Annotated in this window: 47 protein-coding genes (2 of these 47 only partly in view); 18 read left to right on the top strand and 29 right to left on the bottom strand. The window is 45.1% G+C overall.

The annotated features are described in order from the left end of the window. Both Enr17x_RS28455 and Enr17x_RS28450 read right to left on the bottom strand, forming a co-directional pair. Positions 1 to 131: the 5' portion of a prenyltransferase/squalene oxidase repeat-containing protein gene (locus Enr17x_RS28455; RefSeq protein WP_145313641.1), read on the bottom strand. It extends 2,113 nt beyond the left edge of the window; the window shows 131 of its 2,244 coding nt (coding positions 1-131); it begins with the start codon at positions 129 to 131; its stop codon lies beyond the left edge, outside the window. 5 nt (positions 132 to 136) lie between these two features. Continuing rightward, the gene (locus Enr17x_RS28450; RefSeq protein WP_145313640.1) at positions 137 to 550 is read right to left on the bottom strand and encodes an ExbD/TolR family protein; all 414 of its coding nucleotides are present in this window, start codon (positions 548 to 550) and stop codon (positions 137 to 139) included. A gap of 1,182 nt (positions 551 to 1,732) precedes the next feature. Between Enr17x_RS28450 and Enr17x_RS28445 the strand changes: the two genes are divergently transcribed. After that, positions 1,733 to 2,410, top strand: coding sequence for a class I SAM-dependent methyltransferase (locus Enr17x_RS28445; protein ID WP_145313637.1), 678 nt, complete (start codon positions 1,733 to 1,735; stop codon positions 2,408 to 2,410). A 14-nt stretch (positions 2,411 to 2,424) separates the two neighbouring features. On the opposite strand, the gene Enr17x_RS28440 is transcribed toward Enr17x_RS28445, so the two are convergent. Both Enr17x_RS28440 and Enr17x_RS28435 read right to left on the bottom strand, forming a co-directional pair. Beyond that, positions 2,425 to 3,267, bottom strand: coding sequence for an adenosylcobinamide-GDP ribazoletransferase (locus Enr17x_RS28440; protein WP_145313635.1), 843 nt, complete (start codon positions 3,265 to 3,267; stop codon positions 2,425 to 2,427). Positions 3,268 to 3,431: 164 nt separating this feature from the next. Continuing rightward, positions 3,432 to 5,081 carry a hypothetical protein gene (locus Enr17x_RS28435; RefSeq protein WP_145313633.1) on the bottom strand — a complete coding sequence of 550 codons (1,650 nt, stop codon included), beginning with the start codon at positions 5,079 to 5,081 and terminating at the stop codon, positions 3,432 to 3,434. Between the two features lie 717 nt (positions 5,082 to 5,798). Here Enr17x_RS28435 and Enr17x_RS28430 point away from each other — a divergent pair. The 3 genes from Enr17x_RS28430 to Enr17x_RS28420 all read left to right on the top strand — a co-directional run bounded on the left by Enr17x_RS28430 (position 5,799) and on the right by Enr17x_RS28420 (position 9,310). After that, positions 5,799 to 6,023 (top strand): carbon storage regulator, encoded by a 225-nt coding sequence (locus Enr17x_RS28430; RefSeq protein WP_145313631.1) that lies wholly within the window; start codon positions 5,799 to 5,801, stop codon positions 6,021 to 6,023. A gap of 133 nt (positions 6,024 to 6,156) precedes the next feature. Continuing rightward, positions 6,157 to 8,121: a S41 family peptidase gene (locus tag Enr17x_RS28425; protein ID WP_145313629.1), complete on the top strand. Its 1,965-nt coding sequence runs from the start codon at positions 6,157 to 6,159 to the stop codon at positions 8,119 to 8,121. Positions 8,122 to 8,332: 211 nt separating this feature from the next. Next, positions 8,333 to 9,310 carry an L-threonylcarbamoyladenylate synthase gene (locus Enr17x_RS28420; protein ID WP_145313627.1) on the top strand — a complete coding sequence of 326 codons (978 nt, stop codon included), beginning with the start codon at positions 8,333 to 8,335 and terminating at the stop codon, positions 9,308 to 9,310. Between the two features lies 1 nt (position 9,311). On the opposite strand, the gene Enr17x_RS28415 is transcribed toward Enr17x_RS28420, so the two are convergent. Both Enr17x_RS28415 and Enr17x_RS28410 read right to left on the bottom strand, forming a co-directional pair. Then, positions 9,312 to 11,672, bottom strand: a complete 2,361-nt coding sequence (locus tag Enr17x_RS28415; protein ID WP_145313626.1) for an ATP-binding protein — start codon at positions 11,670 to 11,672, stop codon at positions 9,312 to 9,314. A gap of 760 nt (positions 11,673 to 12,432) precedes the next feature. Further along, positions 12,433 to 13,545, bottom strand: a complete 1,113-nt coding sequence (locus tag Enr17x_RS28410; RefSeq protein ID WP_145313624.1) for a protein-glutamate methylesterase/protein-glutamine glutaminase — start codon at positions 13,543 to 13,545, stop codon at positions 12,433 to 12,435. Between the two features lie 274 nt (positions 13,546 to 13,819). Here Enr17x_RS28410 and Enr17x_RS28405 point away from each other — a divergent pair, with 274 nt between their 5' ends. Then, positions 13,820 to 14,761 carry an alpha/beta hydrolase gene (locus Enr17x_RS28405; RefSeq protein WP_145313622.1) on the top strand — a complete coding sequence of 314 codons (942 nt, stop codon included), beginning with the start codon at positions 13,820 to 13,822 and terminating at the stop codon, positions 14,759 to 14,761. Between the two features lie 17 nt (positions 14,762 to 14,778). Here the strand turns inward: Enr17x_RS28405 and Enr17x_RS28400 are convergent, their stop codons facing one another. From Enr17x_RS28400 to Enr17x_RS28355, 10 genes are all read right to left on the bottom strand, one after another. Further along, positions 14,779 to 16,353 (bottom strand): ABC transporter permease, encoded by a 1,575-nt coding sequence (locus tag Enr17x_RS28400; RefSeq protein ID WP_145313620.1) that lies wholly within the window; start codon positions 16,351 to 16,353, stop codon positions 14,779 to 14,781. 32 nt (positions 16,354 to 16,385) lie between these two features. Next, a complete protein-coding gene (locus tag Enr17x_RS28395; RefSeq protein ID WP_145313618.1) occupies positions 16,386 to 18,245 on the bottom strand; it encodes a hypothetical protein in 1,860 nt (619 codons plus the stop codon). A 9-nt stretch (positions 18,246 to 18,254) separates the two neighbouring features. Next, on the bottom strand, positions 18,255 to 19,127 hold the full coding sequence (locus Enr17x_RS28390) for a DUF1559 domain-containing protein (RefSeq protein WP_198000849.1): 873 nt from the start codon (positions 19,125 to 19,127) through the stop codon (positions 18,255 to 18,257). 143 nt (positions 19,128 to 19,270) lie between these two features. Then, the gene (locus Enr17x_RS28385) at positions 19,271 to 20,194 is read right to left on the bottom strand and encodes a DUF1559 domain-containing protein (RefSeq protein ID WP_145313614.1); all 924 of its coding nucleotides are present in this window, start codon (positions 20,192 to 20,194) and stop codon (positions 19,271 to 19,273) included. Positions 20,195 to 20,236: 42 nt separating this feature from the next. Beyond that, positions 20,237 to 20,698 (bottom strand): hypothetical protein, encoded by a 462-nt coding sequence (locus Enr17x_RS28380; RefSeq protein WP_145313612.1) that lies wholly within the window; start codon positions 20,696 to 20,698, stop codon positions 20,237 to 20,239. An 8-nt stretch (positions 20,699 to 20,706) separates the two neighbouring features. Further along, complete coding sequence (locus Enr17x_RS28375) at positions 20,707 to 21,315, bottom strand: PulJ/GspJ family protein (protein ID WP_145313610.1); 609 nt, start codon at positions 21,313 to 21,315, stop codon at positions 20,707 to 20,709. Continuing rightward, positions 21,308 to 21,760 (bottom strand): hypothetical protein, encoded by a 453-nt coding sequence (locus Enr17x_RS28370; protein WP_145313608.1) that lies wholly within the window; start codon positions 21,758 to 21,760, stop codon positions 21,308 to 21,310. Before Enr17x_RS28370 ends, Enr17x_RS28375 begins: the two co-directional genes overlap by 8 nt. Before the next feature lie 12 nt (positions 21,761 to 21,772). After that, positions 21,773 to 23,317, bottom strand: a complete 1,545-nt coding sequence (locus Enr17x_RS28365; protein ID WP_145313606.1) for a type II secretion system F family protein — start codon at positions 23,315 to 23,317, stop codon at positions 21,773 to 21,775. Positions 23,318 to 23,348: 31 nt separating this feature from the next. Then, on the bottom strand, positions 23,349 to 24,611 hold the full coding sequence (locus tag Enr17x_RS28360; protein WP_145313604.1) for a type II secretion system F family protein: 1,263 nt from the start codon (positions 24,609 to 24,611) through the stop codon (positions 23,349 to 23,351). Next, entirely contained in the window at positions 24,611 to 25,717 is a 1,107-nt protein-coding gene (locus Enr17x_RS28355) for a type II secretion system F family protein (RefSeq protein WP_145313602.1), read from the bottom strand. The genes Enr17x_RS28360 and Enr17x_RS28355 overlap by 1 nt, the downstream gene beginning before the upstream one ends. Before the next feature lie 444 nt (positions 25,718 to 26,161). On the opposite strand from Enr17x_RS28355, the gene asnS reads away from it, so the two are divergent. Continuing rightward, on the top strand, positions 26,162 to 27,553 hold the full coding sequence (gene asnS / locus Enr17x_RS28350; RefSeq protein WP_145313600.1) for an asparagine--tRNA ligase: 1,392 nt from the start codon (positions 26,162 to 26,164) through the stop codon (positions 27,551 to 27,553). A gap of 32 nt (positions 27,554 to 27,585) precedes the next feature. On the opposite strand, the gene Enr17x_RS28345 is transcribed toward asnS, so the two are convergent. Then, positions 27,586 to 28,443 (bottom strand): alpha/beta hydrolase, encoded by an 858-nt coding sequence (locus Enr17x_RS28345; RefSeq protein ID WP_145313598.1) that lies wholly within the window; start codon positions 28,441 to 28,443, stop codon positions 27,586 to 27,588. A 167-nt stretch (positions 28,444 to 28,610) separates the two neighbouring features. Beyond that, positions 28,611 to 29,440, bottom strand: a protein-coding gene (locus Enr17x_RS28340; protein ID WP_390622553.1) for an IS5 family transposase whose coding sequence is annotated in 2 segments (ribosomal slippage) — positions 28,611 to 29,050 and positions 29,050 to 29,440 — 831 coding nt in all. Because the reading frame shifts where the segments join, the coding sequence is not laid out codon by codon here. A gap of 209 nt (positions 29,441 to 29,649) precedes the next feature. Here Enr17x_RS28340 and Enr17x_RS28335 point away from each other — a divergent pair. From Enr17x_RS28335 to Enr17x_RS28325, 3 genes are read left to right on the top strand one after another with little or no spacing between them, the layout of a single operon-like run. Beyond that, positions 29,650 to 31,326, top strand: coding sequence for a hypothetical protein (locus Enr17x_RS28335; RefSeq protein ID WP_145313597.1), 1,677 nt, complete (start codon positions 29,650 to 29,652; stop codon positions 31,324 to 31,326). 59 nt (positions 31,327 to 31,385) lie between these two features. Further along, positions 31,386 to 32,342, top strand: coding sequence for a phage portal protein (locus Enr17x_RS28330; RefSeq protein WP_145313595.1), 957 nt, complete (start codon positions 31,386 to 31,388; stop codon positions 32,340 to 32,342). Then, complete coding sequence (locus Enr17x_RS28325; RefSeq protein WP_198000847.1) at positions 32,299 to 32,817, top strand: phage portal family protein; 519 nt, start codon at positions 32,299 to 32,301, stop codon at positions 32,815 to 32,817. Before Enr17x_RS28330 ends, Enr17x_RS28325 begins: the two co-directional genes overlap by 44 nt. Before the next feature lie 29 nt (positions 32,818 to 32,846). Here the strand turns inward: Enr17x_RS28325 and Enr17x_RS28320 are convergent, their stop codons facing one another. After that, positions 32,847 to 34,451: a sodium:solute symporter family transporter gene (locus tag Enr17x_RS28320; protein ID WP_232100889.1), complete on the bottom strand. Its 1,605-nt coding sequence runs from the start codon at positions 34,449 to 34,451 to the stop codon at positions 32,847 to 32,849. Between the two features lie 234 nt (positions 34,452 to 34,685). On the opposite strand from Enr17x_RS28320, the gene Enr17x_RS28315 reads away from it, so the two are divergent. The 7 genes from Enr17x_RS28315 to Enr17x_RS28285 all read left to right on the top strand — a co-directional run bounded on the left by Enr17x_RS28315 (position 34,686) and on the right by Enr17x_RS28285 (position 43,979). Then, a complete protein-coding gene (locus Enr17x_RS28315; protein WP_145313591.1) occupies positions 34,686 to 35,987 on the top strand; it encodes an aminotransferase-like domain-containing protein in 1,302 nt (433 codons plus the stop codon). 219 nt (positions 35,988 to 36,206) lie between these two features. Further along, entirely contained in the window at positions 36,207 to 36,920 is a 714-nt protein-coding gene (locus tag Enr17x_RS28310) for a YkgJ family cysteine cluster protein (protein ID WP_145313590.1), read from the top strand. A 397-nt stretch (positions 36,921 to 37,317) separates the two neighbouring features. Then, positions 37,318 to 38,718, top strand: a complete 1,401-nt coding sequence (locus tag Enr17x_RS28305) for a hypothetical protein (protein ID WP_145313589.1) — start codon at positions 37,318 to 37,320, stop codon at positions 38,716 to 38,718. A 104-nt stretch (positions 38,719 to 38,822) separates the two neighbouring features. Continuing rightward, on the top strand, positions 38,823 to 40,310 hold the full coding sequence (locus Enr17x_RS28300; RefSeq protein ID WP_145313588.1) for a phage major capsid protein: 1,488 nt from the start codon (positions 38,823 to 38,825) through the stop codon (positions 40,308 to 40,310). Beyond that, positions 40,310 to 42,073, top strand: coding sequence for a hypothetical protein (locus tag Enr17x_RS28295; protein WP_145313587.1), 1,764 nt, complete (start codon positions 40,310 to 40,312; stop codon positions 42,071 to 42,073). The genes Enr17x_RS28300 and Enr17x_RS28295 overlap by 1 nt, the downstream gene beginning before the upstream one ends. Positions 42,074 to 42,160: 87 nt before the next feature. Then, positions 42,161 to 43,426 carry a glycosyltransferase family 4 protein gene (locus Enr17x_RS28290; protein WP_198000846.1) on the top strand — a complete coding sequence of 422 codons (1,266 nt, stop codon included), beginning with the start codon at positions 42,161 to 42,163 and terminating at the stop codon, positions 43,424 to 43,426. A gap of 1 nt (position 43,427) precedes the next feature. Next, on the top strand, positions 43,428 to 43,979 hold the full coding sequence (locus tag Enr17x_RS28285; protein ID WP_145313585.1) for a sulfotransferase family 2 domain-containing protein: 552 nt from the start codon (positions 43,428 to 43,430) through the stop codon (positions 43,977 to 43,979). A 562-nt stretch (positions 43,980 to 44,541) separates the two neighbouring features. Here the strand turns inward: Enr17x_RS28285 and Enr17x_RS28280 are convergent. The 5 genes from Enr17x_RS28280 to Enr17x_RS28260 all read right to left on the bottom strand — a co-directional run bounded on the left by Enr17x_RS28280 (position 44,542) and on the right by Enr17x_RS28260 (position 48,872). Further along, the gene (locus tag Enr17x_RS28280; RefSeq protein ID WP_145313584.1) at positions 44,542 to 44,724 is read right to left on the bottom strand and encodes a hypothetical protein; all 183 of its coding nucleotides are present in this window, start codon (positions 44,722 to 44,724) and stop codon (positions 44,542 to 44,544) included. A gap of 318 nt (positions 44,725 to 45,042) precedes the next feature. Beyond that, positions 45,043 to 46,374: a Gfo/Idh/MocA family protein gene (locus tag Enr17x_RS28275; protein ID WP_390622557.1), complete on the bottom strand. Its 1,332-nt coding sequence runs from the start codon at positions 46,372 to 46,374 to the stop codon at positions 45,043 to 45,045. A gap of 174 nt (positions 46,375 to 46,548) precedes the next feature. Further along, a complete protein-coding gene (locus Enr17x_RS28270; RefSeq protein WP_145313582.1) occupies positions 46,549 to 47,637 on the bottom strand; it encodes a hypothetical protein in 1,089 nt (362 codons plus the stop codon). Positions 47,638 to 47,701: 64 nt separating this feature from the next. Next, positions 47,702 to 48,394, bottom strand: coding sequence for a hypothetical protein (locus Enr17x_RS28265; RefSeq protein ID WP_145313581.1), 693 nt, complete (start codon positions 48,392 to 48,394; stop codon positions 47,702 to 47,704). A gap of 94 nt (positions 48,395 to 48,488) precedes the next feature. Continuing rightward, positions 48,489 to 48,872 carry a LexA family protein gene (locus Enr17x_RS28260; protein WP_232100888.1) on the bottom strand — a complete coding sequence of 128 codons (384 nt, stop codon included), beginning with the start codon at positions 48,870 to 48,872 and terminating at the stop codon, positions 48,489 to 48,491. 450 nt (positions 48,873 to 49,322) lie between these two features. On the opposite strand from Enr17x_RS28260, the gene Enr17x_RS28255 reads away from it, so the two are divergent. Both Enr17x_RS28255 and Enr17x_RS28250 read left to right on the top strand, forming a co-directional pair. Beyond that, entirely contained in the window at positions 49,323 to 52,460 is a 3,138-nt protein-coding gene (locus Enr17x_RS28255; protein WP_145313580.1) for a PVC-type heme-binding CxxCH protein, read from the top strand. Positions 52,461 to 52,512: 52 nt separating this feature from the next. Then, the gene (locus tag Enr17x_RS28250) at positions 52,513 to 54,030 is read left to right on the top strand and encodes a sulfatase family protein (RefSeq protein ID WP_145313579.1); all 1,518 of its coding nucleotides are present in this window, start codon (positions 52,513 to 52,515) and stop codon (positions 54,028 to 54,030) included. Between the two features lie 37 nt (positions 54,031 to 54,067). On the opposite strand, the gene Enr17x_RS28245 is transcribed toward Enr17x_RS28250, so the two are convergent. From Enr17x_RS28245 to dprA, 5 genes are all read right to left on the bottom strand, one after another. Continuing rightward, positions 54,068 to 54,568, bottom strand: coding sequence for a hypothetical protein (locus Enr17x_RS28245; protein WP_145313578.1), 501 nt, complete (start codon positions 54,566 to 54,568; stop codon positions 54,068 to 54,070). Positions 54,569 to 54,612: 44 nt separating this feature from the next. After that, positions 54,613 to 55,191: an HAD family hydrolase gene (locus Enr17x_RS28240; RefSeq protein WP_145313577.1), complete on the bottom strand. Its 579-nt coding sequence runs from the start codon at positions 55,189 to 55,191 to the stop codon at positions 54,613 to 54,615. Between the two features lie 179 nt (positions 55,192 to 55,370). Continuing rightward, the gene (locus tag Enr17x_RS28235) at positions 55,371 to 56,195 is read right to left on the bottom strand and encodes a ferritin-like domain-containing protein (protein ID WP_145313576.1); all 825 of its coding nucleotides are present in this window, start codon (positions 56,193 to 56,195) and stop codon (positions 55,371 to 55,373) included. A 7-nt stretch (positions 56,196 to 56,202) separates the two neighbouring features. Continuing rightward, entirely contained in the window at positions 56,203 to 56,880 is a 678-nt protein-coding gene (locus Enr17x_RS28230; protein ID WP_145313575.1) for a class I SAM-dependent methyltransferase, read from the bottom strand. A 41-nt stretch (positions 56,881 to 56,921) separates the two neighbouring features. After that, positions 56,922 to 57,671, bottom strand: the 3' portion of a protein-coding gene (gene dprA / locus Enr17x_RS28225) for a DNA-processing protein DprA (RefSeq protein WP_232100887.1). 417 nt of this gene lie beyond the right edge of the window; the window shows 750 of its 1,167 coding nt (coding positions 418-1,167); its start codon lies beyond the right edge, outside the window; it ends in the stop codon at positions 56,922 to 56,924.

The raw sequence follows: 57,671 nt of genomic DNA, 5'->3' as shown, positions 1-57,671 counted from the left end.
ACGAGCATCGAAAGCAAATGAATCGATGCAAAAATGGCGGCCAGGATTAATATGCCCCATAAGACCTGGTCGAATGAAATATCGCGACCAGCGAGAATTCTTTCTATTAAATTATGAATTCGATCGGTCATGTTGTTTATTCGTCTCTCAATCGATTTGCCAAAGAGACAGAACGTATTTTGACCCGGTGACAAATCTCAAGGATATTCATCACGTTCTGATAAGGACCAGTTGAATCCCCCCTGATCACGACAGACTGGCCTGGAAAATTTTCTTTTGCAGTAGCTAATGTGGATTCCAGCTCTTCCAGGTTTTTCTTTTCTCCATTCAGAGTAATATCTCCATTCTGCTGAACATTTACAATAATATCGTCAGGCAGGTTGGTAAGCGGTTTTGCATCAGTGACAGTGGGGAGCTTAATATCATATTGTCGTTCCATTTCAGTGAATTGCGTGCCGACCATAAAAAAAATAATCAGTAGAAAGACAATATCGATCATAGGTGTTAAATCGAGTTTTGGCTCTTCGACAGTACCCGTTTTTAACGGCATGATTGCATTCCTGATAGGGACGAAAGCAGTCTGACTAACAGCCTACTCTACTTTTGGCGAAACATTGATTAGTGATTATACTCTATTCGAAGACTTGTATCTGGTTCAACATCTGAATCTGACCCAGCCTTAGCTAAATTTCAGTACATTATACCACAATAGCTTGAGAATCTGGTTGACTTTCATGATTGATTCCACGAGCCTGTCGTGATGTTTTACAGGATCGTCAGGAATAACCAGAGATGAATTCAATCAAAAGTTCTTTATTAATCAGGTGTTAAGTGAAATGCCATTCAGAACCGTTGAACGTACAGATGCAACCAGCATTTCCTGCCCGCCTGTCAATTCACTTTCCGGAAGTGGGACTAGAGGATTTCTTGAACAGACGCTTTTGCTCGTCAATTCGTTGAGCCTTGATGCTCCATTTGTGGGAGTCATCTGGCTATGGTGTCTGTCTACAGTCTTCTCCAGCAGGATTGGTTTCCAACAGTATCTCGTGTTATTTAGTGTTACCTGGTTATCTTATGCAGGGGATCGATTACTGGATAGCATTCGAACGCCAGTTAAGCCTTGTACGGCTCCCCGTCATCTGTTTACTTCAATGCATTTCAAACCTTTGATGTGTGTCTGGGGGCTGGTTGCAGTTTATTCCATTCTCTATCTGGGGCTCAATTTGGGCAGAACCGAAATTATTTGGGGCGTTTGTTTACTGGCGTTGCTGTCACTCTATTACCTATGCTGTTTTTATTTTCCCAATCTGGCAAGAGGCTTGCTCCCCAGAGAACTGTTGGTTGGTTTGTTTTTTTCCTCTGCGACACACTTTTTTGTTCTGATTCAAGTTACTGACTGGAGTTTCTATTTTGTCTGGACTTTTGTTTGCTTTTCGTGTTTGTGTAGTTTGAATTGTCTTTTGATTTCTCGCTGTGAATTTCTCTCAGATCAGCAGGTGGGAGAAGTAACTTTTTTTACCAGGCGCCCAGATTGGATTCATCGATTTCAGTCCCTGCTGACGTGGTTTATCGCTATCCAGATAATAGTTTGTTGCACCGCGATTTTCATGAATCGGTTTCCGGTATTCGAATTGTCTCTGCTTGCAAGTTCTGTCTTACTGCTGATTATTGATCTTTGTCTTGTCAGCCGACAGTTGAAACCTGTTCTAGCTGATTTGGCATTATTCACCCCATGGATTTTTTTGAGCATGATGGCATGAATTTCAATCGAGTCGCTCCTTATTTTGAACGACTGGAAAAAATCGTCTTTAACAAGCAGATGCAACGTTGCAGGACTGCGTTCATTTCAAACTTACCCCCCGTGAAAAAAATTGCATTAGTGGGTGAGGGGAATGGTCAATTCTTGCTGGAACTGATTCAACAATCTGACTGTGAACAAATTCATTACATTGACTCCAGTCAGACAATGTTGGAATTAGCACAAAAACGTGTGCAGAGGTTTTCTAAAGACGCGCCTAGTCGAGTGCAGTTTCACCTTTGTGATTTATCAGTCCAGGAAATGCCTGATCAAAATTATGATTTGGTTGTAACGAATTTCTTTCTGGATGTGTTTGACAAGCCTTTGCTCAATAAGTGTATCTTGAAAATAGCAGCCTCATGTAAAACAAACGCGGTCTGGCTATATGCTGATTTTCAGATTTCTGGTGGTATCATTCAACGTATCCGGGCACTGGCATGGGTGAAGATGATGTATCTTTTTTTTAAATTCGTAGCACAGCTTCAAACTCAGAAACTCCTTGATCCCGCGGAGATGCTGGAAAACCAAGGTTTTAAATTAAAAGAACTCAGAGAATTTAATCGCGGTTTAATGCGGGCAGAGTTGAGGCAGAGGGATATTAATCCTCGCTGAACATGCTGTGAAAATTAACTGGATAATTGTTTGAGAAACGAAAAATCGATCGAACAGACTAATAGAAAGACCACCTGAAAGAGTGCCGCAAGGCCTTCGATGTGTGTGTCTGTCACTTCGACATCGTGATCTTCGAGCTTCCTCATGATCCAGTATGTCAGCAGTGCAGTAGCGATCAGTGCAGGTGCTAAATATCCCAATGAGGCCCATGTTCCCAACAGGAATAACGGAATTAAAAATAAACTACCATAGCATAATTGCTTCTTGGTCAAAGGGCGGTTGGGGTTGATCCATCTCGCCGTTTCATCGTGTGATACAGCAACGCTGATAGAAAAAGGGATGATCCAGGTACCCAATGAAATCGAAATCAAAATCAGAATGCAGGGGGTAAGTAATGATATGGATTCAGCGAGAAGTTGGTAGAACAGCCCCACGCGTAACAACATGAAAACGATTGTCAGAACAAAAATATTCCCAGACGCAGAAGCTGTTTTTTTAGAGATTAGAAGTTCTCGGCATTGAGGAATTGATTCAGGAACAAAAGTTCTAAACAATATCAATTCTATCGAGCCAACTAAGAGAACGGCGATTCCCAAAGGCCAAATGAATTGGGTAAGAGCCAGCATTAAAGTTAGAATTAGGCCTAAGCTAAAGCCCGCTAAAGGTAAAAACTGCGTGCTTCGTTTTTCAATTGCTTCTTTGCGATCAGTGTGGAGTGGCACAAAAGTAATTCGCAGGTAACGCTGAATTGCAACAAAATAAGCCATAATGTAATCGACCCAATCGGTCACGTTTTGATCGGATGGATTAGATTGACTGTATTGTGGATCGTCTTCCAAAGGACTAGAAGCATTCATTTTAGGCCCGATTTGTCCTCGACTGATGTGAATCTCTAAATAAATCTCTTTGCATTAAATGATAATAGTAGATTGAATTCAATATAAACCTGTTGAGTTTTGTATTGCGCAAGAACAAGGCCCTCAAAACTGAGGGCCTTGAAATTACTTTGGCACAATCTTTCTTACTTTGTTGCGTAACGCAAATCCATCAACATTTGCGTGATACGAACAGCAGCTTCCTGCAGCTGATATTTTTCACGAGTTTCGCATCGAGATATTTTATCATGTACTTGGAACCAGCGTTCGAAAAGCTCGGAACTCTTGGTGCGGATGAGCGCCATCGAAACAGGTTGTGCTAAAAGAATGCGATGGAGTTCGTGGGCAGTATCCGAAAATTCTCGGATCGCATTTTGTGTTGATCGTCTAAAAGAAGGTGATTCTGTTGATAGCCATTGTTCGGCAATGATGGAAAGCTGTGTACTTTGTGTTTCCAGTGATACAACGAGCTTGGCCAGATCAATAGTGTCAGATGGTTGTTCAATTCGCAGTGCAACACGCAGTGCGTTGATTGAATTATCCACTTTGTCCAGCAGTTGTAGGGCTGCCGGGCTTTCCACCGTGTGGAATAGGGCTGAAAAATCTTTCCAAGACTGTTCTATGTAAGTAAATGAAGTGATTAAATCACTGGTTGATTCGTTGTGATTGACTGTGTCAATCAGGTTTTCTACCGTTCCGTAAAATTCATCTGAAGTAGAGATGTAGTTTGCGGGGGGTAAACTGATCAGGAGTCGAAGTGTTGCTCTGCGAAAAAATTCGTCAACATCTCGTTTGAGTGATTCAGTCAAATGAGCAATTTCCTGGAGATTGGCACCATCCTGCGGTAACCAAAGCAGCTCTTGAATCGACCGATCCTGTTGAACCACTCTTTGGATTCCGCGGTTTAGGATTCGGTTATGATAGGGGCGTAAATGTGTGGCAAATGAATTCCAGGAATCACGAAAAGCCAGATATTCGCGTTTGATGGCATCATAACTCTGCCGATCAATGATCAGGTTAGAGACCTGCACCATTCTTTGCTCAACCTGTTGTCCCTCTCGAACCAGTTCATATCTTTTGGGTTCACGAGAGAGTTCAATTTCAATATCTTGAACTAAAATGCTCAGTGCATTTGCAAGAGCAGAGGTTTGTCTTAAGAGTTCTGTTCGTTTTAGTTGAGGACCAGTTTGTAACAGGTTGCCTAATTTACGATCAGACTCATTCATGCTTGCGATCAAATTTTTCGAGTTTCGATCCAAGCCTCGTACTTGCTCTAACTGAAGTGAGACCACTCTCCACAATTGATCAATCTCACCATATTCTGCGGCGATCATATTTAAGTCGCTATCGCGACGAATTCTATCTGCCAGAATTGATGACCGTGCTCTCACTTTAAGAACGTCAGCCATATACTCTCTGACTCCAGGTACTTGGTACATAACTCGGTTCAGGCTGATTGCCAGAGCAGAGCTGTCTGCAGAGAATTTTTCTAGAATGTCTTTCACTTCATTAACGTTGATTCGTGAAGTGTTCAACTGAGGTGTTGGTGGAAGATCCAAGCCTGAAGGCTTATATTCCCGATCCCGTGTTGCTAATTCCGATTTTTCCAACAGACGTAGCAGGTCGTTTACCAACTTGCTGTTGTTGTCATTGGAAGATTGTGCGGGAGCACTGATGCTGAAACAGGTTGTTGTGACCCCCAAAACCATAAGTGCAATGAAATGATTTGAGGTCCAGGGCAAGAAGCCCTTACGTTTTTTTTGATTCCAAGTAGTGTGGCTGGAGCGGGAATACATTCACACAATCCTTTCTCGTGAATTCTACGGCTTGATTAACCAATGTCTTCCATGACGACACTCTGTTGACTTTGATAACAGGATGGTCATCAAACGATGACTGGTACTTGAGGCCCGTTTTGATAGCAGACGCATCTTTTAAGATCTGATTTGCTGTTAATGGGGGAGTAGTACAACCTTAGTCAGGCAACATCTAACTGTAATCCCCCCATCCCAGGCGGCGAAGTTTACAGGTTTTGTGATTTACGTCAAGAGCATGCTCAAGGCAGCAGCCATCGTTACGAATTCAAACAGTGTCATCGAAATGAGAATATAGCTTTTCTGTAGAAGGTGTTGAGTTAATTGTTAGACTGGGTTGTCTGCGGGCGAGTCGCCGTTTTGCGTTGAGTCTGACGGTTATTTGGTGGTCTGGAATCAATAAAGTGTAATCATAAAATGGACGTGTAATTGTTTGATCCATTGTAATTTTGGGGGCGTTTACCAGCATGTTGTCAATGTTACACTCACCGCATTGATGTTTAGGGTCCTGAGAATGTAGTCGATAAGACAATAGGCATTGATATATAAGGATATAGGACGATGTAGAGAATTCTGGATCTTGATTGGCACACCGAATGCTATGTATCTGATTCAGCCACTTATCAATAACAAGATGACATCAATATGACTTTGGTTGAGAATGAATATTGGTGGTCAGCAATAAAAGGAGATTTTGTGATGTTAGTTTTAACAAGAAAACGGGATGAAGTCATTCAAATTGGTGACAATATTGTGATTAAGATTTTGAAAACGGGCAAAGGGGCCATCAAAATCGGGATCGATGCTCCTGAACACGTTCGCGTGGTTCGAGGTGAACTCATTGAGGAAGAGAGCAAATCTGATGTGATGGATTCTGCGACCGCAACTCAAACCGAACAGACACTAAATGCTCAGTGTGCTTAATAACTAAAAGTACGACGGGACATATTATGTGTGCCGTTAATTATTTTCATTCAACAGTTTCCGTTAAGCCATCACAAAGGAAGTTGATGAGCCGGACTTAAGAGTCGCCAGGCGACTTATTTCGGAGGGGATCATGAACCGATCACAATTTAAAATTAGTCAAAACGAAACCATAAATTCAGCTCGTCTTTTTGTATGGGGAATGGTCATACTGATGACCGCTGTTTTTCTGTCTGGATGCACCACACTTGCGCATGCTGATGAGTATCAATCATATCAGGATAATCATAACCGTCGCTCATACGATCAAAATAATAATCACTCACTTGAAGACCTGTTTCCCCCAGCATACTCCAGAGAGCGGCGCCATCAGCGGCAGCGACCAGTAAGAGAGGAGTCAGGAGCGGATGATTACCAGGCAAGATTAGAAAAATTGTTATATGGAAACGATCAGCAGTATGATCGTCCTCGAAACCGATATGAAAACGATTCAAGAGAAAGACCCTACTCGTCTCCCAAGCGCCAAAACCGGGATTCTTTTGAAGATGACTATGATAGCCAGAAACTAAGAGAGTTAATTCGGGAATTACGTCAGCGATCTTTACCACAATATGATCGAGATCGATATGAGACTAGATTTCCCAATCAAACTCCAGTTGATCCGAATCAGGAATTGAGGAATAAAATATCACAGCGATACTCAAGCCCTTCTGTAGTTACGACACTACAGAATCTTGATTCGCAAAGAGCCTATTCTTTTTATCTGGAAGTGAATCGAATGATTGACTCGCGCCATGTTCAACCTCCTTCCTATGATGTGCGGACAAAAAAATCACTACAGAACCTGATAATTGCTGTCGAGAATCAGCAGTTTATGAGTGTTAATCGTATTTCAGTATCTCCTGAACGGATTCAAATGGCACAAAGAAGTTGGCAGCAATTGATGAACCAGAATCCCGCGCGAAATGCTCAAGAAGCGGTAACGGTGATGCGTCAGGCAGCTGATATTGCAGGAAGTCAGCTGCAACTGCCAGCTACTGCGGTCATTTCTGAGTTCACATATGGTTCGTTAGAAGCGCTCGATAAGCATTCCCGTTTCGAATTTACCCCCAGTATGTCAGGGCCTCGTGTTGATGCAGGAGGTAATAACATTGTGGGAGTGGGAGTACAATTGAAGACGCATCGCGAAGGAGCTGTGATCTTGCGAACCCTCAAAGGCGGATCTGCGGAAAAAGCAGGGTTACAGCGTGGAGATGTGATTGTAGGAGCCAATCAACGGTCGTTCAGGGGGCTATCTCTGGATGAAGTGGCAAGCTTGATTACTGGACCCGCTGGTTCCAGTGTTTCCCTCGATGTTCGCAGGGGAGACAGAGATGCCATAGTGAATCTCAGCCGTCAATCTATTCGTATTACAAACATCAGTGAAGTAAAAATGGTTGATGCACAACAGAAAATCGGCTTGATTCGATTGGAGAAATTTGGTGAAGGGGCCGTTCAGGAATTGGACCAGGCTTTGTGGAACCTGCATCGTCAAGGTATGAAGTCTCTGGTATTTGATTTACGTGGAAACCCAGGAGGTTTACTCACCGAAGCAATTTCGATCTCGAATCGATTTGTTCCATCTGGTCAAATTGTTTCTACCCGGGGGCGAAACCAAGGCGATAATTCTGTTGAGTCAGCCACTCATGCACAAACCTGGAAAATGCCTCTTGTTGTGTTAGTGGACGGTGACAGTGCCAGTGCCAGTGAAATATTTGCAGCCGCTGTACAGGAAAACCGACGTGGTTTGATTATCGGCAGGAAGACTTATGGCAAAGGAACAGTTCAGACACACTTTCCTCTTCAATCCGTTTCAGGAACTTTCTGGTTAACGACTGCCAAATTTTATTCGCCTACTGGTCGTGAAATGGCCGGTGCAGGAGTCACTCCTGATGTTCAAGTCAACATGTCCGAACGGGAACTGGAAGAAATTGGCCCGCTGGATCGAGACCTTAAAGCAGGTGTCAGTGCCATTTTAAGCCAAAGACCTGGGGAACTTGTAAACAATTTGCCAGCACGTCAGCAGGGAAATCCAGTCCGATTTCAATTTTCAGGTTAATTTCAACTCCTTTGTGAATCGAGTATTTACTCGTTCCTGATAAAATCAAGACTCTCGTATTCTATCTGGTCTGATACAAGGCAATGTGCTTTACCGGTTGCCCCGGGTATCAAGACGAGTATGATGCGAGAGTCTTTTTGATTCATACCGGGTTATGATCGGTACAGAAAAATCATGGTACATTTAATCAAAGATGATTTAAAGACTTAAGATGAATTGCGAGATTACACAGAATATTAGAGCCGGAGCCGATCTGATTCGACAGGGAGAAGTGGTTGCTTTTGCAACAGAGACGGTCTATGGCTTGGGAGCAAATGCGCTGAACCCCGAAGCCGTTGCCCGAATTTTTGAAGTTAAGCAAAGACCTCACTTCGATCCCTTGATTGTACATATATCCCATATCAAGCAACTGGATGAGCTCACATACGGATTATCGGAACAGGCAGAAAAACTCGCTGAACAGTTTTGGCCAGGTCCACTGACACTGGTCTTGCCCAAAAGAAAACGAATTCCTGATCTGGTTACCTCAGGATTAGATTCGGTAGCCATTCGTATTCCAGCTCATCCCATCGCACAACAGTTACTGGTAGCGTCAGAACTCCCAATTGCAGCTCCCAGTGCAAATAAATTTGGCTGTCTAAGTCCGACTCAGGCCAGTCATGTGGCTGAGCAACTGGGAAATGAGATCAAACTCATCCTAGATGGAGGGGCATGTACAGTAGGCGTAGAGTCTACTGTCATTCAATGTACTGGCGAGATTCCTGTTTTACTTAGACCAGGGGGAATTTCGCTTGAAGAGATTGAACAATGTGTTGGCCCTGTCAGGCTTGCGCAGATCGAAGATTATGCAGAAAGTAACTCACACCTCAGTCCCGGAATGCTGCCAAAACACTATGCGCCACGAACACGTTTAATGATCGCTGATCAACTCAATGATGTACCAACGGATGGACGCAAGGGATTACTGAGTTTATTCCCGCTCGAGGAGACATTTTTAAAAGGACATCAGTTCTCGGCTCAGGAGATCCTGTCTCCTGCCGGTGATTTAAAGATTGCTGCAGCAAGATTATTTACCGCATTAAGAAATCTGGATGCAGCAGGCGTCGATCAGATTATTGCGTTACGCATGCCGGAAAATGGATTAGGGAGAACGATCAATAATCGATTGGAACGCGCTGCAGTGTCTTGATTTAGTAAAGCGTATCTACCTGTTGGCGATACTCCGTGATACATTCGTGAATCGTTGCAAAGAACTGGCTTCGGTTAATTGGTTTCGTTGCAAAATGATTACAGCCTGCAGCAAGACATTCTTCACGTACTTCACTCATTGTATGAGCAGTCAAGGCAATGATTGGATGATGATAACTTTTGGATCGAAGTTGTTTGGTAGCCGCATATCCATCCAGTTCCGGCATTTGCATATCCATCAGGATAACATCGAATGGCTGACCTTTCTCCGTGGCTTCCAAGGCCAGGTGAACGGCTCTGTTTCCGTTATCGGCTAGCGTTACTTGACAACCTGCTTTTGTCAATAAAAAACGAATTAATTTCTGATTATCAAGCCCATCTTCTGCCAGCAAGATGTTGTAGTCCATCTCAAAATCGATTTTACTATTTGTATTCGCTAAGCTTTCATTATATTCCGATTTGAATGTTAGCTGGTCTACAAACTCGACATCAGTGACTTTTCCAATCTTGACAGTGACAGTGAACGTAGATCCTGTTCCATATTCACTGTTTACAAAGATCTCCCCACCTAAAATATTAGTCAGTCGTTTGCAAATCGTAAGTCCCAGACCTGTCCCTCCATATTTACGCGTTGTTGAAGAATCCGCTTGCACAAATGGCTGAAATAAGCGCGAGAGCTGCTCTTCCGTCATTCCGATTCCAGTGTCAATCACATCAAACTGTAAGCCAGGGGCTTCAGAGTTTGAATCAATTGCTCGAATAACTAATTGAACGGTTCCCTGTTTCGTAAATTTTATTGCGTTGCTTAACAGGTTGATCAGAATCTGACGAAGTCGGATGGGATCGCTTTGAATCCAACTGGGGATTTTTCCATCAATGATGATGCTTAATTCAAGTCCCTTATCCAGAGCTCGAATTTCCATGAGGGTTTTGACATCTTCTATCAATTCGATCAGGGAACATTGAATGGCTTCAACATCAAGTTTATCTGCTTCAATTTTAGATACATCAAGAATATCATTGATCAGTTCGAGTAAATATTCACCATTTTTTTTAATGGTGTCGATATATCGCATCGTTTCCGCGTCATGATTTTTCTGACGCATGATTTCTGCAAATCCGAGGATGGCGGTCATCGGAGTACGGATTTCATGACTCATATTAGCCAGGAAGGCACTTTTGATATCACTGGCTTTTTCTGCCTCTTGATGCGCAATGACAAGGTCTTCAACCATATGATTAAATGTATCCGCTAGACGCCCTATTTCATCTTGTGAATCTACCTGGATTCGATGTTTTACATTACCGGCTGCTATGAGCGCTGCACCTTCAGAGAGTTCTAAAATCGGTGCGACTATTCCACGAGATATAATCCAGACTGAAAACAGACCGAAGATCGTTCCAAGAATCGCCAGGATGCTAACCACCATCTTGGCAGATTGAATAGATGAATCTGCGTCGTGGGTTGCGCTCACTGTATTGGCATGAATCAGGGGATGAACCTGATCGTGAAGCAGGTCATCAATTGAATCAAGTTTGTGCTCAAAGTTTCCAAGAAGTTGATCAATATTATCCGTGAAATTTACGACTTGATTTCCGTAAGAGGTTGCTTGGGCAAACTCCAAATCGATTTCTTTGATGCGTTGTCTCTCGACATGATTCGAAATGGCTTCAAGATATTTGCCTTCAAAGAATTTGAAGTTTTGTTCTGCTTCAAAGATTCGGGATAGTAAACTTTGATTTCGTTGAACGATATATTCTTCAATCGAACCAAACGCGATATTCAGATATTTTTCCATGTTATGAGAAGCATCTGCTTTTTTTATTCCCTCATCAGAATGATCATTGTTCGATTTCACACGCTCATTATCGATCAGCTGATTAATGTGGTTCACGTGATTCACAAATACTTTTAGTGCAGCATTTCTCTGGTCTGCTAACCGAATGATTGCGCCAGACATTTGGTTATAGTCTGAATATCGTTGAGCGATTTCCGTACTGAGATAACGCTCTTCATCTGACTGAGCAAGTTTTTGGTATTGAGAATAGTTCTCGGCAAAACCATCACGGGAAAGAATTAATTTTGTAAGGTGTTTCTGATTTCGATCTCTCACGTAATCAAGCACGGCTCGCGCAATTTCACCTGCTTTGATTTCCATTTCAAGAACCGATTCTTCAAGAGGCTCTTCCACAGTCACCAGCTGTGAAATATCTTGATTGATCTTAGAAAACTGAAATAGAGTGACAATTCCACTTATGACTTGTACTAATACCAATAAGCCGAATGCGAATTTGAGCCTGTCCCCGATCGGCCATTTTCTCAATTTCGTTGCAATTCGTGCAAATGGCTTATGTTTCTGCATGGATTTATTGCTACGTCGGATTTTGAGAGAGGTTAATGTGACAAATGAAGTGGCTTAGGCTTCATTTACAAAAATAAATTCGTGAAAAGTGGACCAAACCCCATCTGGCCATGAAGGCATATCCCTCCAGCAAACTGTATCTTGAAAAATAAATCATGAGGGGAATAGATGGATTTATCGGTTCAAGATTTTGAGATTGGGTTTCACTAAATGTGGAGAGTGAGGGTTACAGCGAAGTTAACAGACGAGTGGATTCTGTTTGAGAGCGGGAATGTTCTGGTGGAAGAGACCTCGGATCGGAATGTGGCCCTTAAAGTGTTACACACTCAGGAATTCAGTCGATCTACAAAAAACGCCAGCACCGTTCAGAGGGGGGTGAACGATACTGGCGATCAACAAAATCTGGTCTTCTAATTGAAAAGCTGCAGCGATCTAGAGCTACTCTTTCAAATCGGCAAGAGTGAAATCTAAGTAGAAGATCGTATTTGCTTCACTTCCAACCAGATAGATTCAAAGCTGCTTTCTCTTGAGAGGTAACATAGTCGTGAATCTGATAATTTCTGGCTAGCACTAAATAAGAAACAGCCAATATCAGGTCATTTTAAAGTATCGAACTTCTCTTAAGCAAACCCATAGAAGAATCGACAAATCGACTTTTGGAGCGATTTTCTGAAATTCTCCGGTCGTTACAGGGGTGTCGATTGTGGCGGTATTTCACGCTTGGGTGAGGCTGGTTTTGGACAGTTATCAGCTGAAGAGTCTATGCACGTACCAGGCACTGCGACTTGATTTCTGCTGCTATTTCGGACAGCGGAAGTACTTTATCTGCTAAGCCCGCACAGGCGACTGCAGCCGGCATTCCCCAGACGACACTGGATGCTTCATCTTGAGCAATGATCGTTCCACCAGCTCGAGCAATGTCGTGTGTACCTTCGATTCCATCTTCGCCCATTCCAGTCAGCATTACCGCCAAGGTCGAGTTTCCAAAATGCTCAGCAGCTGACCTGAATAAGGGGTTTACGGATGGTCTGCAGAAATGCTCAGGAGGATCTTGGTTGATTAAAGTAACTTTTTGGCCATTTTTTTCGCCAATCAGTAGGTGACTACCACCGGGCGCAACATACGTTTTGTGAGATTCCAGCGGCTCATTGTGTTTTGCTTCCACACATGTCCGACCACTATCTTTTTGGATATGTTGTGCCAGGATCTCAGTAAATCCTGGTGGCATGTGTTGAACGATGAGAATTGGAATTGGAAAGTCCACTGGAATTTGAGGTAAGAGCTCAGCCAGTGCTTTCGGCCCGCCTGTGCTTGTACCAATCACTAAAACTTCGGGTTGTTTAAAAAACTTGATGTTTTTTGTAAACAACTGCTTACCCGAGATATCTTTTTGCCGAGTTTGCGTTTGTTGACTGATCTGGTTAGATGTTCCAGGACGAGTCTGGGCAGGGGAAGAGCTGTTTTTAGGTCCCACTGCTTTGATCATCATCACCAGCTCTCGGGAAAGCACACGAATACTTTCTGCAGCACTGGCAGTTTGAGGCTTTGCAACACAGCCCACAGCACCAAGTGAAAGTGCTTTTACTGTGGTTTCCGCCCCCTTGCTGGTTAATCCACTGGCCATGATGGCTGGTACAGCTGGAAAATCTTTCTGGATTTTTTGTAAGGCAGTGAGCCCGTCCATGACCGGCATTTCGACGTCGAGAATGACGACATCAACTGGATTGGAAGCCATCCAGCTTAGTGCACGTTCCCCGTTCATTGCAGTTCCCGCAACGATAATTTCAGGATCTTGTTCAAGTGATTTTGAAATCAAGCCTCGAATGACAGCTGAATCGTCAACGATTAAGACGCGAATGGGATTGGGGGTCATGGCTTTACTTCCCTGCGAAAATAGCACAATGGGATTAAATAAATGTTAAACTTGATGCAGAATCACGAATTAACACATAGGGGCTCTATTGATTACAATAGGTCAAGAAAATTCCAAACTGCAGATTGTAAGATGTTTTTTGAAATGAAAAGACAGACTGTTTTTAGAAAAATGTGTTTATCCGTTATAATTGGCTCGTCACGTTCTCAGTGATAGATAACCAAATGTATTTATAAGTTGAATCAAGCAGATAAATCCCTCCTAGGAAACTCAAATGCCAGTCCATCCCCAAGTGGTCCAATACCTTGAAGAAGTTGCAAAAGTTGACTTACCCTCGTTTGATGAAATGACTCCAGAGCTTATCAGGTCGACGCTTTCTCCTTCACCAGAACCTCATTTTCCCGCTCAAAAAATTGAAGACCTTAAACTCCCTGTCAATCAGACAGAATTACCGGTTCGAATTTACACACCAGAGGAATCCGAAGCGAATTCACCTGCGGCATTCCCCGCACTGGTTTACTTTCATGGGGGTGGATGGGTCATGGGAACATTGGATGCTTATGATGGTCTGTGCCAGGATCTGGCAGGTTCTGCAGGCTGTAAAGTCATATCTGTTGATTATCGAATGGCTCCGGAACATCCTTACCCTGTACCCTTTGAAGATGCTTATGCAGCTACTGAATGGATCTCAGACCATGCAGGCGAATTAGAAATTGATCCGACAAGAATTGCTGTCGGTGGTGACAGTGCAGGAGGTAATCTCGCAACAGCAGTCGCGATTAGAGCCAGGCAACCCAATCGTCTGAATCTTATCTATCAAATGCTTGTCTATCCTGTAACGAATTATCGGTTCGATACAGAATCGTATCAAAAATACGGGATCGACTACTTTCTCACCAAACGCGCGATGGAATGGTTCTGGGAACAATATCTTCCGAATGAGTCAGCAGGACGTGAAATTTATGCATCTCCGCTGCGCTGCAAAGACCTGAGTGGTTTGCCAGATGCAATTGTGATCACAGCGGGTTATGATCCCCTTTATTCTGAAGCAGTCCAGTATGTCGAACTGATGCGGCGATCAGGAGGAAATGTCGAACATATCAATTTTGAAGATATGATTCATGGCTTTTTCAGACGTGCTGATTTATACGATCGGGCATTTGAAGCAGTCCAGCTAACGGGGCGGTACTTAAAGACAGCTTTCTCTAAAGGATAATTCAACAAGATAGTCAATTATTCTTCAGCAGCAATTTGCCGTAAGCGTTTTGCAATCAGAAGTTGTAAAATAAAACAGCTAATTAAGCTCAAATAAAATACAGGCAAAATAATTCCAGCCTCACCAATCGCCACATGAAACAATACAAAAAGAATTTGGAGGAAGGGGGTTGCAACGGATTCAACCAGAATCATCGTGCCGATCGCAAAAGCAAGTGCCCCCCATCTGACAATGAGTGAGTAGAAAGCCAGTAAGTGCAGAAAAAGTATGAATTGAATACCGAATAGCAGTAAGAGCGAGTTGATACCAGAGTTGAAAAAATTTGTAAAACTGTCTGGTGCAATCAATATCAAGAATCCGATTGCCATGCCAACTGGAATAAGGGCACTCATGCATCCGAAGATTTTTTCATAGACAATACGTATGAATGAATGAGGTAGAATCGTGATTAATGGGAGCATTTTCAGTTTTCGTTCTTCACGAAAAAGACGAGAGGTATAGATGGTGCATTCCGCGACTAATCCGACCAGCATCAGTAAGAGTGAGGTGTGTATTAACTCGTTCCAGGAAAATGAAAAAAGAAAACTCATCTTTGAATGCTGATCTAAAAATAACCCTCCCCCTACTACAAAGAGTATCACCGAAATGTATAGAATTGACTTGATAATCAGGACTCTTTTGCCACCCGTTACGAAATGAAATTCTTTCCAGAGGAATGCCAGTTTACCAGGGCGGGATTTTCTCTGAATCTGTTCACCATTTTGTGACATTTTCCTCTCTTTTTTGACATGGTTTGTCATAGTGAAACGTTCAAAGAAGAACCAGGCTGTAATGAAGCAGATGAGCCCAAGCAATGAATTGCCAACGACTTGTGTATTGAACACAGATCCCGAGTATCCAGTGCTCAGAATTGTTTTAATGCGTTCGGTGACTGAAATTTCGTGAGCGAACTGCTGGTACGCTTTGATGAATTGGGGAATCAGTTCGTCAGCAGCAAGGTATCCACGTGCCTGAAGGTTCACCGATATCTTTGTTAAAATCGTGGGAGCCAAGAAAAGAATAAACAAGCCGATCAGGACAAGGATAATTGCTTCGCCTGAGCGTCTAGAATATACCGAACAGAGCAATGAAAAATTGGCAATCAAAATCACGTAAGCAATCATTGCTACTATTGTGGCGCCAATCTGTAATGGAGTGATTCCTCCTAAAGCGATAGCGAGCATTAAAAACGGAAGTTGGCTTATTAAGATCAAAATTATTCTTAATGATCTGACTGTAGATTTCCCCAGAAGGAGACCCAGTGAATCAATCCCGGCTAACTTGAGCAACGGAAGAGTTTCTTCCTCTTTTTCTTCAGTGATGGCGGTTGAGAAGAATCCGATGCCTGCTAATGTGATCAGCCAGAAATTGAGCCACACAATTTTTGTGAAAAAATCGAGTCCAGGTGAACTGATCTTGGAACTGGTTAACCATGATGAAAACAAAATAATGAACACGAGGCCGATACAGACGAAGCGGAAAATGTGTGTTCGTTTGAGACGAATGTCTTTCTTTAATGCAAAACTGGCAAAAATCAATGACCCTTGAAACATCCCGGGCATCTTTCAGTATAGTAAGAAGTGAGTCAATCAGTCTGGCCAGTAAATAGAACTTCAAGTGAATACAATACCAAGCCATTTTTTCGTGAAATGTCAGGTGTTTTCGGAAATAGATTATCTGGGATTTTACTTAGAACAAATAGCTTACCACGATTTTCAGGATAACGATATCTGCGGTTAATATCTTTGGCTGACAACCGCATCGCACGTTGCAGTAAGATGGGAAAGAGTTTTTTTAAGGCAAAATCTTTTTTGGGGTTTCGAGGGTTGATGAAAGGTAAAAGCCTGTTTGGCGTGAAAAAATTAATCTCCATAAGTGGATTTGTATTAAGTACGGTGAAAAGGTTTTTAGAACTGCCTTGAAATTCTAGTCGCTCATTTTCCTTTTTTAATTCATACAATTTTGCACCAAACAGAAAATAAATTTGTTCGACCTCTCGTGGAAATTTATCATCAGTCTCCAATGAGATATGCTCCACTCCTGTTTCATTTGTTAGAAACGAACTGACCTTCACATTAAAGATTGTTTCCGTGGTCTTTCCGCGATGGAAGACGGTACAGGATGAATTAGGTGGAATATCAACTTGCATTTGCCCTTCAGTGCCACAGGTAACAATACCGTTGACTTTCGAATAGGGTTGGCATGCCGAATAAATGTGTGTGTCTCCAGAATATGCGATATCGAAATCTCCTCCCAGTACCATTCCAAGACTTGCCCAGGATGTGAGATCAATTTCGTTATCAGGCATAATGTTAGCGATAACCAAAGAGTGAATTTGAGATGTGCGGTTTGTGCTATGGTGACCAATCACTAAGAAAATCAAACAAAACAGGATCGTTCCAACTAGATACACTCCGTAATAAGTAGAATGCTTCTTTGAGAATTTCATGACCAGATAATAACCTGGACCGGCAACAATCAAGTAAAAAAATGAGAGTAAGAAAATGAAATACCAAATTTGTTTGGGCTTGCTGATCTCGGTCAATGTGGCAAGAATTTCTTCGTCACTGGCCATTGAAAAATGAGTTACAGTTTCCGAGAATTTTATGTCTGTAGACTTGAGTGACTGAGGAGAAGAAGTATCCTTTTCACTTGTCGGTCGGTTTTGGGAAACGCGAGTATTTCTGTCTATCAATCGTTTCAGGTCTGAATTTGAAAGATCGCTCAATTTAGTTTGATAACGGTAAACGGCTCCATTCCCATAGAATACCGGAGTTGCAATTTCATTTAAGGGAGAATACGATTCCGGGAAGAGTGGGAGGTCTCCATTCGAATTTTCAAAGATATGAACAATTCCACCTGAAAAGATCCATTGCAGGAAGGTTGTTCTGCGCGATTTTTCCCACCTAGGAACATGATCCAGAATAACTCCATCTAACGAGTCGACAGCCCCCAGCAAGGGGGGGAACAGGTCTTCGGGGTACTGTTTGATGCCGGGGATGATTCGGTCCAGGCTATCTGGCTGTACTAACTGTATGAGGACATCATTGGTTGTTGGGCGGGGTGATAGAAATGATTGAACATGTTGATTGTTTTTATCTTCCCAGCTCGCTTCCCAATTGTTTGCAGACTCTGCGATATACGGGTAGAACTGCAGCGACTTTTTTTCAAATGGTGCAATATAAGTTGTCGCTGACAGAGTAATTCCGATTCGCTGGCCACGAAATGATACTTGTTGAAATTTGATATCACCTTCAAATGGTGTTGGCGAGGTATTTTCAACCAAAAGCGTGACTGGATTAATTTTATAAGCAACGGGCCGATTGTTGAATCCCCATCGGATGTCATGTATTTCAATGGCCTCTACGAATTGAGGAAAAACAAAGCTGACCACCGAGAAATAGATGACCCATTTCAGTTTGAAATTTCGCGTCTTCATTTTCATGTTGGCAACCTAATACTCTCCAATCAGATTGCCATCATGGCGATTTGCGAGATTTCTCAAAATTTGGAAATCCGTATTTTCACTGATGAAGCGAGTTGAACCATCACCCAGGCAAAAATGGGCACCCCCTGTATGAGCGCTGGAAAAGCCTCCAACTTGAAGCAGACGCTTTTGTTCCTCGGGAGTGTTTGCAATTCCTTCCGAATTTAAATCTTCTGGTTGGGAATTAAGGTCGTCAAGCATGTCATCAGCTTGATCTTCAAAACGATATTCTCCATAGTTTCCGTATCGATAGGCTTGAGCGAATGCACTTTGATTTGGATTCACGAAGTTGATTTTAGTTCCCGTATTTCGAAGCGTGGAGGAAGTTCCAGATGTCCATCCTAAAAAACCGCCATCAAGGGCCTCTCCCACAAAAATTGTGTAAGAACGACCATCTTTCAGGTTTTTTTCTCGGATGCTGCTGTTCAGAAACAAAACGCCGTTGTTGTCGACATCAATAGGTGTCTCTAAATCATTATGGCAACCGACGTAGTTAAAACCACCTCGAGCACTGGAAGGGCATTGAAAACATCGCAAGATATAGTTCGCGGTGAGTCGATTTGTAGAATTGTAGACACCAAATTTGAAGTTATGGCTGCGAAATGCGGCTTTTTCGTCCAATAATGGGAGGATCTGAATTGCCCATCCAACATGATAGCCTTTCGGTTGATTGAGGATAGGGCCTTTCGGATTGACTGTACCAGGGGGTAACAACAAGTGTGCCATCTGATAGTTTTGTAATGCGACACCAATTTGAGCCAGATTATTTTTACAACTGGTACTTCGAGCAGCTTCACGCGCCTGTTGGACTGCGGGAAGTAAAAGCGCAATCAGAATCATGATAATCATTAAGACGGCGAGAAGCTCAATCAGAACAAATCCGGATCGTGTCAGGTGCTTGTGGTGTTTTAATCTCATCGAAAATCTCAATTCCTGAGGGTCTTAGACATTACAGCGAGTTCCCAAGGATGAGCTGACCTCATTTAATAATCAGAAACGAGTTGCCCATCGTGTCGATTTGCTAAGGCTTGATAGAGTGGAACACTGATGTTTTCACTGAGAAATCGAACTGATCCATCACCAATTCCAAAATGCGCCCCCCCTGTGTGATAACTCGAAAATCCACCGACTTGGAGAAGTTGATTATTCCCTTCTGGTGATTCGGCCTCTTTGTTCGGGGTTTCGGTATCAGATTCAGAATCTTCTGAAGGAAAGCGATTTTCAAAGGCAGCGCGGCCTGAAAATAATTTGGCATTATTGAGATTTATGGCAGTACCGGCATTTCGTAAAGTCGAACGCGTTCCTGAAACCCAGCCTAGCTCATTGCCTTCCGTAAGCTCACCGATAAAGAGTGTCTTGGAACTTCCATCGGGAATGTCATCATAACTCACACTGCTGTTCAAAAATAAAATGCCATTATTATTTGAGTCAATAGGAGCTTCAATATCATGGTGCATTCCTGCATAGCAATGCCCCTGATTTGGATTGGAAGGGCATCTTAAGGTCGGAATTCGATAGTCGGCGATCTGTTTATTTACCGGATCATACACGCTTTTATTGAAATCAAATTTATTAAACGCGGTTTGCTCATCAAGGTAAGGCAGAATTTGTAAAATCCAACTGACATGATACCCTTTCGCTTCATTCAGAATGGGGCCTGTAGGATTTACCGTGCCACTAGGCAAAACATTGTGAGCCATCTCATAATTTTGTAGTGCTACGTTGACTTGCATCAAATTATTTTTACAAGAGGATCTGCGTGCTGCTTCGCGTGCCTGTTGAACTGCGGGCAGGAGCAGGGCAATTAAAATGGCAATGATGGCAATCACAACCAGTAACTCGATCAAAGTAAAACCTCTGGTTAAGTCCTGCTGCTTTGAGGGTGATGGTAGATCAATTTGTTCCATGATGATTCCTTCGCTGCGGTTTTGTTCTTTTCAGAAGGAGACTTAGTTTTTGGATATCGTATTACTTAACTTAGAAGGCCATTCACGAATAACTCGGACCCGCTCCAGTCCTTTTGATGGATAGCTGGCGAGGGTTCGAATGGTGATTGACTGATTATTCTGAGGACTCCGGTTTATTTCGATCACGATGCTTCCGGGGAATTTTCCGCCAATCTCTTCTGGTAAGAGGGTCCATGTTTCTCCGGTATAATTTTGTTCTTCGCGCAATTTCCTGACGGCGCGTTGTGCTGCGGCATCTGCAAGCCAATTAGCCTGTGTCAGATATTGCTCTTTTTTCAGCTGTTTGAGCTCTATCGAGGTCTGTTTTAATAGTCCTCCAATCACTGCCAGTGACAACACCAGACAGAGCATTGGAATCAGGACAATCGTTCCTCGCCGCTGAATCCAACGGGACTGGCGTTGCTCACATATATTTGACCCGGGAATGACTGTTTTTTGTTTCATCTTCTCTATCAATTCGAGTTATTTGTTTTAATACGATTTTGAAGAGAGTACTTCTGAGAAACGAGGGACTCCACTTTCAAAATGGTGTTAGTTTTTTTTACGGTCTGATTCTCATGAATTTCTTCAGGGGTAAATTGGAGCAGCATGGTAACAAGCTCCCGTTGGTTTACCTTCTCAATCTGGAATTGGAGAAGTTCGACGGGGATGCGGAATTCATCACTTGCGATGGTTTTCTCGGATTGTTGTTTCAACCTGAGAATCGAATTTTTCGTCTTGTGTTTGGTATAGGTGATTGATGTGTCTGGCTCAATTTCAAGCTTGAGTTGATCGGAGTTGTTACTGTTCCCCGTGATGAGTACAGACCTATGTGCAGTTCCGGCATCCGCTCGAAATTGGCGAGACATTTTCTGAAAACTGAGAGTCTCCTGGATTCGAGCAGTCCCTTTCATTTCCACACGCATGAGAAATCCCAGAGTTGTAATTGATACAGTAAAGATCACTGACATCAGCGAGATCAACAGCAACATTTCAATGAGTGAGACACCTCTGGGAATGACCTTTATGTTTTTGATCAATGTTTTCTGTGATTTTGAGTTTGCTGGTTTGCGTTTATTCATCAGAACTCCCTTCACGATAGAACCACAGGGAAAGGAGTAACGGATCGACAGATTCACCATAGGGATTTTCCCAAGAGAGACGAATTCGCACCTGACGCACTGCCGGATCATTTTCTGTTTGTACCAGCTTCATACTTAATCGAGGTTCTTTCAAATTTAATTGACCGGGAATCTCAGCTTCGTATTCAGCCATTTTCTCTGAAGTGAGGTCATCCCATGAATTTTCAGCAACAATTCTTTCTCCAAGGTTGGCTAATGTAGTTGTCGCGATCAATTTCGCATTGATTGATTTTCTTTGCAGGTTGACCACCTTGAGGGTTGGTATGGAAATAGCCACAGTGGCACTGACAAGAATCATCGAGATCAAGGCTTCAAAAATCGTAAAACCACTTCGCTTGTTCCAACAAGTGTGTTGGGGAGCTATCTTGTGACGATGGATATTCATAATAAATAGAGTTCAAACAAGGTCATAAATTAATTTGACAAGAGGCATATATAGTGCAATTACAAAATATCCGACCAGAATAGCCAGGAATGAAATAATGATCGGCTTCAGGAACTCCAATAGAACTCTTAATTTTCTGGCTCTACGAAGTTCTATGGATTCTGCCAGCGTTCTCAACACATAGGGAAGATTATCCATTCGTTCGGCAGTGGAGCACAAAGCAGCTTCAGTTTCATTGATTACCTTGGCATTCTGCAGGGATTCCCAGGTATTTTCTCCCTGTTTGATTCGTTCATTCACGGATTGAGTGCGCATTCTGACGTCCGCCCAGAGGTGAAATGTTGAGATCGACTCCAGAGCAATTTGAGGAGGTTTTTGAACGGAAACTGACTGCGCAATCTGTCTCAGACAATGAGGAGTATTTAAACGCGGGAACCATTCTGTGAAGAAGGGGATTCGCAAATTATACCACCCATAGTAATTGCCGACTTGTGTCAGGACCAATGCGATAATGGGGAGAGAAAATAGCGGTAAAAATAAATAAAAGTAGGCAACGAAATAATCACTGACATTCATGAGTCCAAGTGTGACCGAGGGAAGTTCGGTTCCAAAATCTAAGAAGATTTTTTTAAATTTTGGAATGATCCAATACATGATAAAACCGGTAATCAGAAATTGAATCGACACTACAACTGTCAAATAAAGAAAGATGATGGTGAGATTAGAGTTATCAGATAAGTGTTTTAGTTTCTTGGTAGACTGAACAGCAGCATCTCGCAGGGCGATTCCCAGACTATTGCTTTCTTCACCTATACGCACTGCAACAATTGCCGATTGGGGGACCAGCCCAGGTGTTGTAGACAGAGAATCGGAAAGTGATTCGCCAGAGTAGAGCCGACTGCTCAAAAGTTGGATCTTTTCTCGATACTTTCGTTTTTGAGTGAGCGAGTACATATCGAGTTCTTCTGCAATCGGGATATTTTTTTCTACGCAAAGTGCGAGTAACCAAAGCAGCTCAGACTCATTGGCCCGTTTCGAAACGGACATGATGTTTAACACCGAGCCAAGAATCACAAAGACCAGGAATACCATGGCAAATGATAACACTACCGTAGCTGCTAATAGCAAGCCCGGTGCAAATAACAACAAAGGTAACCCCAGGACGATCCATCCTAAGACATGTGTTTTATGTGTCAAATTACGTAGTGGCTCGGGTAAATCATGTTCATCTCCCTGGTTAAGCGCAGACGTAGAGAGATAGCACAGATATTCCAGATAAATGGTAAGTGAGAGCAAGAGTGTAATGGGAATAATGAGAAATATTGCTCCTACACCAGAATACTGACTGGTGCTCAGAGAGAAAAAACTGCAGCCAATTAAAATGACACTGCAACCCATCATGAACATCGTAAAGGAAGTCCAACAGGTTTTAAGTAGTGGGTTGACGCCCTGATGTCCAAAATCATTAATTCTGCGCGCAAGAAGAATCGAAGAAATTCCTGCGATAGGAAAATAGACAAAGAATGCCAAACTAATAATAAGACCGAGTACATCCACGATTGAAGCAACTTTCTGACGAAAAAATTAGTTATGAGAGATCATTGAGTAGCTTTATTAAAGGGAGATAGATTGCTACGATCGGCAGGCCAATGCTGACTATGATTCCAATTAGCACAAGTGGCTGCAGCGTGAATACAAGCACCCCTGTCTTCATGTTTGCTTTGGCTTGAAATATATTACTACTGGCACGTAGTGAATCAACGAAAATATCGGGGCGATCTTGCCATTGAAAAATAGGTACGAAATTTTGGGAGAAATGGGGGATTTCAATTGAAGCTTCCAGGAGATCAAATCCTTCCCTCGTTCGTTGCTTCAATAGTACACAGCCAGCAATTAGGTTCGGGTCTTTGGTCGTTTTGGCGGCTAATTCAATTGCTTCAGGCAGCTTGATTTTGGCTTCGATGATCGTAGCCAGCATCCGGCAAAATAATGCAATTGAGGTGTAATTTAAAATATTGCCAAGAATCGGTATATGATTTATGAGGCGCCTACGTATCGCCTGCATTTTGAACAAGTCAAAACTGAACCAGATTCCGGCAAAACTGAATAACAGGATTGCTAAAGCTGATAAACCATAGGAAGAAAGAAAATTTGAGATACTGATCGTCAAAATTGTGATTGTGGGCAATTCTATTCCAAAGTCGATAAAAATTGATTGGAAATTTGTGACCACGGAAACCATCAGAAAATAAAAGAGTGAAAAAGTACCCAAAACTAACACACATGAATAAAAAAGAGACGTCATAACTTTATGCCGCGACTGGACCAGAAGCCTTTGGCTCTCGATATAATTTTCAATAATCGATTCCAGTTGCTCAGTTTGGGCGCCTGCTCGAATCAGTGATTCCAGATTTTGAGGAACATGCTTCAAGTGCCGAGAGAAGCTTTCTTCTGTAGTTGTGCCCTGTTCCAGATCAATGGCTATTCTCTGAAATGTATGAGAGAGTTTTCTAGAAGTGGTCTCTTCAGCCAAGGTACGCATGCTTGCTGAAAGCGGCATACCATGGACATTGAGTTGGGAGATTTTCGGTAAGTGATCAAGGAATTCAGTGTCAGGATTCCACGCTGTTTTACCATACTCAGAGAGTTGATGATTTGAAGATGCAATGTTTTCTGATACAGCATTCGTATCAGGCTGGGGGATTTCTTCTCCAGAACACAAATCCAACCGAACAATTCTCAGGCCTTGTTCCATCAGGTTTATACGCGCAGATTCATCATTTTTTGCTTGCAGGAAGCCATGTTTTTCCTGTCCGTTATCATCTGTGCAAATATAAGAATAATGATTCATTAGGTCGTGGGACTCCCTAACATTTTTAATATTTCAACGAAGGGGATAAACACAATGAGTGTATAACAAGCGGTGATACCACCGGCTATTACAATTAGAAGTGTGACGGGAATGATTCGTTTAATCCAATCAATGCGATTTAAAACGCGCGCTCGATAGACCCGTGCTATTTCAGACATAATCTGGGGTAGATGATTCTGATGAGTCTTTTCCATCATCATCAATTTTATAAAGTCTGGGAACTGTTTGCAGGATTGAATTCCTTCTTTGAGTGAAGTCCCGCGTACCAGGAGTCTGGAAAGAGAGTGCGATTCCGTAATGATTTTTGTGTTTCCTGTGGATTCAGCTGCCAGTGTGAGAGATTCATGCAGGGGAACATCATAGGTCAGCAGGATGCCCGACATTTCGGCAAAAGTCGAATAATTCATTTCTCGAACTAATGTCTGATATCCTGGTATCCACCCATAAGCGATTGTTGAAAAGAGTTTTCCTATGAAGGATTCATTTTGTTCTCGAGCAACAAGGAATGAGAATCGACTGGTTTTCCAGCTGATGAATAATAGGCAGAAAACCAGCGGGATCAGTAGATACCAGCTTTGATAGAATTCAAACAAGGCTGAAATGGAACTCATAAGAGGAGTAATTTCCAGCTGGAACATTTTATTTACGACCATGAGTTGCGGAAATATCATAAAGCAGACAAACAGCGAAAGTAGAAACGCCATCATGAGTACAAAAGCGGGATATAATAATGCGTTTCCAAGTTCCTGGCGTAGTTCCATGCGAGAGCGAGAAAAGGATGTGTAGGCCTGCAAGGCTTCTGGAAGTCGCCCCATTTTCAGCCCCGACTTGATTAATGAAACATATGAGATGGGGAGTGTTTTCGACTCCTGGTCGATCGCATCTCCCAGAGTCTCCCCTTGCTGGACCCTTAAAGCGAGTTGTTCTATGAACTGGCGCGAATCTTTTCTCAAGTGTTTTGCCGCATTCCGCAAACCTTCATCTAATGGGATTCCTGCACGAATCATGGCAGAAAGCTCATCGTTTAGATCAGCCAGGCTTTCTGGAGAGATTTTCTTGAGCTGGAGGGAGTCAGGATTACTCATTCGTTTTTGAATCTCGGCATCTATTTTAGATCGTTTTGGTGAAGTGACCTTACGTTCACGGCATTGTGGTTTACGATGAAGTGTGTTGGGTTAACAGAAATTGGGACATGATATTTCAAACAAGCTTTAGATCCATTTTCCAGCAACACTATCTTTCATGAGAACGCTGATTGAGGGCTTTTTGTTTATAAAGATACAAAAAGTGCTGTTTTTCGATCTTGTTGAATAGAAATTTCTGTTGGAAAAGCACAATCATTGCCCGGCCCGCAGTATTACAGTTTACAGATTCCAAACGGCATATTAAAAAAGGAAACCGTTTTCTAGTAAGTGCACTAGAAATCAGTCTTTGAACAGCCCTCGCTAAACAAGTGATGGCTGTCTTGAATTTCCCAAAATCAATCGTGTCGCAGTGTCACGAATTCAAATCAGGAAAGTTCCTTTCGTATGATTCGGACGAAAATAAAAACAGCATTAAGTACAGCTCAACCAGGAGAAACAATCAAGGTCTCGGGTTGGGTTCGAACACGCCGCGATTCCAAGAGTGGTTTTTCATTTGTTGAATTAAATGATGGCAGTTGTATGACCAACTTGCAGATTGTCATTGATCAAAACGTTCCGGATTATGAGGCTACAATTAAAGATGTTAATACGGGGGCCAGTATTTCCGTGACAGGAAAAGTGAATGAATCACCTGGCAAAAATCAGCGAATTGAATTACACGCAGAATCTTTTGTTTTATACGGTACCGCAGACCCCGATACTTATCCACTACAGAAAAAGCGGCATAGCTTTGAATTTTTGAGAGAGATTGCGCACTTACGCCCTCGAACGAATACCTTTGGGGCGATTACACGAGTTCGTAATGAGGCGGCAGCCGCGATTCATCGTTTTTTTCAGACGCGCGGATTTGTTTACATTCAAACTCCCATCATTACGACCAGTGATTGTGAAGGAGCAGGAGAGATGTTTCAGGTCACCACACTCAACCTGGAACGACTTGCGCAAGTCAAAACAGAGATTGATTTTTCTCAGGACTTTTTTGGAAAACCTGCTTCTTTAACAGTTAGCGGGCAATTGGAAGCAGAAATATTTGCAACGTCAATTGGGGAATGCTATACCTTCGGCCCCACTTTTAGAGCTGAGAATTCTAATACCTCTCGTCATCTGGCTGAATTTTGGATGATTGAGCCAGAAATGCCCTTTTACGATCTCCAGGATAATATGGCGTTGGCAGAAAGCTTCGTCAGGACGGTCATTAGTGATGTGCTTGAAAACTGTTCAGAAGACATGGAGTTCTTTAATCAGAGAATTGATAACACAACGCTCGAAACACTGACGAATATCACGAGCCATGAATTCATTCAAATTTCTTATACGGAAGCAATCGAAATTGTGAAGTCCAGCGGAAAGAAATTTGACTATCCCATTGAGTGGGGGAGTGATATGCAGTCAGAGCACGAACGATTCTTAACGGAGGAGTATTTCAAACAGCCGGTCATTGTTTACAATTATCCGCGAACGATCAAACCGTTTTATATGCGCTGTAATGATGATGGAAAAACCGTTTGTGCCATGGATGTGCTTGTGCCCGGTGTTGGTGAGATTATTGGCGGAAGCCAGCGTGAGGAGCGTTACGATGTTCTGATTGATCGGATGAAAGAGGGGGGATTAAATCCGGATGATTATTGGTGGTACACCGACTTGCGTAAATATGGTACTGTCCCGCATTCCGGGTTTGGTTTAGGATTTGAACGCCTGATTCAATTAATCACTTCAATGACCAATATTCGAGATTGCATACCATTCCCCCGAACTCCGAAAAATGCGGAGTTTTAATCTTCCATCACAGGTGGTTCGAGTACATTGATTTATTGCGGCAGCAAGTGTTGCTTAAACCATTTCACAACAGCTTCACTGGCCCGGCTATGGTCGTCCCCCTTAAATCCATGAGCCGCATTTTCAATGATCAGTAGCTCTGCAGGCACCTTTTGTGTCTGAAACTGTTTCATGATGTTTTTGCTGTGACTGATGGGAACAAGCTGGTCCTGATCTCCATGAATGAGCAATGTCGGCGGATCATCCTGTGTAACATGCAGTAAAGGAGAGAAATCATCTGCCAGATCTGCATCAAACTGGAGCGCTGGAAAGCGGTGATAATAAGGTGACTTCTCATCAACAAACTCTCGTAAATCAGTCGGAGGGTAGTAAGCGACGACGGCAGCCACACGATCGCTGCTTTGCAAGACTTTGTCCTTTGCTTTTGGGTTTCCTTCATCTGAAGTTGTTCCCAAGACCAAAGATAAATGGCCACCGGCACTTCCCCCCCAGACGCCGAGCTGATCGGGACGGACTCCATATTCATTTGAGTGAAGTCGAATAAATCGCACGCTACGGCGAACATCATCCACGACTTCCGGAATGATAAATTTAGGACTGCTGCCATGCCTGACGGAAAAAACAGTAAACCCTTCATCGAGTAAGGGCTTAAACCAGCCGAGCATGTTTTTAGGATCCGTCCATTTTGAATACCAGCCGCCGCTTACCATAAACAGTACAGCAGCTCCGTTTGCCTGTTTTTGAGGCTGGTAAACATCAAACGTCAGAGCCATTCCATATTTATGACCATAAACGACATCTGGTATGATTTTCACCTCATTTTCAGCAAATGTAGGGTGAATGGGGATCAAGAGAGAGGTAAGTACGATGGCAGTGAAAGCGACTTTCATGTTCTTGCTCCAATAAAGAACGTATTCGATTGGCATTTGTGAACTTTACAATTTTCAGTTCAGGTAGAAACAAGCAAACATAAATTATCTTGACGAGCGCACGCCAAAGGCAAGGATGATGAGTGGTTTTCAGTCTGAATTGCAAAACAAAATGATTAGAAGTGGTTTCATAACTTATTAAGTAAGGTGAACACGCACGCGAGTTGTGCGAATCCTAAAAACAAATGACTGTATCTTTCATACCGTACTACCAGGCGACGAAAGTTGAACAACCAACTGATGGTGCGTTCGACTTTCCAACGGCGTTGATATCGCCGCAATGCACGCCCATCCTGCGTCGCTGGTTTTACACGGTTCTTGCGATGCGGACAGATCAGCTCTATCTTCCGTTCCGCCAATTGTGTGCGCAGGGGATCGCTGTCGGCCGCACGATCATAAATCAGGCGATCAGGGTCGCGTGGCAAAATGCGCTGGTCCAGCAGGGACTCAATCAACTTCACCTCTGCCGGCGAGGCACTGGTACGATCCAGAGCGAGAGGGAGTCCGTTCCCGTCGACCAGCAGCATAAGCTTGGTTCCCTTTCCCCGTTTTGTCTTGCCGACATCGGCGCCCCTTTTTTTGCAGGGCAAAATGTGCCATCCCCGAACGCTTCCGACCAGACTACCAGCTTCCGGCGATCGAGGTGTTCGAGTAATCGCTGCCACGCTTCCAGGAACACACCGTCTTCGGTCCATTCCTTGAAACGACGCCAGCAGGTGCTGGGCGATGGTAAAAATGTTGGTAAATCTTTCCATCGGGCACCAGTCCTTAATACCCAAAGGATTCCTTCGAGGCACTCGCGGGCAGCCACTCTGGGCCGCCCTCCGGCTGCGTTTGCCGGTGGTTCTGGAAACAGATCTTTGATCAGAAGCCATTGCTCGTCCGAGAGTTGTGGTTTTGGTTCCGTCCTGGACCCGGTTATGTTGCGACCTGTGGCAGGTCGGGACACGCGGGTCATGGTCATAATGAGACCTCCTTTCTGGGGAGGTACTCTTACAAATACTATACCAAACTGTTCACGTAATTTTGGGTTTTGAAACTACCTCTAGAGACTCAGTGGAGTGATGGAGAGGAGAGATACGACATGCCAATGACATCAAGTTCTTTCTACAGAAGTATTGATAGAAATAGATGGTGAAGCGTTTGGCAGCCTCTAGTAAAGGCTCAATGCTTGACTTAGAGCGGGAACAGAGAACTCGTGCTCAGCAAAAACAGATAAAGACTGAATTAAAGCAGACGATTGATCAGGCACGTGTTGGAAAAATCCGTCCTTATGTCAAATTTCAGTGGCCCGCAGTTCAGTTGGATGAATGGCAGTGGGATATTCTCGAGTCCCTGTTTGATCCCACAATTCGGCGTGTTTTTGTCAAGGGAAATACAGGGTGTGGGAAAGGGGCGGCGGCCGGTATCGCCTGTTGTATTTATTTTCATATTTGGAGTGATGCCAAAATCATCATTACCCGCGATTCCATGAAAATGGCACAAAAAATTGCCTTTGGGGAAGTCGATAAATGGTGGCGGGAGATGACGGTCATTCCTCCGGGCTCACTACAAATCTCTGGTGTGTATGATAACAAGCAACATTCAATTACGTTGGCTAATCCACAGCACATCGAAGGTTTTCGAGGTGCTCATTCACCCCATGTTCTATTCTGGTTTGATGAAGCGACGGCACCAAACCTGGAAGATAAATACAAATTGGCAAATACACAGGCCAAGAAATTTCTAGCCCTTTCCAACCCTTCTACTCTCTCGGGAGCCTTTCGAGATGCATTTCCAATTGTCGAACCCGATAAAACCCAGACAATTCTTGACCAATATGGAAAAACTCGTTGTATCACAGTCAGTGGTTGGGAATGCACGAATGTCAAAGAAAAGTGTCTTGAGCAGCCGATTGCACCTATGGGAGGAATTGAAATAGCGGGGACTTTCTATCCGCATGGTACTTCTATCGAGAAAACGCACTTCGATCAATGCCATCCAAAAATTCCGGGTCAAACCTGTTACGATGAATTTATGGCTTTGCTGCATGATTCAGATCCACTGATTCGAAATGTTTATGCACTCGGTAAGTTTCCTGATCAAGATCCTGATAAGCAAGTGATTCTTCCTGAATGGTTGGTTAAACCAATCAGATTCTGGCGACGATGGAATCAACTCTGGTTGCGTGCCAGTCAAGGAAATCATTCCCTGGCTTTAAAGATCTTGGATCACATCTTACCAGTGGAGGGATTTGGGCTGGACGTTGCAGCATCCCGGTATGGAGACACTTCTGTACTCGCAGTGGGAGGACGATATGGGATTCGTGCCATCCATGAGTGTCAATTCTCTGATACGCAACAAACAATGGAGTGGGTTTTGGAGACAGCCCTTATTTATGGAATCAACTTAAAACAGGGAGCTGTCCCAATCGCCATTGATTGGGGAGGTGGTTATGGCAATGCAGTGGGAGATCCATTGAAAAAGTTAAATGTGCATGTCATTGAAGTTCACGGGAATGCAGCCAGTGATCTAAATACAAAAAAATATGCCAATAAACGAGCAGAACTTTATGGTGAAGCCGGAAGACGACTTGACCCAGCAGGGGACTTTCGCATGATGCCGTTTGGGTTGCCTGATAACGAACGATTAAAGGCTGAGTTAATCGCGCCCGCAAAAATTTATTCAGGGCATGACGGGGAAAAGTACTATATCACTCCCAAAGGCCGCCGCGGGGCAGACGAAAACTATATGGGAAAAACCTTGCGTGAGATGCTGGGACGATCGCCGGATCGGGCAGATGCAGTTGTCTATTGCTTGTGTGCAATACGAGATCAAAGTCGACGCCGTCTGATTGTGGCTTAGAAAATTAAACAAGTGGAAAATTCAATCAAGAATTTTCAGTTGAACAGGAATGACCGATTATGTGGAATCCAGTTAAGCAGCTAGTGTCACGTTTTAAATCTCATCGGTTTGCAGTTGCTCTGCGTGCTGTTTTAGGGGCAGGACAACCCGGTTCCTGGAGTAGTGATCATCGCCAGGAATCGGAACAATTTACTGGTTGGACTTTCGTTGCCGTCAGGGCCATTTGTCTGCAGGCCATGCAGGCTTCTGTGTTTGTTTACGATGATTCGGTCAACGGATCAAAACAAAAACGAATGCAACAGAGAATTCAGGAAGAATCTGGATACGGTCAAACGAAAAGTTTATATGCAGGTGAATATGGTGCTTCAGCACCTCTCCCCAATGATCATAGCTTATGCAAAATATTAAAACAGCCAAATCCTACACAATCGGGAGCCTCGTTTCGTTATGAACGTGTCTTACAGTTGCAGCTGACGGGAACAAGTATTGTTTGGAACGTACCCAATAAATTCGGCAAAACTGTCCAACGGTATGTCATACCAACAGCGATTGCGACACCGGTTGCTCCCTCCAGCGAACTACCAGAAGGGGGATATAAAATTCAGACAGCATCCATACGTTATTTCCATGAATCTGCGGGACACAGTTTTATTGATTCAGGGACATTTCAGCAGGTTGCCGGTAAAATAATTCCACTTTTCCAATTGCAAATCACGCGTTGGCCCCATCCGCTCTATAAAGATGATGGACAATCACCTGTCAGTGCAGGTGCCAGATGGATTGATTCCGCAAATCAGATTGATGCCGCTCGCTGGGCGCAGATGAATAATGGTGCCGATCCTTCTATTGTTGTGACCTGTGGAAAAGGCATGAATCCGACGAAAGAAGAGCTCGAAGCAGCAGCTGCCATGTTTGAACAGAAATATGGCGGAACAAAAAATAGGAAAGGCGATTTTTACGACGGGAGAGCAGGTGGTCTCGCTGACGGCTACTCCCAGAGAGATGGCTTACAATGAATCGTTCGTACAATTCAGAGATGCTATTCTAGCTTTGCATGGGGTACCAGGAATTGCCGCCGGGATTTCTGATGGAGGAAGTTACGCCGCTTTTTATGCAAGTTTGAAGCAGTTCATTTCACTCACAGTGCAACCAATTTTGGATTTGTTAGCGGAAGATGATACCGAACGCTTAGCGCCTCAGTTTGGTAAGAGTTTAACCGTGGAGATCGAAGCCACGCACATTGACGATCCAGATATACTTGAAAAACGCCTGGCAACAGATATACGAGCGCAGATTATTAAAGTCGATGAGTTGAGGGCCATTCGCGGCTTGCCTCCTCTGGGAGACAGACAAGGTGGCGGTCAATTAGTCAGTCAAAAAAAGCAACAGGAACCTTCATCCAACGTACCGGATAATAACGACTCCAGCCCTCCTGCTTTGTCTGAGGGTAAAACGATTCTGAATTCGACAAAATCGAACTCACGGAATTAACTGGCGGAGGGTTCCAACCAATGAAGAATTCATCTATTTTTTTCAAAGCTGGCGATGAGATAACTGACCAGCGAGCCACTTGCAAGATTCACAGTGACTGCAGCAATGGGAATCCATTGAAAGCTAATCGGATCTAAGTCAGTTGGTTTGAAATTAGGGACAAAAATAGGTCCAGAGAACGCAATCAGAACAGCAGTTGCTGTTCCCAGTACTGTGCCAACCAGGACACCGGCAGGTCTGGCAAAGGGAATAAACAGTGCGAAAAAAAACAGGCAGAAAATTGGCGTGGTCAACAAGTTTGCCGTTTTATTCGTTACAGCTGTAATATTCCCAGGAATTGATCCCATAACTGAGCTTGCCATCACTACGATTGCACCAATACCAAATGCCAGTAATCTCGCCGAAAGAATATGTCCTCTTTCCGTTTGAGGCTTGCGATCAAAGCGGTCAAAGAAGTCTGTCATCACGACCGCTGTGATGGAGTTCACACCAGAGTCAATACTCGACATGGCGGCAGCAAACATGGCTGAGACAACACAGCCTGAAATTCCTACAGGAAGATGGTAAGCGATATAATGTGGAAAGAATTTGTCAGCATCTTTTTTCAGGTCAATTCCTGCTGGAATTTCATTTGGAAATTCTTTGAAGTATCCCAGCAGCGCGAAGCCAACCATGGCGAGTGTCAGTGAAACGACAACGGAGACAGTTAATTGAATGGCTAGTGATTTCCGGGCCGTCTTGGCATCTTTCGTTGACATGAAACGTTGTACGGAAACTTGATCGCCACACGATGTGGCGACATACCAGATTAAAATTGACAAAAATGTCCCAACGTAAGTGACTCTTGTCGATGGGTCAAAACTGAAAAACGGCTGTGTATCCCAATTCTCGTTCCACTCCGTCGGAAACCAGCTAAAACCACCCAGATGGTAAGTAATGGTGGCAATCACCAGTAATGCACCGCCAAACAAGAGAATCGTCTGGATTAAGTCAGTAATTACAACAGCGCGTAATCCACCCAGAGATGTGTAAATAATTGCGACTAGACCAGTGCTCAACACGATATAGGGGATCCATGTTTCGTCTACATTCAGCATTGTTGTAATCGCTTTAGCCGTGAGAAAAACGAGCAACGACATCCAAATTAAGCGAAGGCCGATGAACATGATCGCACCCAGCAGGCGAATCCCTAGCCCTAATTTGTCTTCCAATAGTTCATAGGCACTGGTCACTCGTTGTTTCATGTAAACCGGCAGCATGACAAATCCGACGATAATAAAGATAAACGGCATCGCCAAATCTTTGACCAGATAGACCGGCCCTTTACCAAGGATTTCTCCCGGAGTTGAGAGATAAGTAATTGTGCTGAGCAGTGTTGCGAATAAAGAGACCCCAATCAGAATGGGGTTCATCTGGCCGCTACCGACAAAGTATTCTGACGTATCTTCTTGCCCCCTGCTGAAGTACCAACCCAAAAAAATAGTTGAGACCGCATAAAATGCAATGATGACCCAATCGATTGGATGCAGGCCTTTATTGACTGGGAGTGGGTCGGGAATTGTTTCTGCCGCTGATAGGGGGCTTTGCAGGAATAAGATAGTGATGAGCGTCAGATAGAATCGTATCGATTTCAATATACTGTTTCCTACTTAATTTACACAGATAATGGCAATCTCTTGCCTCCACTGTAGATTTTCGAGCAGAATCAATCACCAGTATGCTGATATCAGGATACGATTTCAATTCTGTTGTATCAAAGTACATAGTAAATCAGAAGTATCTCCATTATGCTTCATTCAGGACCGATTGACTGATTTCAGAGGCACTGTTGAAAATTGTTTTGTTCAGGTTTGAAAAATAAAAACGCAATGTCTACTAACAAAAAAATCAAATTCAGTAATAAAAGAACATGGAGCCACGACTTACCGATTAGTTTTCTGATGCAGCAAGGCGTGGAAAATCCGGGAGTACTCTCCTTAGCTGCAGGGTTGGTCGATCAAAAGAGTTTGCCAGCTGGTCTCACAAAGCAGGCGTTTGATCATCTCTTTGCAGATCCCAGGACTGCGAAAGAGGCGCTGCAATATGGGACGACCGCAGGATCGTTAGCGTTACGGACGCTCTTGCTGAAACATTTATCCCGACTCGAACAAAAATCAGCCGAAGCATTAGGGATCACTGTAGATAACATGATCGTGACCACTGGTTCTCAGCAGTACCTCTCGTTACTGGGAGAGGTATTGCTTGATCCAGGTGATATCTGTCTGGTCGCAGCTCCGACCTATTTTGTTTTTCTTGGAGTCTTGCAGGGCCTGGGAGCGCGCATCGTTTCTGTGGAAACAGATGAATTTGGAATGCGTATGGATTCACTTGAAGCGACGCTTGCAATGCTGGATTCACAAGGACAATTAAGTCGAGTCAAAATGATTTATCTTGTCAGTGACTATGAAAATCCATCTGGTGTTTCTCTTGCATTGGATCGCCGTAAACAGGTTGTGGAAATAGCGCGATCCTGGTCCAGGGAACAGAGGATCTTTGTTTTGGAGGATTTGGCGTATCGTGAATTATGCTACGATGGTCCAGTAGTTCCCAGTATCAGAAGTTTTGATACAACGGGAGAGACAGTGATTCTGACTCAAACGTTCTCTAAGAGTTTTTCGCCGGGTTTAAGAGTTGGCTTTGGTGTTGCTCCGGATGAAGTTTGTGCAGCGATTCGAGATAAGAAGGGTAACGATGATTTTGGCTCTACAAATTTCAGTCAGCACATTTTAGCCACGGCCTTGCGCGAAAATCTCTACTACGACCATGTGGAATATTTAAGAACCGTTTATCGCGAGAAACGGGATTGCATGCTTCAAGCAGCCGATCTTCATTTTTCAAATATTCCCAATGTACATTGGGTTCACCCGAGGGGGGGATTATATGTCTGGATGACATTGCCTGACGGAATTGAAACGGGATTCAACAGCCCCTTATTCCAGAAAGCGATTCACGAAGATAAGGTCATGTATGTCCCCGGCGAGTTATGCTATGCCGTTGATACGGGACGGGGAGAGAAGGAACAGCCTTCGATTCAAAAAAATCACATGCGTCTGACGTTTGGTGTACAAAATCTGGCAGGGATTCAGGAGGGTATGCAGAGGCTGGCAAATGCGGTCAAGTCCTTTGTGTGACGTATCTTAAGAATTCTTTCTTGATCCTCTTGGCATATTAAAGTGAAGCCTTGTTTTTGGAAATTGACTCAAGTGAGTTTGACGGTTATGACGATAACGCAGGCAGGGTTTTGTGGTTTGATTTTACTATAGTGGCGCCGTTGGCTACTTTAATATTTGGTTCTGATTTTAAATCACAAAACAAAAACTCCAGGACTTCCTCAAAGAGTAAGCAAATTAATGGGTATTTGTGATTCCTGCCATTCTGGGTGTTGTCGATCTTTCGCAGTCCCGATTTCTGGTGCAGACATTCATCGCTTTACTCACCATGAGAATAAGGCGTTTTGGGATTTTGCCTGTCGTTGGGAAGATTCCGAAGGCTTGATTTCGCGTAATCTTGCTCCCCATTTCTATTTTGCGGATGATCCTGCTGTTCCTTTTGTAATTTGTTTAAAACACATTCCGAGCGTCTCATTTCCGGGAACGACCAAGTGCCGTTTTCTGACAGAATGTGTCCCCGATGAGGAACATCCTAAAGGCTTAGGTCGCTGTAGTATTTATGGAAGTCGTCCTCATACTTGCCGCAGTTTTCCTGCGAAGTTGAATGATTCCAATGAACTGGCAATTCTATATGATATTCCCAGCAATGGTCGGAATGGAGAAGCCGCCTACGATTTATGTCCTCGGCAGTGGAATGCTTCCGATCTGGAACCAAATGATACAATTCAGAGTCTGGTAATCGCCCAATATGAAATGACATTTTTTAGTAAAATTGCAGCGATCTGGAATCAGAACCCAGGTGAGTGGAATAATTTTCCAGAATTCATCGATATCATCTATTCAAATCGAATCAGTTCAGAACCTCAAAGTAGTTCGAAGCAAGTTCCATCAGAGGTGGGGCAAACAAAATCACATTCTACTGAAGGTTTGGGCCCAGCTCGCAAAGCAGCCTGAGTATGCCGCTTCTCCCAGGCAAAAAAGCACGACTCTTTTGCCAGTTTCAAGAAGTCTCTTTCCCGAGTACCTCAACTCAGTAATTTAAAATCTCAAATTGCAGAGAAACAAATGCGAAACTCGTATTTTGCTATCTGAAGTAATATCAGATTTTCTGCTTTAAACCGGTCTGCTCTTCTCTCTGCAATCATTTGTGCTTTTCAACGTTGGGAAATTAGCACAAAATTCTCAGCAGCAGACTCTAGCGACCGCTTTCAGATAAGAAACAGCTGAAGATCAAGAAGTTCTTCGGCAACAAAAAATCAAAAATCGGTTTGTATCAGCTTGACCTACAGGTGCCGAACCTTAAAACACTGCCCCGTCGCAAACATTATTTTGTTTCTTTCCGGGGCAGACTGTGAATACAAAAACAATACCTGACTCACTACTGGCTACTCTCAAAAATCGGCAGAAAAAAATTGGCACTTTCTGCAGCATTGCCGGAAAGCCCTCTGATCTTTCCTTAACGTGCCAGGCACAGCCAATGGTTGACGAACGATTAATGTCGGCACGTGCAATCATCAACACTCCGCGTGAGGATCGTGAAGGCGATATTATCGTCCCTCAAGGCGTCCAACTTGAGAATTTCCGCAAGAACCCGGTCGTACTCTGGGAGCATGGGCTAGGAGAAATCACACGTCCGATTGCCAAATGCCAACATCCCGACGGCGGCTTGGCATTAGAAGTCGAAGAAGAACATATTTCAGCAACTTCTTACTTCACGGAGAAATGCCTGGAGTCTGTGCAGATTTTTCATCTCATTGCTGAAGGCTTGGTTAGAGCAACATCAGTTCGAGCAGTTCCGCTCAAATCGTTTACTCGTAAAACGTCGAATGATGGAATTGGAATAGTTCTTGAAGAATGGGAATTAATTGAATGGTCGTGGGGAGCATTAGGAGTGAATCCCGATGCAATTGCACGAACCATCGATCGAGGGACGATTGAAGGACGCAAAATCACGGAGCCACTTTTGAAATCATTGAAAGCAGTTCTGCCTCCCAAAAATCATACGCTGCCTGGCTGGACACATCCAGAGAAGCAACTGTCAACGGAATGTACTCTCGAGGAACGTCCAGAACCAGAACACGAGAAGGGAAAAATGAATGATCACATTTGTCACAATAATAAATCGGTAAAAGAGAAAAAGGCAAAACCATCTGGAAACGGCAATGATGGAGAGCAGACGAAAGTAATCAACAAAAGTCATTACGTTTCGGCTCCCCCGGTATATCCCAGTGAATTGATTCCATTCGGGGCACAAGTCTTAAAAACCATTCGAGTTTCAATTCTGGAACTGATGGCAGGTGTGGATTCGACAGCTGTCGTGTTAGAGAACGAACATGTCAAATCGTACTTGAAAACATTTTTGCGATCTCTCGAGGCAGAACAAAGATCTGTAGAGAAGTTATTTAAAGAGAATTATGCCCACTTGAAGTGTCGAGTCGAAAGTGAAGATGAAATTCGCACGAGTGGTTTTGCAAATAAGCTGGTCAGGCAACTTGCAAATTCCTGTCTGGACTCCGAAAAGGGTGGCCACCTGCAAGACACTAACCAGTACAGAAGTTTGAATTCATCGTTCCAGGCACAAAATTTAACCCCTCAACAACGGCAAGGAGTAATGGAAATTTTAAAACAAGAGAGAACCGTTCATCAAAGTCAGCCCGCTTTCAATAAACCAATAATTGAGCGGAACGTTGAAGAGCTCTCTCAAGCAGTCAAAGAGTTACAGCAAAAATTATCTGATCTTTTACCTGCCTGAAAAAATTCGATGAAATGCATGTCGCGGAAAGAAGAATGTCCAGAATCTCTGGGAAATGACTGAGTTGTCGAAAGATAAATACTATTTGTAGAAAGGGCATTTTTATGTCTGAAACACTGGAAGAAAAAGTGAAGTCTCTCTCATCAAACATTGAAAATCTGACGAAAAGTGTTGACCAGTTAAACACTCCAGATATGAGCGGGATTCATCATGATGAGCAGGGGCGATTATCCAGTTACTGGGAAACTGATGAGGGCCAAACGAATCAGATCTCATTAAATAAATCCCATTCCAAAAATACGCGAAGGTTTCCTGCGGGATATAAGCCATTTTCGGAATTTCAATCATTTGGTGAATTTATTCGATGTGGTTTTAAGGACCGAAGTGAGGTCATCTCTAAAACAAAAAAATCATGGGGTATGTGTAAGGCAATCCAAGGAATGTCAGAAATTGTCGGCGCTGACGGAGGAATCGCCATTTTGCCGGAATTTCATCAGGAAATTCTGACGCGCATTTATCAAAACGACATTTTCAGCCGGACCGATCACTATCAGGTCGCTGGGAATAATATGACATTTCCCACAGATTCAGAGACCAGTCGTGCCGATGGCTCACGCGCCGATGGTTTACGTGCCTACTGGGTAGGAGAAGGTGATCCCCTGACAGGCACTTCTCCTAAGCTTGGAGAAACAACACTCAAACTCAATAAACTGGCAGTTCTTGTTTATCTGACTGAAGAATTAATCAATGACAATGGCATGGCTCTGGAATCTTATGTCAACAAGAAAGTGACAGAAGAAATGGAGTTCATGCTGGGAGAATCCATCTTTAATGGGAATGGAGTCGGGAATGCGGGTCAGTTGAGTTTGTTTCGAGACGAACCTGTCGAAAGAGTTGTGCCAGCTCCCTGTTGTAATCCAAAGCACCCGAAGGGATGCCCAAAAGGAACCGCACAGAAACCAAAAGTATTGAGTTCAAAGAATCTGAAAGTCTACCAGCACTGGAAGGAGTGTAAGGCAGTGGATCTGTTCCCTGATGACGATATCGTGAAAAAGCACGCGGCGATCATCCAAGAGATTGTAGACCAGGCGAACGAGCACAAACAAATGCATATGATGTCGTTGATGATGATGGGTAATCCGCGTAAATTGTCGGGAGGCACTGACACGAAAGTCGTCATTAAAAACGAAATTGTGCAAGCCTACCAGGCGCAGTATGAGACAAAGAAGAACTCAACCGGTGAGCTTGTCACTAAGTTGGTAAATGTAGTAGACAACGCGGAGACAGAAGAGCTTGAAAAACAGGCCCTTGCCGCAATCGATGTGGAGAACATCAAGATCTTTACAAAGGATGCCGGATCGGGTGTTTATGCCGGAATGAAGAAAGTCCAGCTTGACGGAGCGATTCAACAGGTGGCTTTTTCGATCAATACTTCCGGCGGCATGACAACCACGGTATCGCGCAATCAGGAAGTGAATATCTATGTCCCCGACTTTGATGAGCGCCAACGCAATATCGCCTTAAAAGACATGGTCAAAAAACACAACGAAACCGTCGATAAAACCGATCAAGTAGAGCCGAAGGACAAATAATGCTGAATCTATCAATAGACAGTCCCGGCCAGTGGTTCAGTTGTTTGAATGTCGGCGACAAGTACGAAGCGAAGGCGGACCGACGTAAGGAAGAGGATCTGGTGATACCAGGATTTTCGCTTGTGGAAATCGTCGGTATTCGAAAAATTAATGACGATCATTTCGTGCATGAGGTGCGGTTGAATCGTGAGCGAACCGACAGATCAATTGAATCGGATAAGAACAGCGTAGGGTCTAGTGCTAATCAGGGGTTTACTGGACCAGGAGACATCCTTGCTAACCACAAGGGACGGTTTAAATTCAGTCCTGCAATGTGCCGCTTTACGGGCAGTGAAGAAGATACAGACAAAATCTACGGTCGCTATAAGGCACCAAAGCGGACAAGCGGCGGCAGGTATTCACCTGCGGATTATGACTACTTCGAACGCCAGGAGGAGCTGTTCGGACAGGGGCAGAGGGTTCAGTTACTGGGATCTCCCGACGGATCGCTGAAACTTCCCTCCGGGGACGATAATTCAGACCAGCAGTTCATCACCGGCTGGGACGTGCTGGGCGTCTATAAGTACAACACCGGCGAAAAGATCAACGGTAAAAAAGAGGACGACGACAAAACAAAGAATTTGCTCGTCATGGTGGCACCTGCATCATCGTCGCCACCACCCAGTGTGATTTTTATGACGAAAGAGGACGTCACGAACGAGGTGTTTCGGGCTGGATCAGTGGCTGTGGACCTCTTGGAGTATGTTGATCCACGGTCCCCTCGGTGGAATCACAAATTCCTGCTAGATTTTACCGGAGTGTTCGGCCATGAATACGCCTTCGAAATCCGAGATCAACACGGCAATTTCATAGGACCGTTTTTAATCTCAACAGACGGGTCTGATATCAAGGCTGCCTTAGAGTCGCTGTGGTGGGTTGGTGCAGGCAATGTGACGGTTCACACTCCAGGTCAACGGACCGGTCGATTCATCATAGAATTCATCAATGAGTTGGCAGGAACTCGTGTCTCCGCACTTTATTGGCAGCGTGTCATTACAGTTTCTACGAACCCGCCTGAAAACCTGCTCGGCGGGGTTCCGCAAGTTCCTCCGATTCAACTGTATGACATGGTGGAGTTCGATTACCGAATCATTCCGGGGGTGCATCGCGTGCAGATCACCCCAGCTTCAAAGCCCCTGTCGTATTACCAGCGGTGGTATGGCGGTGGTGGTTATTACAGCGGATACTACGGCTGGGGATACGGCTACGGGTATTACGGCGGCTGGGGAGGCGGACCTCTCGGTTACTTTGGCGGCAATTATTATGACGGCGCTGGGTACGCATACGATGGTTACTATGGTCCAAACGGCTATGATGCTGCCCTCTTCGCCGGTCCGTATGATCGTGATGAGAATGGAGAGATTTCATCAAGCGGGACGTTCAACGAGCATGGGTTTAACCAGTACGGGTATAACAAAGATGGGTATGACCCCGCTGGTTTTGACGTCAACGGCCTGAATGCAAACGGCGAGACGTGGGGGTACTACGGCGTGTGGGGGCATCTTCACACCGGCCTGTTATCGCATCAGGAGAGTGTTGAACACAAAAACGACCACGGAATCGTGAACAACTACGCAAACAACATTTACCAGCATACAGCCGCCGGCTCGTTTGGAGTCGCCAATTGGGTCGAGGGCGGCGGCTACGTTGTTACCGAGCTGGAAAATCGCGAGTTCTGGATGCACGTCACAGAAGGCAATTATTCCAGGATCACTACCTACTGAGATAGACCAGAAAGAAAATAAATGCATAAGCGGATTAACGACCTGTCGCACTGCGTTCGGCAGTTCCGAAAATTTACCGATAAAGAAGTGGACAAGCAGCAGTTTGAAACGCGAATCAAAGCCTGTGAAGCGTGCTCGAGCCGAAGTGACACAAGGTGCCTGCAGCATTCGCGGGTCTGTGCTGATTTCGCCAAGCTGAAAGAACACTGGTGCGAGCCTTGGAGGGAAGTCTCCCCTGAAGGTCATCAGTTAAAGGAATGGAAAAACAAATTTAAGGGAAAGAAAATCCGTCTTGGTATTTGCATGCCTACAATGTCAATGGGTGGTGTTTGTCGCGGTCTTCTGACAATGATGAATGCTCCTGTCAAGCATGGGATTGAGTGGTCAGGGATCGCGATTAATAATGCCGGCGCATTTGACCCGGAAACAGCGCAACGAATCTTACAGCATTGTCCGATCTATTGCACGAAGGATGATTCTAGGTTTCAGGGGCTGGTGACAATCGTGGATAATGCCTGCCAAATCGTAGTTGATGGATCTGATGTGGTGAAACTCTGGGGCTATATACACTCAAATGATGAAATTGATGCGGTGGACTGGAGTGCCAAGCCTATTCTAATTGTTGCACATGGTCAATGTGACTGGACTCGAAAGAATCTTGCAGTGAGTCTTTCAAAAGGCTCTCTTTGCATTTTGGCATCCGTTTCTAAGGGAGGAGTCAAATGCTTCCCTGATGCGATTCAGGATCAAGTGAAGGTGGTCTATAACGGTGTGGATTTTTCGCGATGTGCTCCCGCCCAAGGTCGTGCGCAGATACGACAAGAATGGGGGATAGATCAGAATACTCGGGCAGTCGGCTATATTGGCCGGTTTGCGAATGACAAAAATCCCTTGGCTGCGGCAGAAGCTGTGAGAGAATTAGGAACAGGCTACCATGCAGTTTATGTCGGCGAAGGATATCAACAGGAACAAATAGTAAAAGGAGTAAAAAAACTGTGTGGTGATCGGGTGACATTCATTCCCCGCGTTGAAGATATTGGGACCATGCTGGCAGCTCTGGATTGCATGGTGTTGGCGAGTCCTTCTGAGGGAGGCCCAATGACAGTCATAGAGTCATGGCTGGCTGAGTGCCCTGTGGTTTCAACTCCAGTCGGCATGATACCGGATCTGGAAGCAGAGCATGGTCCTCTGACATTTGGAATTCCTGTTGATCCCTCTCCTTGGGAGGTAGGAGAGGGGGTACGCCGGGCTGTAATTGGCGATGAACGCATCGAGCGTGCGCGCCGTCTGACCTGGGAATTGTTTTCGTCCACTAGGATGGTAAGAGGATATGAAGCATTATTAAGGGGATGATATGCTGGTGAATCACAGTCGTAAAATGGTTTTTATGCACGCACCTAAGTGTGCCGGGATTGCGCTGAGTCGATGGTTGGCTGAGCATTATGGATTCATGGACTATTCCAATCCAGAACTGAAATTACCCAAGGGAATTGTTGAACGGCATCGATATACATTGCCCGAAAATTGTCAGAATTATGAGATTATCACTTGTATTCGTGAACCGTTTGAACGTTGGGAATCCTTCTATTTGTATTGTTGCCTGCAGATGGGAGTCAATGAAACATTCGGCGAATTCACCCGCACAAGATTGAAATATCTGCCACTACAATCGCTATATACCAAAGAGGCGACTTATATCCTGCGCGTTGATTCGCTCGATACCGAAGTGCTTACGCTTCCGTTTGTAAAACCGCCGGTACCAGAAATTCACAGGCTGAATGTCTCAAAGTCCATGCCGGATTATCAGCAGATGAAGCAGCGGATTCAATGGACTGATGAATTACGGCAGTTAATTCGCCAGCATTTTAGTGCTGATTTCACCACGAAGCCTAAGAAATCTATTTAACTCAAAATAGGCTTCTATGAATTAGACTACATAAGATGTCATCCTCCCTTTTGATCATTGAGCTACTCTCGTTTGCATTGAAACCGTTTTGATTGATCCGTGTATAGCAGCTGGTGACGTTCACTAGCTGCTGCCCGGGATTTAGACATTCGTTTGTTGTTATGCTGGTGCCTTGAAAATGTTGGGGAAACTAAGTGTGTGTCTGGCAAAAATTTTAATTGAGAAATTAACGAAAAGTATGTAAATGAGCTTAGGGGATATTTAAAACAAGCTTATCTGGTAGTGACAAACGGGCAAGGACAGTCTCCTGTTTCATTAACATACTGCTTCCCCTTCTTGCATGCTGAGTGTACGTCTAAGCGTAATTGAGACAGCCAATTTGGTGCGATCTCACCTCGGGCAATGGCGAACAAAGCGAATGCATAACTGAACATGTCCATTGTCAGATAACCTTGCCGGCCCATACTCCAACCTGATAAAGTGACATCGTTTCAATAATATTCCTGCATGACTGCATTTGCTGGAAATAATCCTAGTCCCAGAAAAACCGTTAACCGACCTCTTAACGGTTCCTGATCTCTTCATCGGGCGAAATACGTCGTTGCCCCGGTAAGATCACGTGTCCAATTTCATGAGCCAGAATGGCGATGACATTTAGCGGATCTTCTAAACTGTGAAGTTCCAGCCAGATATCAAAATGCCTATCCGATTCGGAATACAGACCGACGGATCCTTCCGTCATCATGCCTTAAATTTCCGTTCGAATATCCTCATAGAAATTGAGTTGCAATAGAGATGGGGCAACGTCCATGTACTCTGCGACAAGGTACATAATGTCCTGCATTTCTTCCTTTGTTCGATGGTACTCAGTTGGAAAGAATTGAGTGGTGGGAAGAATAACAATCCCTTTTGTCAGCCTCTGCATCCCAAACTCGTTAATGAGCCACGAGAAGCGGTTTTCAATCCAGGCTTTGTCATTAGCAGAGACAGGACAAGTTGGCTTCGAGCGGAACCGACCAAGCATCTTGTGAGATCTTTCTGCGTATGAACAACTCTGAATCGATTAAATCAGTTTCCAGCCTTTGCGATATTCGCGGCGGATGTACTGATCAGATTCCGGGGCGTTGGTTGCTTTCATTACCTGGGTATCCCAGTGCAGTTTTTTGCCTGTGCGATAGGCCACATTACCTAAATGATTGGCTTCGGTAAGCAGGCCCGCATATTCGAAATTACAGGTGGTCGGTGCGCCAGTTTTACAGGCATGAATCCACTCAGCGTGATGCCCCAGTGATTTGGGGATGAACGGTTCGGGACGTTTGAAGTCGGCGAATTCTTTTTCCGGCAGCAGAACATGTTTTCGATAATCGGAAAGCAGCATGCCTTTTTCGCCAATGAATAAAACGCCATTCGCCCACTTTGGGATCTTACCTTCTTCCCAGAGTTTGGGTTTATTTGTGCCCTGATACCAGCCGACAGTCACGGGGGGCATGTCTCCGCGTTGACCGTATTCATAAATGGCCTGCATTGAAGCAGGTGCAATTTCTTTTTGAATCGGCGGGCCTTGTGCTTCGATAGTCAGCGGGTAATCCAGATTCAATGCCCAGAAAGGTAAGTCGATCCAGTGGCTACCTAAGTCAGACATAGTTCCGTTTCCAAAATCCCACCAGCGGTACCATTTGGGACCTGGGAAATAAATTTTATTAAATTCCCGTTTCGGCGCAGGTCCCAGCCAGAGATCCCAGTCCAATCCTTTGGGAATCGGATCAGAGTGGCTCGGACGTTTTTCTGAGTAAACAATATCCTTTGATTTACGGGCTTCTTCTTCAGAGGGATGCCAACCCCAGGCGCGAGAAACCCAGACATGAGCTTCCTGTACCGGACCAATGGCGCCGGATTGAATCAGCTCTACAACGCGGCGATAGTTGTCGCTGGCATGAATTTGTGTACCCATCTGCGTGGCGACGTTGGCTTTACGGGCTGCTTCACGGATAACGCGGGCTTCCCAGACACTGTGCGTAAGGGGTTTTTCACAGTAGACATGTTTTTTTAATTGCAGTGCAGGCAAGGTCGCGAACGCATGCGTGTGCTCGCACGTACTGACCACAACCGCGTCGAACTGGTCAGCGTGATCGTAGACCTCGCGGAAATCTTTAAACTGTTTTGCCTTGGGATGGCTCTGGGCAGCGCGGAAGAGGTTCTGTTCGTTAACATCACAGAGTACAGTGATATTCTCTGAAGAGACGGACCGCAGATTGCTGCCGCCCCGTCCTCCGGAACCGATAATGGCGATATTGAGTTTTTCATTCAGATTGGTGCCACGCACGATGGCAGGTGCACCAAAACCGATGGCTGCTGCTGCGGACGCTGATGTTGCCAGAAATCGTCTACGGTTCATTGAGGAATGAGTTTTGTCCGCTTTGCCAGGTTGATCTTGCACAGTGAGCCTCCACTTCTGGAATATCAATTTGCTATCTAATTATGAATCTGATTACTTAACTATCTTTAACTATGGCAAGAATGGCAGGGCATGGCAAGACAAAATACATGGCTCTCAGAAAATCCCGACTGATCATAGCTTTGCTGTTGAGTCCAATTTTTCGAAACACGTCGGACAACAGTCTGTTTCAGACAGGCCGTCATCAATATAGTGACGTTGACAAGCCCTGCAGACCGCTATTTGCCCCGGAAATTCTTCCAAAAGGTTTAAGTAGTCAATAATCTGCCTTTCGATCTCAGGCACGCCAATCAGAGACTGGCTGAGAGAGATGACTTCATTGATTAACGCTTCGGTTTCTGTCGGGTAGGCGATTTGCTGTTGATCAGGCTGTCTACTACCTCGTGATAGTTGACCGGTCCGGAGGTCTGCTTCGACCGACCAGAGGTGCCCGGCTCGCCATTGTCCCTGGTTGTCCTGAAGCAAGTAAACTTCAACCCGATTTGTCTCTGGCCCGGTAACAGGAATGCGAACTATGCTTGAGTATCCTGTAGTAGGAGCAGCTCGTGATGACTTCTGCGCGTCTTCTTTTTCATGATTTAGCGAAACGTTCTCTTCAACCGCAGGAACTGTTTCTGCACTTGATTCAAATGATTCGCATAGTTGGTGTGTCAATTGTACCTGTTGTTTTAGTTGATGGCAGATTTGTTTCAGAGTACGCTCTGCTTGACTTAATTGAGGTGCGATCTGGATTAACGTTTGTTGAATTTCAGAGACCAAGTTCTGGTTCTCAATTTCAATAGCATCTTTCGTTTGTTCTCCAGGGAAATCAAGTGGTTCTCCATGATGCCAGCGACAGAAAGCGGCGCGCCAGAGGTGCCAGGCATTGGTGTCAAACAGATATGGGTTCTCTGTGATCGCGGCGTCTGCCTCATATGCATTGATGGCCTGTTCGATAATGGTCTCTTGACCTTCGTTTGATAATGCACCACACATTTCCAGTAGCTCACTCTCCATGAACTCGGGTAGTGATGCAATCGCTTCTCGATACTCTTCATCTGCATCGACACTTGCGTTGATCCAGTTTTGGAGTTCATTGCGCTGGTCGGGCTTGAGTTGCGCGACACGGTCCTGGCTGAAGGCAATGCCCCATTCGGCGAGTTGGCCGCTGATTGTCCGACAGGCATTGGAAACAAAATCTGGTTGAGTTGACTGGTTTTGCATAGACGTAAACTCCCCGTGTTTTAAATAATTTTGGATAAAAATCGTGACTTGCACGATCGAACGATCAGAGACAGTGAACGGCGTAAGTTGCGGTTCCCTGTTGACATTGCTTGAGAGAGAGTTGTGCACCCACCGTCAAAATAGAGATCGGGAGATAGTCGCCCAGAATCTCGATGGAAACTTCGTCGGGCAGTAACGATTCCTGTTTGATAGCAGAGGTTGACCCATAAGGAACAGAAATCGCGTCTGTTGTGGCTGAGCTTTTCAGTTTAGCCACAGCCTGTTTCTCTGCGTGTTTCAAGTCTTCCCAGGCTTGTTCTGCCAGTGAGAACGATTGTTGGCTTTTGATGAATTCATTGTGGAGAGATTCCATATTATGTATGGTCTCTCGCCAGCCTGTAACAGCAGCTTCAAAAGATTGGGCCATCGCAAGGCAAACTTCTGCTTCTTCCAGATCTCCTTTGAAGCGATCGAGCTTTGATTTTTCCTGGTTTAATTTGCGAGCCAGTGTTGAAATCTGCTGCTCCTGATCAAGCAACAGTTCGTTACATTGCTTGACATCAGTTTCCGCTTCTGCTGCTGTTAGACCTTCATATTCATCTTCGATGGTCAGCAGATTTGCATAACTGCGTTTCAATACTGCGGGAACTTCTAAGAGTCGTTCGTTTGCAGTTGATAAATCCTTAGAATCGGTAACCGGTGTATTTGAAAATGGTAAGCAACCGGAGTCCTGATTATGTTCTGGTACTTGATCCATGTCTGATATTCCCATTTGTCTTGTAGTGTTGAATTCAGATTTCGGTTGATGAATTATTGTGATACAAACTGTCGGGTTTTATGTACGACCAGTCTTATAGATCTTTGCGAAGTTCTCCCATTGTGTCGGGAGCGATCAATTCCAGCGTGACGCTACGATTTTCCACGCCGACACAACCCACATAAATCTCACCTAAGCAGCCGGCTTCTCCAGGCGTGAGAGTCAAAAATTGAGTGACTGGTTCTGCGATCAAGGTTATGCCACGCGAGAGGTAGTGGTCGCGTTTGATCCATCCTTTACGCTCCAGTGCACGCAAGTGACACATCACGCCATTAGAAGAGCGAATCCCAAATTGGTCCCCGATTTCTCGTACGGTGGGGGAAAGACGCTGTTGCGTAATTTCCTGTTTGATGAATGAATAAATGGCGTGTTGTTTTTCTGTCAGTTTCTGTCGCATGGTTGCTTCTGTCGTTTTCATGTTTGATTCCTTGTTTGAGTGGTGAATGGTGTGCGTTACGTGAGGAATTATAGCGTCAAAAAAGCAGTCTCTTTTTTTCAGAAGGTGTCTCAAAACAGTGAAGAGACGAATGACGCCAACTATCGCAAATCACCGAATATTGGCGCCGTCTTCCGACGCTTGTCGCCAGAAAAAGATGTGTTTTTTTTATTTTTTCTGCACGCGAAATCCAAACTGGAAAGCGACATGAGAAATCTTGTATGAAAACGACATGAGGAAATTGCCAGAGAAGTCGTACTATGGCCGGTGTGGAATAGCAGGGAACGAAATTCAGACCAGGAAATCCGGAAATCTTCAGATTCCCGTTTGTGAACATTATTTACTTTGTTTACAATATAAAGTCCTCAAGCACTGATTCCCTGATTTAGCATCACTAAAAGCTCTTTTTTCCTGCCGATAAAGGTACTTGCCGTGAATCAACAACCACTGCCTCGCATTGCCGTTTTGGGTTGCTCGATAGCTTTGTTCCTGTTGAGCTATGCCGGCTCCGGATGGAGCTGGGCTGAAGATCTGCCCCGTGTTCCCGAAGGTTTCAGTATCGAACGCGTGACGAATAGTGAGCTGACAAAATATCCGATGATGGCGGGCTTTGATGACCGGGGTCGCCTGTTTATTGCGGAAAGTTCCGGAGAAAATACGCGGGCTCCTCAATTAATCAAAGAGCCAAAAAGCATGATTCGCATGCTGGAAGATCGGGACGGCGATGGGCGTTTTGATAAGAGTACCGTTTTTGCTGACAAACTGACACTACCGATGGGAGCCTTATGGCATGAAGGTTCTTTGTACGTTGCGAGCCCTCCGAATATCTGGCGACTCACCGATGTTGATGATGATGGCGTGGCGGATGAACGCGAAATCATTGTCGATTCTTTTGGGTTCTCTGGAAACGCAGCCAGCATTCATGGTTGCTTTCGAGGACCGGAAGGCCGCCTGTATTGGTGTGATGGTCGACATGGTCATGAGTTTAAAGACAAATCCGGAAATGTGACCAGTAAAGGTCTCGCGGCGCGGATCTTCTCCTGTAAGCCGGATGGCTCTGATATCGAAGTGCATTGCGGCGGCGGCATGGATAATCCGGTCGAGATCGATTTCACACCCGAAGGGGAAATGATTGGTTCGGTCAACATATTGATGACGCGGCCTCGGGTGGATTGTCTGGTGCATTGGCAGGAAGGGGGCGTGTATCCTCACTTTGAAGATTGCGTCGAAGAGTTCAAACGCACGGGAGATCTGCTGGGACCGATTACCCGCTTTGGTCACGTTGCCGTATCGGGTATGTTACGATATCGTTCCACCCAGTTCGGACCAGAATATCAGGGGAATATTTTTACATCCATCTTTAATACGCATAAGGTGATTCGCTCGCAGCTGGTGCGAAATGGTGCGACCTATGAAACTAAAGAAGAAGACTTTCTGGTTTCCGATGATCCCGATTTTCATCCGACGGATGTGATTGAAGACGCGGATGGCAGCCTGCTGGTCATCAATACGGGGGGCTGGTTTCGCATCGGTTGCCCGCAGTCGCAGATTTCCAAGCCGGACATCCATGGTGCCATCTATCGGATCAGAAAAACGGGCACACCAGAATTAAACGATCCGTACGGGTTAGCGTTGGACTGGAGTTCGCTCTCTCCCCATCGAAAAATTCAACTTTTAAATGACACGCGACCGTTCGTTCAACAACGGGCGATTGAGGTATTAGCCGAAGCAGGGGATCTTGCGGTTCCTCGACTCGCGAAAGTCATCTCCTCGCCCGCTGGTTCATTTTATAATGATACCAGTAAGCGGAACGCGATCTGGACTCTGACGCGGATCGGTACTAAGAAAGCCCGGACCGCGATTCAAAAAGGCTTTGATTCTTCTGAGACAGTGCAGATGACGTCAGCCAAAAGTTTAGGGTCATTGCGAGACAGTAGCTCAATCGCAGGATTAGTGCGGCTGGTAAAAGAGGGAAAACCAGCAGTACAGCGGAATGCTGCGACGGCACTAGGTCGCATTTGTGAAGCGGGTCGTCGTGATGGTGTATCGGATGCTGATTTGGAGACCGTGGTGGAATCGTTGTTTCATGCCATGAAAACGGGATCGCCGGATCGAACATTGGAGCATGCTTTGATCTACGCATTGATTCGCATTGATCACCGTGATCTGGTATTGGCTGGTCTGAGTGATTCGAGTCCCGCAGTTCGTCGGGCAGCTTTGATTGCCCTCGATCAAATGAATTCCGGAAATCTGACGCGGGAACTGGTGACCCCGTTACTGGATACTGATGACCCCGCGCTCCAGAAAGAAGCACTCACAATTATCGGCGAACATGAAGGCTGGGCCAGTGAAACGTTGAATCTCCTTAAAACCTGGCTGAGTGAGGAAGCGTTGAGTGAGGAACGGGCGGCTGTGCTGCGAGGGTTTTTAATCGCCCAGTCAGCAGATCCCGAAGTACAGACGCTGATTGCCCAGTCGTTGACCAGTTCGAAAACATCAAATTCAGCCAAGGGGATTCTGCTGGAAGTAATTCAGCGTTCCGCCTTGAAAGAATTTCCGGTGAGTTGGCGAACGGCATTAGAACAGACGCTGAAGTCTGCGACTCCGGATCTGCAGATTTTAGTGGTTCGGATTGCTCAGACACATGATTTGCCTGCGTTGAGCGAATTGTTGAAGTCGCTGGCGTTGGATTCGAAACAGCCCGCGAATTTGCGGATTGAATCGCTTTCGGCCGTTGGTCCTCAAATGAAAGCCGTCGATCAGAGTACGTTTGATTTTCTGATATCACGGATGAATGAAGAGTATCCGCCTCTGGATCGTCTGGCAGCAGCGCGGGCTCTGTCGGGATTACCACAATCAGCAGATCAGTTGATTCAACTTTCTAAACAATTGGATGCACCGGGCCCTCTGGCATTACCTGTTTTGCTGAGAGCTTATGCAAAGAGTACGAATGAAGAAGTTGGACTGGCACTGATCAAAGGGTTGAACGGTTCATCGGCGGCTACAAATCTGTCGGCTGATGAACTGGCAAGCCTGCTACAAAAGTATCCGCAATCGGTTCAAAAAGCAGCTACACCATTGCTGAAAAAACTGGGTGTAGATCTGGCACAGCAGAAAGCTCATCTGGAATCACTAAAGCCTTTGTTGACGGAAGGTCGAATAGAAGAAGGCCGAAAGATCTTTTTTGGCAAGAAAGCCGCCTGTGCGGGCTGTCATACCGTTGAAGATCTGGGAGGCAAAGTCGGGCCTGATTTGACGCGTATTGGGGCAATTCGTACGGGAACGGACTTACTGGAAGCGATCGCACTACCCAGTGCGAGTTTTGCCCGTGGATATCGGTCTTATCTGGTGGTGACCGATGAGGGTAAGATTTATACTGGTGTGATCAGTCGTGAATCAACGGATACAGTTTATCTCAGAACAGCCGACCTGTCAGAAGTACGAATTGCCCGTGATGAGATTGATATGATGAAAGAATCGCCGATTTCGATCATGCCGAAAGGGCTCGAAAAGCGTCTCACATCTCAGGAAATTCGGGATTTGCTTGCGTACCTTCAGAACCGTAAGTAAAGTGGAATTCAGAGACTTCTTCTGAATTTCACTTACCGTTAAAGGTTGCGCTATGCTTAATGGTTCTGTCGCTCTACGTCTACTGTTCTGTTTGCTCCTCATTTCGAATCTGTTTTTTGCTGCTGAGACACAGGCTGCTGAGAAACAGAAGCGGCCCAACATTCTGTTTGCGATTGCCGATGACTGGGGCTGGCCACACGCAGGCGCGTACGGTGATCCGGTTGTCAAGACGCCCACATTTGACCGCCTGGCACGGGAAGGTGTGCTGTTTCAGCATGCATATGTGTCGTCGCCCTCCTGTACTCCTTCACGGGGCGCGATCCTGACAGGGAAATATCATTGGCAGCTCGAAGCGGGTGCTAACCTGCATTGTATTTTCCCGGACAAATTTGAAACGTATCCGGAAATTCTCAAAGCACACGGATATGACGTTGGCCATACCGGCAAAGCTTGGGGACCAGGGCGCACGGAAACTCCCGGGCGTCCACTGGCAGGTAAACGGTTTAAAAACTTTCAGGAGTTTCTGAACCAGCAAGCCGGAGAAAAACCGTTCTGTTTCTGGCTGGGCAGCAGCGATCCCCATCGACCTTATCAGACTGGCTCAGGTGTGGAAAGTGGCATGGATCTTTCAAAAGTCAAACTGCCTGCCTGTTTTCCGGATGCACGGGAAGTGCGCAGCGATGTAGCCGACTATTACTGGGAAGTCCAGCGGTTTGACAAACTGGTCGGAGACGTACTGGCCTTACTTGAAGAAAAAGGCGAATTGGATAATACGATCATTTTCATGACCGGCGACCATGGAATGCCGTTCCCGCGCGGCAAGAGCTGTTTGTACGATACGGGCACCCGCGTTCCCCTGGCAGCACGCTGGCCTGCGAAAATTCCCGCAGGGAGAAGTGTGACCGATTTTGTCAGCCTGATAGATTTAGCACCCACGTTTTATGAAGCAGCCGGGGTCTCGATTCCCGCGGATGTTACGGGCCGCAGTCTGATGCCGGTTCTGACAAATTCAAAGTCGGGACGCGTGACTGCAGACCGGGGTGAGATCTATTTCGGTAAGGAACGCCATGTCCCATCCCAGGAAGCACCCGACATGGGCGGTTATCCGTGTCGTGCTGTTCGTACCGATGATTTTCTGTTTATCCGTAACTACCGTCCGGATCGCTGGCCGGCGGGGACACCCCTATATCAGAAAGCCGCGATTCCCGGAACCTGGTACGGCGATTGTGACAACGGGCCGACCAAGACATATATGATCGAGAATAAAGACAAAGACGCGAATCATCGTCGTCTCTACGAACTGGCGTTTGGCAAATTGCCTGCAGAAGAATTGTACGACCTGCGGAATGATCCTGACCAACTCAAAAATGTGGCACAAGATCCGATGTATCAGAAGATCAAAGGTAAGCTGGAAAAAAAATTACACCAGCAATTGACCGCCACACACGATCCCCGCGAGTTGGGTAAGGGAGACGAATTGGAAGCATATCCCTATTTAGGTGGCGGCCCCAAGCATCCGAGTGTCGAAGTGAAACGAAAAAAACGGGGCAAGAAAAAAGTTTCCAAGTAAGAAAGACTCCCAGAAATATTACTGTGGCAAGTGATTTTTATCGTCTATTATCGAGTACAGAAAGCATCTGAATCTGTTCATGTTCGTCAATGAAATGCGAATGTTTCAATTCATGAATGATTTCGGTTCGCTGCTCACGAGAAAAAGAATTTAACCACTGGTAGTGTCTTTGGTTGTGATACAAGAACCAGATTGGAAAAAAGATTGCAGGAACAGAACCGACAACCAGGGGAGCTTCATTCTCGTAAATACCATATCCAGCTGCAATCAAGCCGATGAAAATAAACGGCAGGAGTATCGGGTATAACAAAGGAGGACGTTTAGAAGGGCGCGTAATTTGTTTAAAGACTTCCTGTCGCTCTTCTTCATATTCCTCTGAAGTTAATCCTTCACGCACTTCATAGAGACTTAAGAGCCTCGCACGAAAGTAAGCGCGCGGATCACTCTCACGCATTTTCGGATCCATAGACTGAAACATCAGACTATTAGCGATGTCTTCACTGCTCTTTTCTTCCGGGAAGTTGTCACTTTGAGGCATTAGATTCATTTTTCGAAGAAATAGATAAGAGAATGAGTTCTTGATTAAATAGTCTTGTTTGATAGTTTTGTTTGCAACCGGTTGAAAAACTCTAATATTGCAGGATCTGAATCTGTTCTCCAAGGTTCGATTGTCATTTGCAGAGTGGAACCACCAACACAACGAAATGCATTGCAGTTGATTTCCAGGTCGTCCACTAGCAGGGCGTCTCTGAAATCGAGGGAATGGCGGTTAAGCCAGTCTTTGAAAAAACGTCGCGGATCTTCTCTTTTCAGTACGCCTTGTTCGCTGGAACACAGAATGTCATCAAATAGCTGAGCGGCTGCAACGAACGATGTTGTTTCACACAACCTTTGTTGAGTCGATCTGGGTTTCTGCTGTCTTGCTCTTTGTATTGCTTCATGAAAGCAGTCCATATTATCTGTTGCGAGGACAATCATTATAGCTGCTTTCTGTGCTTCTTGTAAAAACTGAATCAACGGTCCGTTAATTTGCATCAGTTGGCAGTCATGGACTAATTTACGAATCAGGTAATTAGGGGGGAATTCATGACTCGGTGTGATTTTTAGAGTAGCTACGATCTGATTTGCTGTCAGGTTTCCCCGCATCCAGTCGCGCACCATGTCGTTTTTTTGTGTGAATAGGGTTTCTGCTGCGTTTGTTAATTGCTGATGGAGAGGATGCCACGAGTTTTGGAGAATCGAGATCCAGAACGGGTCGCGTGTGAGGACTCCGTGCCAGTCGACGAAGATTACCTTGATTCCTGCAGGCAAACTTTGCTGAGGCACGACAAATCTCCGGTTTATTCCAGGTTCTTCGGTTTCTGATTCGGGGGCAGATCGGTTTGTGCAGCCTGATAGAGTTGCTCGATGAATTCGTCGGTCATTCCCGTCTGTTTGCGGCCTTCGCGGTTGAAGGTATCACCGACGGAAAGCGCCGCACGGACGGGCCAGTGCAAGTGTTGTTCGTAAGCATCCCAGTCGGAGAGGTGATCGGGCTTTAACTTGCGGAGCCAGTGCAGGCCGAATGCGACGTGTTGAATTTCATCGCGGTAGACCACTTTCATCAACGCGGCACTGCGCTGGTCACCGGCGTCGAGAAAATACTGTTCGAATTCTTGTGCGTGATCAAGGTTGCGACCTTCGAAGGTGAGCGGAAGACCTGCTAGATAATCAAGCACGCTTTCGTAGCTGAGCGCCTTCTTCCAGATGTAACAGTTCACAGGCAGGCTGCCGAATTCCAGGCCGAGTACCGAAGCGCGTTCTTTATGCATGCGGGTGTGACGTTGCTCGTCAGCCATGATTTTACACATTCCCTGGCGAAATTCCGTAGGGGCATCGGGAAACGCGCACAGAATGTAGGCCATCACTTCCAATGCCTGCAGTTCATGGTTAGCCATAATGTGGTGGGCGAGCGCCCGTTTGTCCTGTTCGACCAGCGCAGACGGTTTCGGCATACCGGGCGCTGTGCGGGGTGGTGCGAATTGCAGATTGGCAGGTCGCCCTGGTTCTTTAATACGCAACGGTTTGCCGGGTTGCTCGTCTGTGAGTGTTTCCGGAGCAGCCTTCAGTTTCTCTTCTAGTGAGTCACTGAGCAGGACTCGTTCTGCAAATTCACGAATTTCCATACAGGCATCAATTAGGTGTAGTGGGATTGAATTGAGCTCGAAACAAGGCGACACAGCCGATGACTTTCAGTTCCACGCCAGTATAGCGACTGGCAAGCTGAGATTGTAACTCATCGAGACTGTCCGCAGCATTCGTGAAGATCTTTTTTTGATTGTAAATACGCATTAATCGTCGCGCGGCTAGACCTTTGGGAACTCCTTCGTGCAGAATCGTGGAGCCGGAAATCAGCGCACCCGGATTCAACCAGGGAGTGAGATGATCAAAGAGTGTTGCCTTGGATGTCAGGTCGCCGGGCAGACAATGCAGCAGATAGTTCAGACTGACCGAGTCAAACCGCTGGGGTGGTGCAGGTAAGGGCTGCAGGATATCCGCCTGATAGACTTCGGGACTAAAGCGACTAACTCGTTGCGCGGTTGTTTCCAGACTGTTGGGATTTAAATCCAGCAGGCCGAGTCTGACTTGGGAATTCGGAAACGTGCAGTGATCCAGGTAGTAGCCGGTACCGACGCCGACATCCAGATGATTGGATGTCAAATTTTGATTCAACCAGCGCAGAATGTGTTTTGTACGACACTTCCAGATCAGGGAATTTGAAATTCCCAGAACCCAGAGATCATAGATAGACAATAAATTTTTTGAGTAGACCGCTTGACCAGCGATGCTTTCTTCAGAAGCAGTATTCATGGTGAGAGTGTAATCGAATGCGTTTCGTTTTTAAATCCTGATCAGCCGGTGGCTCTCACTAGAAAACCGCCAGGCAGCCGTTTGACCACTTTTCGCATTTCCAGGATAGTGAGCGTCGACAGAATGCGTGACGAATCGAGATGACTGGACTGAACAATTTCGTTGAGGTGCTGAGGGTCGAGCGTGACCAGATTCAGGACGTCACGTTCAAATTCGCTTAACGCGAGCTCACGGGGAGAATGGACTTCACGGCTTTCTGCGGTCATCACAGGGGTTTTGACCGGGCCAAGTCCTTCCAGTATGTCTTCCACATCACGCACGAGCATTGCACCGTCACGAATCAGATCGTGACAACCGGCACTGGCTGGATGATCGATGCGGCCGGGAACAGCGAAGACTTCACGTCCCTGCTCATAAGCATGACGAGCAGTGTGCAGCGCGCCGCTTTTTCGACCGGCTTCAATCAGTACGACTCCCATCGAGAGACCGCTGATGATACGATTGCGTTGCGGAAACAGACCGGCGACTGGTGCCTGATCGAGGGGGAATTCGGTGACGAGTGCACCCTGGCTGGCGACTTGCTCTGAGAGGTCCTGATGTTCGGGTGGGTAAATGTGTGAGAGTCCTGTGGCCATTACTGCGATTGTTCGGCCACCTGCTTTGAGCGCACCTTCATGGGCGGCGCGATCGATGCCGCGTGCCAGTCCACTGACGATTGTGATGCCGGACCGGGCGAGAGCGCCGGCAATCTTTTCTGCCTGTTGTAGTCCGTAGTGGGTGCATTTACGTGA

It is taken from the genome of Gimesia fumaroli (genome assembly GCF_007754425.1).
In the GTDB taxonomy this organism is placed as follows: domain Bacteria; phylum Planctomycetota; class Planctomycetia; order Planctomycetales; family Planctomycetaceae; genus Gimesia; species Gimesia fumaroli.
The sequence above is the reverse complement of the archived record's forward strand: the minus strand, read 5'-3'. Positions and strand labels throughout refer to the sequence as shown.

Excerpts from the sequence above, each read along its gene's own strand:
- Enr17x_RS28450 (WP_145313640.1), bottom strand. The coding sequence starts at position 550 with ATGCCGTTAAAAACGGGTACTGTCGAAGAGCCAAAACTCGATTTAACA.
- Enr17x_RS28445 (WP_145313637.1), top strand. The coding sequence starts at position 1,733 with ATGGATTTTTTTGAGCATGATGGCATGAATTTCAATCGAGTCGCTCCT.
- Enr17x_RS28440 (WP_145313635.1), bottom strand. The coding sequence starts at position 3,267 with ATGAATGCTTCTAGTCCTTTGGAAGACGATCCACAATACAGTCAATCT.
- Enr17x_RS28435 (WP_145313633.1), bottom strand. The coding sequence starts at position 5,081 with ATGTATTCCCGCTCCAGCCACACTACTTGGAATCAAAAAAAACGTAAG.
- Enr17x_RS28430 (WP_145313631.1), top strand. The coding sequence starts at position 5,799 with ATGTTAGTTTTAACAAGAAAACGGGATGAAGTCATTCAAATTGGTGAC.
- Enr17x_RS28425 (WP_145313629.1), top strand. The coding sequence starts at position 6,157 with ATGAACCGATCACAATTTAAAATTAGTCAAAACGAAACCATAAATTCA.
- Enr17x_RS28420 (WP_145313627.1), top strand. The coding sequence starts at position 8,333 with ATGAATTGCGAGATTACACAGAATATTAGAGCCGGAGCCGATCTGATT.
- Enr17x_RS28415 (WP_145313626.1), bottom strand. The coding sequence starts at position 11,672 with ATGCAGAAACATAAGCCATTTGCACGAATTGCAACGAAATTGAGAAAA.
- Enr17x_RS28410 (WP_145313624.1), bottom strand. The coding sequence starts at position 13,545 with ATGACCCCCAATCCCATTCGCGTCTTAATCGTTGACGATTCAGCTGTC.
- Enr17x_RS28405 (WP_145313622.1), top strand. The coding sequence starts at position 13,820 with ATGCCAGTCCATCCCCAAGTGGTCCAATACCTTGAAGAAGTTGCAAAA.
- Enr17x_RS28400 (WP_145313620.1), bottom strand. The coding sequence starts at position 16,353 with ATGTTTCAAGGGTCATTGATTTTTGCCAGTTTTGCATTAAAGAAAGAC.
- Enr17x_RS28395 (WP_145313618.1), bottom strand. The coding sequence starts at position 18,245 with ATGAAAATGAAGACGCGAAATTTCAAACTGAAATGGGTCATCTATTTC.
- Enr17x_RS28390 (WP_198000849.1), bottom strand. The coding sequence starts at position 19,127 with ATGATTCTGATTGCGCTTTTACTTCCCGCAGTCCAACAGGCGCGTGAA.
- Enr17x_RS28385 (WP_145313614.1), bottom strand. The coding sequence starts at position 20,194 with ATGGAACAAATTGATCTACCATCACCCTCAAAGCAGCAGGACTTAACC.
- Enr17x_RS28380 (WP_145313612.1), bottom strand. The coding sequence starts at position 20,698 with ATGAAACAAAAAACAGTCATTCCCGGGTCAAATATATGTGAGCAACGC.
- Enr17x_RS28375 (WP_145313610.1), bottom strand. The coding sequence starts at position 21,315 with ATGAATAAACGCAAACCAGCAAACTCAAAATCACAGAAAACATTGATC.
- Enr17x_RS28370 (WP_145313608.1), bottom strand. The coding sequence starts at position 21,760 with ATGAATATCCATCGTCACAAGATAGCTCCCCAACACACTTGTTGGAAC.
- Enr17x_RS28360 (WP_145313604.1), bottom strand. The coding sequence starts at position 24,611 with ATGAATCATTATTCTTATATTTGCACAGATGATAACGGACAGGAAAAA.
- Enr17x_RS28355 (WP_145313602.1), bottom strand. The coding sequence starts at position 25,717 with ATGAGTAATCCTGACTCCCTCCAGCTCAAGAAAATCTCTCCAGAAAGC.
- asnS (WP_145313600.1), top strand. The coding sequence starts at position 26,162 with ATGATTCGGACGAAAATAAAAACAGCATTAAGTACAGCTCAACCAGGA.
- Enr17x_RS28345 (WP_145313598.1), bottom strand. The coding sequence starts at position 28,443 with ATGAAAGTCGCTTTCACTGCCATCGTACTTACCTCTCTCTTGATCCCC.
- Enr17x_RS28335 (WP_145313597.1), top strand. The coding sequence starts at position 29,650 with ATGCTTGACTTAGAGCGGGAACAGAGAACTCGTGCTCAGCAAAAACAG.
- Enr17x_RS28330 (WP_145313595.1), top strand. The coding sequence starts at position 31,386 with ATGTGGAATCCAGTTAAGCAGCTAGTGTCACGTTTTAAATCTCATCGG.
- Enr17x_RS28315 (WP_145313591.1), top strand. The coding sequence starts at position 34,686 with ATGTCTACTAACAAAAAAATCAAATTCAGTAATAAAAGAACATGGAGC.
- Enr17x_RS28310 (WP_145313590.1), top strand. The coding sequence starts at position 36,207 with ATGGGTATTTGTGATTCCTGCCATTCTGGGTGTTGTCGATCTTTCGCA.
- Enr17x_RS28300 (WP_145313588.1), top strand. The coding sequence starts at position 38,823 with ATGTCTGAAACACTGGAAGAAAAAGTGAAGTCTCTCTCATCAAACATT.
- Enr17x_RS28295 (WP_145313587.1), top strand. The coding sequence starts at position 40,310 with ATGCTGAATCTATCAATAGACAGTCCCGGCCAGTGGTTCAGTTGTTTG.
- Enr17x_RS28285 (WP_145313585.1), top strand. The coding sequence starts at position 43,428 with ATGCTGGTGAATCACAGTCGTAAAATGGTTTTTATGCACGCACCTAAG.
- Enr17x_RS28280 (WP_145313584.1), bottom strand. The coding sequence starts at position 44,724 with ATGATGACGGAAGGATCCGTCGGTCTGTATTCCGAATCGGATAGGCAT.
- Enr17x_RS28275 (WP_390622557.1), bottom strand. The coding sequence starts at position 46,374 with ATGAACCGTAGACGATTTCTGGCAACATCAGCGTCCGCAGCAGCAGCC.
- Enr17x_RS28270 (WP_145313582.1), bottom strand. The coding sequence starts at position 47,637 with ATGCAAAACCAGTCAACTCAACCAGATTTTGTTTCCAATGCCTGTCGG.
- Enr17x_RS28265 (WP_145313581.1), bottom strand. The coding sequence starts at position 48,394 with ATGGATCAAGTACCAGAACATAATCAGGACTCCGGTTGCTTACCATTT.
- Enr17x_RS28260 (WP_232100888.1), bottom strand. The coding sequence starts at position 48,872 with ATGAAAACGACAGAAGCAACCATGCGACAGAAACTGACAGAAAAACAA.
- Enr17x_RS28250 (WP_145313579.1), top strand. The coding sequence starts at position 52,513 with ATGCTTAATGGTTCTGTCGCTCTACGTCTACTGTTCTGTTTGCTCCTC.
- Enr17x_RS28245 (WP_145313578.1), bottom strand. The coding sequence starts at position 54,568 with ATGCCTCAAAGTGACAACTTCCCGGAAGAAAAGAGCAGTGAAGACATC.
- Enr17x_RS28240 (WP_145313577.1), bottom strand. The coding sequence starts at position 55,191 with ATGGTGCGCGACTGGATGCGGGGAAACCTGACAGCAAATCAGATCGTA.
- Enr17x_RS28235 (WP_145313576.1), bottom strand. The coding sequence starts at position 56,195 with ATGGAAATTCGTGAATTTGCAGAACGAGTCCTGCTCAGTGACTCACTA.
- Enr17x_RS28230 (WP_145313575.1), bottom strand. The coding sequence starts at position 56,880 with ATGAATACTGCTTCTGAAGAAAGCATCGCTGGTCAAGCGGTCTACTCA.